40 protein-coding genes are annotated in these 44076 nt (G+C 70.3%); 23 read left to right on the top strand and 17 right to left on the bottom strand.

From position 1 onward, the window contains the following. Positions 1-125: 125 nt before the first annotated feature. From ABD156_RS41440 to ABD156_RS41430, 3 genes are all read right to left on the bottom strand, one after another. Entirely contained in the window at positions 126-893 is a 768-nt protein-coding gene (locus ABD156_RS41440; RefSeq protein WP_344286528.1) for an SDR family NAD(P)-dependent oxidoreductase, read from the bottom strand. A gap of 97 nt (positions 894-990) precedes the next feature. Continuing rightward, a complete protein-coding gene (locus ABD156_RS41435) occupies positions 991-1659 on the bottom strand; it encodes a response regulator (RefSeq protein WP_344286526.1) in 669 nt (222 codons plus the stop codon). After that, entirely contained in the window at positions 1656-3260 is a 1605-nt protein-coding gene (locus ABD156_RS41430) for a sensor histidine kinase (protein WP_344286523.1), read from the bottom strand. The genes ABD156_RS41435 and ABD156_RS41430 overlap by 4 nt, the downstream gene beginning before the upstream one ends. 165 nt (positions 3261-3425) lie before the next feature. On the opposite strand from ABD156_RS41430, the gene ABD156_RS41425 reads away from it, so the two are divergent. Beyond that, positions 3426-4799: a cation:dicarboxylate symporter family transporter gene (locus tag ABD156_RS41425; RefSeq protein WP_344286521.1), complete on the top strand. Its 1374-nt coding sequence runs from the start codon at positions 3426-3428 to the stop codon at positions 4797-4799. Between the two features lie 234 nt (positions 4800-5033). Here the strand turns inward: ABD156_RS41425 and ABD156_RS41420 are convergent, their stop codons facing one another. Further along, the gene (locus ABD156_RS41420; RefSeq protein ID WP_344286519.1) at positions 5034-6422 is read right to left on the bottom strand and encodes an MFS transporter; all 1389 of its coding nucleotides are present in this window, start codon (positions 6420-6422) and stop codon (positions 5034-5036) included. A gap of 94 nt (positions 6423-6516) precedes the next feature. On the opposite strand from ABD156_RS41420, the gene ABD156_RS41415 reads away from it, so the two are divergent. Continuing rightward, positions 6517-6987, top strand: coding sequence for a MarR family winged helix-turn-helix transcriptional regulator (locus ABD156_RS41415; protein ID WP_344286517.1), 471 nt, complete (start codon positions 6517-6519; stop codon positions 6985-6987). 5 nt (positions 6988-6992) lie between these two features. Here the strand turns inward: ABD156_RS41415 and ABD156_RS41410 are convergent, their stop codons facing one another. Then, positions 6993-7826, bottom strand: a complete 834-nt coding sequence (locus ABD156_RS41410; RefSeq protein WP_344286515.1) for an MBL fold metallo-hydrolase — start codon at positions 7824-7826, stop codon at positions 6993-6995. A gap of 137 nt (positions 7827-7963) precedes the next feature. On the opposite strand from ABD156_RS41410, the gene ABD156_RS41405 reads away from it, so the two are divergent. The 4 genes from ABD156_RS41405 to ABD156_RS41390 all read left to right on the top strand — a co-directional run bounded on the left by ABD156_RS41405 (position 7964) and on the right by ABD156_RS41390 (position 12547). Beyond that, entirely contained in the window at positions 7964-9019 is a 1056-nt protein-coding gene (locus tag ABD156_RS41405; RefSeq protein ID WP_344286513.1) for a pyridoxal phosphate-dependent aminotransferase, read from the top strand. A gap of 158 nt (positions 9020-9177) precedes the next feature. After that, positions 9178-10731, top strand: coding sequence for a tryptophan halogenase family protein (locus ABD156_RS41400; RefSeq protein ID WP_344286511.1), 1554 nt, complete (start codon positions 9178-9180; stop codon positions 10729-10731). Positions 10732-10757: 26 nt separating this feature from the next. Continuing rightward, entirely contained in the window at positions 10758-12041 is a 1284-nt protein-coding gene (locus ABD156_RS41395; protein ID WP_344286509.1) for a cation:proton antiporter, read from the top strand. Next, positions 12038-12547: a flavin reductase family protein gene (locus ABD156_RS41390; protein ID WP_344286508.1), complete on the top strand. Its 510-nt coding sequence runs from the start codon at positions 12038-12040 to the stop codon at positions 12545-12547. The genes ABD156_RS41395 and ABD156_RS41390 overlap by 4 nt, the downstream gene beginning before the upstream one ends. 7 nt (positions 12548-12554) lie before the next feature. Here ABD156_RS41390 and ABD156_RS41385 read toward each other — a convergent pair whose 3' ends face one another. Continuing rightward, a complete protein-coding gene (locus ABD156_RS41385) occupies positions 12555-12956 on the bottom strand; it encodes a winged helix-turn-helix transcriptional regulator (protein ID WP_116204536.1) in 402 nt (133 codons plus the stop codon). A 116-nt stretch (positions 12957-13072) separates the two neighbouring features. Between ABD156_RS41385 and ABD156_RS41380 the strand changes: the two genes are divergently transcribed. Then, a complete protein-coding gene (locus ABD156_RS41380; RefSeq protein WP_344286506.1) occupies positions 13073-14512 on the top strand; it encodes an MFS transporter in 1440 nt (479 codons plus the stop codon). Positions 14513-14574: 62 nt separating this feature from the next. On the opposite strand, the gene ABD156_RS41375 is transcribed toward ABD156_RS41380, so the two are convergent. Continuing rightward, on the bottom strand, positions 14575-15045 hold the full coding sequence (locus ABD156_RS41375; RefSeq protein WP_344286504.1) for an SRPBCC family protein: 471 nt from the start codon (positions 15043-15045) through the stop codon (positions 14575-14577). Positions 15046-15160: 115 nt separating this feature from the next. Here ABD156_RS41375 and ABD156_RS41370 point away from each other — a divergent pair, with 115 nt between their 5' ends. After that, a complete protein-coding gene (locus ABD156_RS41370; protein ID WP_344286502.1) occupies positions 15161-15805 on the top strand; it encodes a fibronectin type III domain-containing protein in 645 nt (214 codons plus the stop codon). Between the two features lie 92 nt (positions 15806-15897). Here the strand turns inward: ABD156_RS41370 and uvrA are convergent, their stop codons facing one another. Continuing rightward, positions 15898-18759, bottom strand: a complete 2862-nt coding sequence (gene uvrA, locus ABD156_RS41365) for an excinuclease ABC subunit UvrA (RefSeq protein WP_344286500.1) — start codon at positions 18757-18759, stop codon at positions 15898-15900. Between the two features lie 340 nt (positions 18760-19099). Between uvrA and ABD156_RS41360 the strand changes: the two genes are divergently transcribed. After that, complete coding sequence (locus tag ABD156_RS41360) at positions 19100-19816, top strand: RNase H family protein (RefSeq protein ID WP_344286498.1); 717 nt, start codon at positions 19100-19102, stop codon at positions 19814-19816. On the opposite strand, the gene ABD156_RS41355 is transcribed toward ABD156_RS41360, so the two are convergent. Continuing rightward, positions 19800-20630 (bottom strand): YwqG family protein, encoded by an 831-nt coding sequence (locus ABD156_RS41355; protein ID WP_344286496.1) that lies wholly within the window; start codon positions 20628-20630, stop codon positions 19800-19802. The two genes, ABD156_RS41360 and ABD156_RS41355, sit on opposite strands and share 17 nt — an antisense overlap. A gap of 78 nt (positions 20631-20708) precedes the next feature. Here ABD156_RS41355 and ABD156_RS41350 point away from each other — a divergent pair, with 78 nt between their 5' ends. The 4 genes from ABD156_RS41350 to ABD156_RS41335 all read left to right on the top strand — a co-directional run bounded on the left by ABD156_RS41350 (position 20709) and on the right by ABD156_RS41335 (position 24066). Further along, positions 20709-21386, top strand: a complete 678-nt coding sequence (locus ABD156_RS41350; protein ID WP_344286598.1) for an MBL fold metallo-hydrolase — start codon at positions 20709-20711, stop codon at positions 21384-21386. Positions 21387-22006: 620 nt separating this feature from the next. Next, positions 22007-22588, top strand: coding sequence for a TetR/AcrR family transcriptional regulator (locus ABD156_RS41345; protein WP_344286495.1), 582 nt, complete (start codon positions 22007-22009; stop codon positions 22586-22588). A 255-nt stretch (positions 22589-22843) separates the two neighbouring features. Beyond that, positions 22844-23233, top strand: a complete 390-nt coding sequence (locus ABD156_RS41340; RefSeq protein WP_344286494.1) for a hypothetical protein — start codon at positions 22844-22846, stop codon at positions 23231-23233. 167 nt (positions 23234-23400) lie between these two features. Then, positions 23401-24066 (top strand): hypothetical protein, encoded by a 666-nt coding sequence (locus ABD156_RS41335; protein ID WP_344286493.1) that lies wholly within the window; start codon positions 23401-23403, stop codon positions 24064-24066. A gap of 33 nt (positions 24067-24099) precedes the next feature. Here the strand turns inward: ABD156_RS41335 and ABD156_RS41330 are convergent, their stop codons facing one another. Beyond that, positions 24100-24885 (bottom strand): DUF1684 domain-containing protein, encoded by a 786-nt coding sequence (locus ABD156_RS41330; RefSeq protein ID WP_344286492.1) that lies wholly within the window; start codon positions 24883-24885, stop codon positions 24100-24102. Positions 24886-24976: 91 nt separating this feature from the next. Between ABD156_RS41330 and rnhA the strand changes: the two genes are divergently transcribed. The 4 genes from rnhA (at position 24977) to ABD156_RS41310 (ending at position 29141) form a co-directional block, all read left to right on the top strand. Further along, positions 24977-25456 (top strand): ribonuclease HI, encoded by a 480-nt coding sequence (rnhA, locus tag ABD156_RS41325; RefSeq protein ID WP_344286491.1) that lies wholly within the window; start codon positions 24977-24979, stop codon positions 25454-25456. A 163-nt stretch (positions 25457-25619) separates the two neighbouring features. Next, positions 25620-25970, top strand: coding sequence for a DUF1801 domain-containing protein (locus ABD156_RS41320; RefSeq protein WP_344286490.1), 351 nt, complete (start codon positions 25620-25622; stop codon positions 25968-25970). Then, positions 25967-26341: a YchJ family protein gene (locus tag ABD156_RS41315; RefSeq protein ID WP_344286489.1), complete on the top strand. Its 375-nt coding sequence runs from the start codon at positions 25967-25969 to the stop codon at positions 26339-26341. The genes ABD156_RS41320 and ABD156_RS41315 overlap by 4 nt, the downstream gene beginning before the upstream one ends. Positions 26342-26501: 160 nt before the next feature. After that, positions 26502-29141 (top strand): glycoside hydrolase family 2 protein, encoded by a 2640-nt coding sequence (locus tag ABD156_RS41310; protein ID WP_344286596.1) that lies wholly within the window; start codon positions 26502-26504, stop codon positions 29139-29141. A gap of 27 nt (positions 29142-29168) precedes the next feature. Here the strand turns inward: ABD156_RS41310 and ABD156_RS41305 are convergent, their stop codons facing one another. Further along, on the bottom strand, positions 29169-30578 hold the full coding sequence (locus ABD156_RS41305) for a carboxylesterase/lipase family protein (RefSeq protein ID WP_344286488.1): 1410 nt from the start codon (positions 30576-30578) through the stop codon (positions 29169-29171). Positions 30579-30638: 60 nt separating this feature from the next. On the opposite strand from ABD156_RS41305, the gene ABD156_RS41300 reads away from it, so the two are divergent. Further along, positions 30639-32516, top strand: a complete 1878-nt coding sequence (locus tag ABD156_RS41300) for a Na+/H+ antiporter (protein ID WP_344286487.1) — start codon at positions 30639-30641, stop codon at positions 32514-32516. A gap of 32 nt (positions 32517-32548) precedes the next feature. Further along, positions 32549-33235, top strand: coding sequence for a histidine phosphatase family protein (locus tag ABD156_RS41295; protein WP_344286486.1), 687 nt, complete (start codon positions 32549-32551; stop codon positions 33233-33235). On the opposite strand, the gene ABD156_RS41290 is transcribed toward ABD156_RS41295, so the two are convergent. The 3 genes from ABD156_RS41290 to ABD156_RS41280 form a co-directional block, all read right to left on the bottom strand. Then, positions 33211-33981, bottom strand: coding sequence for an ABC transporter permease (locus ABD156_RS41290; protein ID WP_344286485.1), 771 nt, complete (start codon positions 33979-33981; stop codon positions 33211-33213). The two genes, ABD156_RS41295 and ABD156_RS41290, sit on opposite strands and share 25 nt — an antisense overlap. A gap of 357 nt (positions 33982-34338) precedes the next feature. Beyond that, complete coding sequence (locus ABD156_RS41285; RefSeq protein ID WP_344286484.1) at positions 34339-34818, bottom strand: MmpS family transport accessory protein; 480 nt, start codon at positions 34816-34818, stop codon at positions 34339-34341. Positions 34819-35016: 198 nt separating this feature from the next. Further along, positions 35017-35415: an NUDIX hydrolase gene (locus ABD156_RS41280; RefSeq protein WP_344286483.1), complete on the bottom strand. Its 399-nt coding sequence runs from the start codon at positions 35413-35415 to the stop codon at positions 35017-35019. Positions 35416-35454: 39 nt separating this feature from the next. On the opposite strand from ABD156_RS41280, the gene ABD156_RS41275 reads away from it, so the two are divergent. Then, on the top strand, positions 35455-36183 hold the full coding sequence (locus ABD156_RS41275) for an AraC family transcriptional regulator (RefSeq protein ID WP_344286482.1): 729 nt from the start codon (positions 35455-35457) through the stop codon (positions 36181-36183). A gap of 144 nt (positions 36184-36327) precedes the next feature. Here the strand turns inward: ABD156_RS41275 and ABD156_RS41270 are convergent, their stop codons facing one another. Continuing rightward, positions 36328-37806, bottom strand: a complete 1479-nt coding sequence (locus ABD156_RS41270; protein WP_344286481.1) for an FGGY-family carbohydrate kinase — start codon at positions 37804-37806, stop codon at positions 36328-36330. A gap of 92 nt (positions 37807-37898) precedes the next feature. On the opposite strand from ABD156_RS41270, the gene ABD156_RS41265 reads away from it, so the two are divergent. The 3 genes from ABD156_RS41265 to ABD156_RS41255 all read left to right on the top strand — a co-directional run bounded on the left by ABD156_RS41265 (position 37899) and on the right by ABD156_RS41255 (position 40805). Further along, positions 37899-38876 carry a LacI family DNA-binding transcriptional regulator gene (locus ABD156_RS41265; RefSeq protein WP_344286480.1) on the top strand — a complete coding sequence of 326 codons (978 nt, stop codon included), beginning with the start codon at positions 37899-37901 and terminating at the stop codon, positions 38874-38876. 600 nt (positions 38877-39476) lie between these two features. Further along, positions 39477-40058, top strand: coding sequence for a DNA-binding protein (locus tag ABD156_RS41260; RefSeq protein WP_344286479.1), 582 nt, complete (start codon positions 39477-39479; stop codon positions 40056-40058). A gap of 90 nt (positions 40059-40148) precedes the next feature. After that, positions 40149-40805, top strand: a complete 657-nt coding sequence (locus ABD156_RS41255) for an RES family NAD+ phosphorylase (protein ID WP_344286478.1) — start codon at positions 40149-40151, stop codon at positions 40803-40805. Here the strand turns inward: ABD156_RS41255 and ABD156_RS41250 are convergent. Further along, positions 40798-42726 carry a S9 family peptidase gene (locus ABD156_RS41250; RefSeq protein ID WP_344286477.1) on the bottom strand — a complete coding sequence of 643 codons (1929 nt, stop codon included), beginning with the start codon at positions 42724-42726 and terminating at the stop codon, positions 40798-40800. The genes ABD156_RS41255 and ABD156_RS41250 overlap by 8 nt on opposite strands. A gap of 38 nt (positions 42727-42764) precedes the next feature. Continuing rightward, complete coding sequence (locus ABD156_RS41245) at positions 42765-43730, bottom strand: TerC family protein (RefSeq protein ID WP_344286476.1); 966 nt, start codon at positions 43728-43730, stop codon at positions 42765-42767. Positions 43731-44076: the final 346 nt, after the last annotated feature.

The raw sequence follows: 44076 nt of genomic DNA, 5'->3' as shown, positions 1-44076 counted from the left end.
CACGCCGACTTAAAGGCGATCCCGCCGCGACGACGAAGTCGGCGCCAAAAACACAGCTGGTGACCTACCTCCCCAACTCCACCCCACCAAACCTCCGCGACAGCAAACCCGAGCCATATAACCCCTCACACCCCAGCCGGCCCAAGAAACGTCCCGCCAGTAGCGTCCACAACCTGCCCAGTCACCCACCGCGAATCCGCCGAAGCCAGAAACGCGACCACATCAGCGATGTCAGCCGGATCAGCGACCCGCCGCAACGCGGACGCCCCCGCCGTCCCCGCCCGCATGCGCTCGTCGGCGAACATGTGCGCGGTGCGTTCGGTCGGCGTCGGGCCGGGCGCGACCGCGTTCACCGTGATCCCCCGCTGGCCGAGTTCCTGCGCCAGGGTGCGGGTGAAGACGTCAAGCGCGCCCTTCGTCATGCTGTAGGCCAGCTCGAACGGCAACGCGATCCGCGTGTCCCCGGACGAGATGTTGACGATCCGGCCGCCGTCCCGCAGCACCGGCAACAGTCGCTGCACCAGGAAAAACGGTGCCTTCACGTTCACCGCGAACACCCGGTCGAAGTCCTCCGGCGTCGCCGTGGTGATCGACCCGGCTCCGGTCGCCGCATTGTTGACCAGGATGTCGAGCGCAACCTCGCCGGTGCGTTCGCGCAGCTCCGCCGAGAGCCGGTCGACCAGCGTCGCCGCGTCCCCGTCGACGCCCAGCGTCGCCTGCACCGCGAACGCTTGCCCGCCGTTTGCTTCAATCGCCGCGACAGTGTCCTTGGCTGCCTCTTCGTCACTGCCGTAGTGCACGGCGACCAGCGCGCCGTCGTTCGCCAGCCGCGTCGCGATGGCCCGGCCGATGCCCTTGCTGCCGCCGGTGACCAGTGCGATCTTCTTCGTCATTTCTTGCTCCCCTGAAGTGGTGTGAACTTCGATGTCCACACTTTCGGGGAGTCCGCTTACCGGGCGCGCACGAAGCGCTGACGGGTTCGGTCAGCGCTCAGCCAGGCTTCAGCCGGTACCAGACCTCGGGCCGCCCGACCTGCCCGTATCGCGGTTCGCGCTGCGCCAGCCCGTTGTCCGCCAAGTACTCCAGATACCGCCGCGCGGTCACGCGGGACGCTCCGATCGCGCTCGCCGCACCACCGGCGGACAGCCCTTCGCCAGCGCCGGCCAGCGCGTCGGTGATCGCGTCCAGCGTCTCCGCGCTCATGCCCTTCGGCAGCGGCGCGGACTCGGTGGTGCGCAGCGTGCCGAGCGCACGGTCGATCTCCGCCTGCCCGGTGACCTCGCCGGACGCCTCGCGGAACGACGCGTAGCGCTCCAGCTTGTCCCGCAGCGAGGCGAACGTGAACGGCTTCAGCAGGTACTGCACAACCCCGACCGAGACCGCCGCCTTCACCAGCGCGAGGTCGCGCGCGGACGTCACCGCGATGACGTCGATCGGCAGCCCGGCCGCGCGCAGCGAACGGCAGACCGCGAGGCCGTGCGTGTCCGGCAGGTAGAAGTCCAGCAGGACCAGGTCGACGGGCTCGCGTTCGCAGAACCGCAGCGCCTCGCCGCCGGAATGCACCACTCCGGCGACCACGAATCCGGACAGCCGCTCGACGTACAGCCGATGCGCCTCGGCCGCCACCGGCTCGTCTTCCACCACCAGCACCCGGATCACGCCGACACCTCCTGCCTCGGCAACCGTACGGTGAACACCGCGCCGCCGTCGCGTCCGACGTCAATGGTGCCGCCGTAGCGCCGGACCGCCTGCACGACCAGCGCCAGCCCGAGACCGTGCTCGTCGCCCGCCTTCGTCGACCAGCCCCGGCGGAACATCTCCCCCACCGCTTCCTCCGGCACGCCCGGGCCGTTGTCCGCGACGCGCAGCAGCAGACCGTCCTCTTCGGACCGTGCGGTGACCACCACCGCCGGGCGCGCGCCGGATTCCCGCACCACCGCGTCGATTCCGTTGTCGATGAGGTTGCCGAGGATCGTCACCAGATCCCGTCCGGCGACGCCGGGGCCGAGGTCGTCGATCATCGTGTCCGGCGTGATGGTGAACTCCACGCCGCGTTCGCTCGCCTCCGCGGCTTTGCCGAGCAGCAACGCGGCCAGCACCGGTTCGGCGACCGCGGTCATCACGCGATCGGTGAGCTCCTGTGCGAGCGCGAGTTCGGCGGTCGCGAAGTCCACAGCGTCCTCGGGACGGCCTAATTCCACCAGCGACACGACCGTGTGCAGCCGGTTCGCGGCCTCGTGCGCCTGCGAACGCAACGCTTCGGCGAGGCTGCGCGCGGTGGTCAGCTCGCCGGTGAGCGTCTGAAGTTCGGTGTGGTCGCGCAGGATCACGACGGTGCCCTGCGCGCGACCGCCAGAACTGACGAGCGTGGTGCTCACGACCAGCACCCGCGAGTCGGTCAGATGCAGTTCCTCGGTGCGGTTTTCCGGCGCGGTGAACGCGGCCGTCAGCTCGGGCGACAGCCCCAGGTCGGCGAGCGGCTGCCCGACCGGGTCGCCGCTCAGCCCGAGGAGCGTGCGGGCGCCGTCGTTGCACAGCCCGACCCGGCCGTCGCGGTCGACCAGCAGCACGCCCTCGCGGACCGAATGCAGCACCGCTTCGTGGTACTCGAAGAGATTGCTCAGCTCAGCCGGGGCGATGCCGCGTGTCTGCCGCTTCAGCCGCGCGCTCACCAGCCAGCCCCCGCAGGCGCCCACTAGCAATACTGCCGCCGCGACGCCGAGCAACGGCCAGACGCGCTCCTGCACCTCGGCCGAGATCGCCGCGATCGTGATGCCCACCGCGACAAGCGCGACCACCCGGTGGTTCGCGTCGAACACCGGCACCACCACGCGCACTGACGGACCGAGCGAACCGGTGTAGGTCTCGGACACCACGCCGCCCTGTTGCGCCGCTTCGATATGCCCGAGGAATCGCTGGCCGATCAACGCCGGATTCGGGTGTGTGTAACGGATTCCTTGCGGCGACATGATCGTCACGAAGTCCACCCGCGTGTCCACGAGCACCCGTTGCGCGTACGGCTGCAGCTCCGCGGTCGGGTCGGCGGTGGCCGCCGCGCGCGCGACGTCCGGCGCGTCGGCGATCGAGCGGGCCACCGCGAGCGACTGTTCCCCGGCCCGGTCGGTCGTCGTGCGCCGGGCGTCGAGATAGGCGATAGTGATCCCGCCGGAGACGAGCACGAGCAAGATCGCCAGCTGCAGCACCAGCAGCTGACGGGCCAGGCTCCAGCGGCTCGTCCGGATCCGAGGTGTCGGGGGCACCCGCTCATACCAGCACACACCCGGGTCCGGCGGCACTCCGGCGCCGCCGCCGGGAAGTCCACACCGGACTCCTCCCGCCGCGAACTCAATGAACACAACGGTGACGCCGGTCATATCCGCCCCGCATAGTGACCCGCGTTCCCCCCACCCGAGCTGGAGGCAACGGTGCCTACACCGACCCCCGAGTCCCACACAGCGGCCGTGCCCAAGCGCGACCGCACGCGTTACCTGTACCTGGCCGTGATCGCCGCCGTAGTGCTGGGCGTCGCGGTCGGGCTGCTCTGGCCGTCCGTCGGCAAGAGCCTCGCCCCGCTGGGCACCGGCTTCGTCAACCTGATCAAGATGATGATCTCGCCGATCATCTTCTGCACCATCGTGCTGGGCATCGGCTCGGTCGCGAAGGCGGCGAAGGTCGGCAAGGTCGGCATCACCGCGCTGGTCTACTTCATCGTGATGTCGACGTTCGCGCTCGCGATCGGGCTCGTCGTCGGCAACCTGCTGCACCCGGGCAGCGGCCTGCACCTCAACCCGGCCGACGTGTCGAAGGTGCACCAGCAGGCCAAGGGCGAGGGCGGGGTCGACTTCCTGCTCGGGATCATCCCGAAGACCTTCGTGTCCGCGTTCACCGAGGGCCAGGTGCTGCAGACGCTGCTCGTGGCGCTGCTGGCCGGGTTCGCGCTGCAGAAGCTCGGCAAGCGCGGGGAGCCGATCCTGCGCGGCATCGAGCACATCCAGCGGCTGGTGTTCCGCATCCTGTCGATGATCATGTGGGCCGCCCCGGTGGGCGCGTTCGGCGCGATCGCCGCGGTGGTCGGCGCGACCGGCTGGGGCGCGCTGCGCAGCCTGCTGGTGATCATGCTCGGCTTCTACCTGACGTGCCTGGTGTTCGTGTTCGGCGTCCTCGGCGCGGTGCTGTGGCTCGGCGCGCGGGTCAACATCTTCAGCCTGCTGCGCTATCTCGGCCGCGAATTCCTGCTGATCCTCTCGACGTCCTCTTCGGAATCCGCACTGCCGCGGCTGATCGCGAAGATGGAGCACCTCGGGGTCAGCAAGCCGGTCGTCGGCATCACGGTGCCCACCGGGTACTCGTTCAACCTCGACGGCACCGCGATCTACCTGACGATGGCGACGCTGTTCATCGCCACCGCGCAGGACCAGCCGCTCGCGCTCGGCGAGCAGATCACCTTGCTGCTGTTCATGATCATCGCGTCGAAGGGCGCGGCGGGCGTCAGCGGCGCCGGCATCGCGACCCTGGCCAGCGGCCTGCAGTCGCACCGCCCGGAACTCGTCGACGGCGTCGGCTTCATCCTCGGCATCGACCGGTTCATGTCCGAAGCCCGAGCGCTGACGAACTTCGCGGGCAACGCGGTCGCGACCGTCCTCATCGGATCGTGGATGAAGGAATTCGACCGGGAACGCTCGCAGCAGGTGTTCGCCGGGCAGGCGCCGTTCGACGAAGCCACCCTGCTCGACGAGCACGTCCCCGCCCCATCCCCCGGGGACAGCCGCGAGCAGGAGAAGAGCGCCGCGCTGACCTAGCGTCACCCGCGCGGCCGCGAAGTGTGCCGTGGTGCGAGCCTCCCCCTGCTCGCACCACGGCACACTTTTTTGTCCGAGCGCCGGGCGTGCGCCAGCCCCTGCCGAGCCGGCGTTCCCGCGCGCTCGTCACGGCATTGCGCTCGATACTCGCGCGCAGCCATGTCGAAACTCCCGCCGCGACGCCGCGGCGGGACGGCGCGCTCGCCGAGGTCCATTGAGCGCGCCGTGCACCGGTCAGACCTTCTCGGCCAACTGTTCCCGTTCCGCCCGGCGCGCGGCGGCCTGACGCAGCGCCCGGGCGGCCGCGAGCGCGAACACCAGCATGGCCACGAACATCGCGGTGGCCACAAAGGACGGTGTGCCGAGACCGCCGCCGGTCTGGAGCCCGCCGAGCACCGCGACGCCGAGCACGGTGCCCGACTGCCTCGCCGCGTTGAGCAGCCCGCTCGCCAGCGCGGTGCGGCCGGCGGGCGCGGTCTCCATCACCAGGGTGATCTGCGGAACCGCGGAAAGCCCGAACCCGCAGCCCAGCAGGAAAAGCGCGACGCTCAACGGCACCATGCCGCTCCCGCCGAACAGCGCCAGCGCCGCCCCGCCCGCCACGGTGAGGACCAGCCCGGCGACCAGGACCCTGGCCGGGCCGATCCGGCCGACGAGCCGCCCCGCCACCAACGGCATCAGGGTGATGGGCAGCGCCGAGGGCAGGAAGCTCAGCCCCGCTTGCCACGGCGCGAAATGCCGCACGTCCTGCAGATAGACGCTGAGCACGAACACCATGCCGTAGTAGCCGGCGAAAAGCAGTACGCCCACCGACGCGAAACCGCGGAAACCGGGCGCCCGCAACAGATCCGCCGGAAGCATCGGCTCGGCGGCCGTCCGCTGCCGGACCGCGAAGGCCGCTCCGGCGGCCACGGCGACGGCGAACGCGATCACCGGCAGCGGAGCCGTCCAGCCCTGCTGATGGCCCTCGGTCAGCGCCAGGGCGAGGCCCGACAGGATCAGGACGGCCAGCAGCTGGCCGGGGACGTCCTGCCGGCGGGATTTGTTGGGAGCCAAGGCAGGCAGGCCCCGCTGGGTGAGCAGCAGGGCGATCGCCGCCAGCGGGACGTTGACGTAGAAGATGCTTCGCCAGCCCAGGGTGTCGACGACCAGCCCGCCCAGGATCGGGCCGAACGCCGCGGGGCTGCCGGCCACCGTGGCCCAGACCGCGATCGCCCGCGCCCGCGCCTTGGCGTCGGTGTAGGCCGCGGTGAGCACCAGCAGCGAGGACGGAACCAGCAGGACCGCGCCGAGTCCCTGCAGCATCCGCGCCGCCACCAGGAACGGCCCGTTGGGCGCGACCCCGCACAGCGCCGAGGCGATGCCGAACAGCGCCACGCCGGCGCGGAAGATCTTCGAAGCGCCGAACCGGTCGCTCAGCGCGGCGCCGGCCAGCAGCAGGCTCGCCAGGATCACCACGTACCCGTCGACCACGAGCTGCATGGTGTCGATGCCGGTGCGCAGGCTGGCCTGCATCGTCGGAATGGCGACGTTGACGATCGTGGTGTCCACGATGATCATGCCGTATCCCAGGCAGACGGCGGCCAGCACCTTGCCCGGTCGTACCCCAGTGTCGTTGACCACGACGGCGAGATTAACACCCAATAGTTGGGTGCACAACGATTGGACTGTCCTCCGATGTCGCTGTGGTTCAATCTGGGAGTCGAACGGAGGACACATGACTCGAACCACCGGGACCGAGGGGCGGCCGCTCGTCCCCGAGGAGCTCTCGGACCGGGTCGACTGTCTGCTGAGCAAGGTCGCCGAAGCCGTTCGCAAGGACACCGACGCGACCTTCGCGTCCCTCGACATCCGCGGCGCGCACCACAGCGTGCTGCGCATGCTCGGCGTGTGCGGGCCGCTGGCGCAGAAGGATCTCGCCGCCCGGCTCCGCGTGGACTCGAGCACCATCGTCGACCTCGTCGACCAGCTGGAGGGCCGGGGCCTGGCCGAGCGCCGCCGCGACCTGAAGGACCGCCGGGTCTACCTGGTCGAGCTCACCGAGAGCGGGCAGCGCCTGCTCGCCGCCGCGGACGAACGGGTCGGCGGCCTGCGCCGCGACGTCTTCGCCGCGTTGTCGGCGGCGGAGTACGAGCAGTTGCGCGGCCTGCTGGACAAGCTGTCGACGCGGTGGACCACGAGCGCCTGACGCGCTCACAGCACCATCAGGTCCGTCGCCACCACGACCTCGCCGCCGAATTCCCGGCGCGCGGCCGACTTCCACACCTCGTCCGGCACTCCGTCCGGCGGGAACAACGACGTCAGCACCAGCGTCGCGACCCCGGCCTCCTCGGCGGTCCGCGCCGCGTCGCCGACCGTGCTGTGCGCCCGCAGCATGCGTTCGCGGAACGCCGGTCCCCCGAAACCGCCCGCGCCGTCTTCCAGCGCCGGCGGGTAAACCGCTTCGTGGACAAGCACATCCGCTCCCTCGGCCAGCTTCGCCAGGTTCGCGCAGTACGCGGTGTCGCCGGAGAAAACGACCGACCTGTCCTCGGTGTCGAAGCGATAGCCGAACGCGGGGACCACCGGCGGATGGTCGACGAGCGCGGCGGTGACCCGCACCCGGGCGTCCTCGTGCACGACCCCGGGGCCGGAAATCTCGCGCTCCCGCAGGAACGGCCGCAGCGGCGGGCGCCCCTCGTCCCGGATCCGGGTCGCGATGTCGTAGGCCTGGAAGCCGAAGAAGTGCCCGACCATGTCCGCCAGCGGCGGCGGCCCCAGCACGTCGACCGGCGCGCGCAGCCGGGACCACGCCGCCTGGAAGAGGAATCCGAGATCCGCCGTGTGATCGGAATGCAGGTGCGTGACGAACACCGCCGCGAGCGAGCCGAGCGGGATCCCGGCCGCCACCAGCTGGCGGGCGACGCCGTTGCCGCAGTCCACCAGATAGGTCGCCTGCCCGGCCCGGACCGCGTGGCAGGGCGCGCTGCGGCCGGGTTTCGGCGTCGGTCCCCCTCCGGTTCCCAGTGTCACGACTTCGGTGCGCATCCGTCCTCCTGTGCGTTCATCGCGAGGAGCAGCCGAAAAATGCGGACTGCATGGGATTTTGCGAACAACCGTCGCCGAGCCGCCGGCTCCGGGTTCAAATGGGGTGACGATCTCCCCCGACCTTCGGAGGCTAGCGCATGCCCGAACAGCCCCGCCGTGAACCGGCGCCGGTCCCGGTGGCGCACCTTGCCCAGAACGAGGGAATCTTCGGCCCGGTCGCCGCCGCCCGGCGCGCGATCGCCGAGGCGGCCGGGCGCGGCAACCGCTACCCGGAGGCGGGCACGGGCGCCCTGCGCCGGGCGATCGGCGCGCGGTACGGGATCCCGGCGGAGCGGATCGTGGTGGCCGCGGGCAGCACGGCGGTGATCCATTACCTGTCCCTGTGCCTGCTCGGCCCCGGCGACGAGGTGGTGTTCGGCCATCCGACGTTCGTCGCCTACCGGCTCGAAACGGCGAACCGGGGCGCCACCGCGGTTCCGGTGCCGCTGACCGAACACGGCAGTTACGATCTCGACAGCCTGCTCGCGGCGGTGACGCCGCGGACGAAACTGGCCTATGTCACCAATCCCAACAACCCCACCGGCGGAATGGTCGCCCGCGACGAGGTGCGCGCCTTCCTCGACGCGCTGCCGGCACACGTGCTCCCGGTGATCGACGAAGCCTACTTCGACTACGTCGAGGATCCCGGATATCCCGACTCCATCAAGGAATTCTGCTCGGAGGACCGGCCGGTCGCGGTGCTCCGGACGTTCTCGAAGATCTTCGGCCTCGCCGGCCTCCGGGTCGGTTTCGGGGTGCTGCCCGCGGAAATCGCCAAAGCCGCCCGGAAAATCCAGGTCCCCTACGACGTCAACGGGCCGGCGGCGGCCGCGGCGCTGGCCACCCTCGACGCGCCGGAGCACGAGATAGCCGAACGCCGCGCGGCCACCGCCGCGGGCCGGGAGCTGCTGGTGTCCCGCCTGCGCGCGCTCGGCTTCGCCCCGCTGCCGAGCGTGGCGAACTTCGTCCAGGTGCGGGTCGGCGACGCTCGCGCGGTCGCCGAATCGCTGGCGGCCGAGGGCGTCTTCGTCCGGCCGCTCGGGTCGTGGGGCGCCCCGGACAGCATCCGGGTCACCATCGGTCCACCGTCCGAAATGGACAGATTCGCCGAAGTGTTCGGCAGGGTCGCGCGGAGGACTCCCGCGGACAGCTGACGCCAGGCATCCCCCGCGCCGCCGCGAGTTCCGCTCGCGGGGCGCCGAGCCGTGCGCCCGGGAACGCGAGCGCCCGGAGACCGGCCGCGCTCGCGTGCGGTCGCAAGGCTTTCTACCGGAAACGACCGGTCGACCGGTCACCTACTGGAGGGAAACGCATGATCAACAACGTGGTTATCGTCGGCGGGGGGACCGCGGGCTGGATGACGGCCTCGTACCTCAAGGCGGCGTTCGGCGACCGCGTCTCCGTCACCCTGGTCGAATCCGGCAAGGTGGGCGCGATCGGCGTCGGCGAGGCGACGTTCAGCGACATCCGGCACTTCTTCGAGTTCCTGGACCTCAGGGAAGAGGAGTGGATGCCCGAGTGCAACGCCACCTACAAGCTCGCGGTGCGCTTCCAGGACTGGCGCAAGCCCGGTCACCACTTCTACCACCCGTTCGAACAGGTCGGCTCGGTCGACGGATTCCCGCTCACCGACTGGTGGCTCAAGGCGGGCGAGACCGACCGCTTCGACAAGGACTGTTTCGTCATGGCTTCGGTGTGCGACGCCGAACGCAGCCCGCGCCACCTCAACGGCCTGATGCTCGAACAGTCCTACGACGAGCACGCCGCCGAACCGCGCGGGCTCACGATGTCGGAGCACCAGGGAAAGACCCAGTTCCCCTACGCCTACCACTTCGAAGCCGCGCTGCTGGCGAAGTTCCTCACCCGGTACTCGACCGACCGCGGCGCGAAGCACATCGTGGACGACGTGCAGGAGGTGCTGCTGGACGAGCGCGGCTGGATCACCGGCGTCCGCACCGCCGAGCACGGCGTCGTCGGAGGCGACCTGTTCATCGACTGCACCGGCTTCCGCGGCCTGCTGATCAACAAGGCGCTCGACGAGCCGTTCCAGTCCTATCAGGACATGCTGCCCAACGACAGCGCGGTGGCCCTGCAGGTCCCGTTCGACATGCGCGAACGCGGGATCCGCCCGTGCACCACGGCGACCGCGCAGGAGGCGGGCTGGATCTGGACGATCCCGCTCTTCGGCCGGATCGGCACCGGCTACGTCTACGCCAAGGACTACTGCACGCCCGAGGAGGCGGAGCGCACCCTGCGCGCGCACGTCGGGCCGGAGGCCGCGGAGGTCGAGGCCAACCACATCCGGATGCGGATCGGCCGCACCCGCAACTCCTGGGTCCGCAACTGCGTGGCCGTCGGCCTTTCCAGCGGTTTCGTCGAACCGCTCGAATCCACCGGCATCTTCTTCATCCACCACGCGGTGGAGCAGCTGGTGAAGAACTTCCCCGCCGCCGGGTGGAATCCCGTGCAGACCGCCCGCTACAACGACGCCGTCGCACACGTGATGGACGGCGTGCGCGAGTTCCTGGTCCTGCACTACAAGGCCGCCGCGCGGTCGGACACGCAGTACTGGCGCGACGCCAAAACGCGCGTCGCCCCGGACGGGCTCGAAGAGCGCATCGAGATGTGGAAGACCCAGCTGCCCGACAGTGAAACGGTTTTCCCCTACTACCATGGACTTCCGCCCTACTCGTACATGTGCATCCTGCTCGGGATGGGCGGGATTCCCCTCCGGCACTCCCCCGCACTCGATCTCGCCGACGTGAGCAGCGCGAAGAAGGAATTCGAGGAAATCCGGCTGAAGGGCGACGAATTGGTCCGGTCCCTGCCCACCCCGTACGACTACTTCGCCCACATGCGCGGCTGAGCGGCCGGGTCGTCGAAAGGACCGCAATGGACATCCTCGGGCTGCTCGCCCGCTCGCTCCACGTCGGCGCGGCCGTCGCCGCGGTCCTTCTGGTGGCCGCCGCCGGCCGGTTCGCCGCCCGGCGGCTCCGGCAGCCCGAGGTCGTCGGCGAGATCCTGTGCGGGGTGCTCGCCGGGCCGGTCGTCGTCGGCCTCGCCGGACCGGCGGCGCTCCGGACGGTGCTCCCGCCCGACGTTCTCGAGGTGCTCAAGATCCTCGCCACGGCCGGGGTGGTGCTGTTCCTGACCGGCCTGACCCACGGCTCCCGGGTCAGCACCAGCCCCGCCGAACGCCGCTCGCTTCCGTGGACGGCGGCGGGCGCGTTCGTTCCGTCGCTGCTCGCGGGCGCGGCACTGGCGTGGTGGATCTGCGCGTCCGGGCAGCCGCCGCTGCGGGGCACGGCCCCGGCCTGCGCGTTCGTCCTGTTCCTGGCGGTCGCGTTCTCGGTCACCGCCGCGCCGGTGCTGGCGCGGATCCTGGCCGACCGGGGGCTCGCCGAGGTGCCGGTGGGCCGGATCGCGCTGAAGACCGCGCTTCTCGTCGACAGCGCCGCCTGGCTCCTGCTGACGGTCGCGGTCGGGCTCGCCAGCGGAAGTTCGGCCGGTTTCGTCCGGGCGCTGGTCGTCGTAGTCGGCGCGGTGGTCGTGGCGGCGATCCTGCACCGCCTGCTGCGCACCGGCAAGGCCGGCGCCTGGTGCGCCCGGTCGCCGCGCGGTGCGGCGGCGGTCCTCGCCGTGCTGGCACTGGCCGCGGCGTTCTCCGCGGAACGGCTGGGGATGACCGCAATCCTGGGCGCGGTGCTCGTCGGCGCGGTGCTCCCGGCCGAAGCCTCGTCCCCGTGGCGGGATGCGGTCCGGCCCGTGGCGGCGACCGGGCGCGGGCTCGTGCCGCTGTTCTTCGTGATCACCGGGGTGAACGTGTTCCTCACCGCGTTCGGCGCCACTCCCCCGATGCTCGTCGTCGTGGTGCTCGTCGCCGGCCTTCTGGCGAAGCTGCTGGGCGGCTACGCGGGCGCGCGGCTGGGCGGGCACTCCCGGCTGACGGCCTTTCGGCTCGGGGCACTGGTGAACACCCGGGGACTGACCGAACTCGTGGTGCTGCAAGTGGGCTACAGCGCCGGAATCATCTCCGACGCGCTCTTCTTTTCCCTGCTGGTGCTGGCACTGGCGGCCACCGCCATGACGGGCCCGCTGCTGGCGCTCGCCGACAGAATCGAAACCCGGGGCGCCGCGGTGCCGGCGCACCCTTCGTCCGGAAGCGGTGTGCGATGACCAACTCCCTCAAGAAGCTCGCCGACGAGAGCCTGCTGGACGGCTTCCGGTCGATGATGCGCAGTTTCCCCACCGGGGTCGCGGTGGTGACCGCGCTCGACGAGGCAGGCGAGCCGGTCGGCATGACGTGCTCAGCGGTGTGCAGCGTGACGCTGGCCCCGCCGACCCTGCTGGTCTGCCTGCGCGTCGGGCCCACGCTGAAGGCGGTGACCGGCGGCAAGATCTTCGCCGTCAACTTCTTGCACAGCAAGGCCCGCGCGGTGGCCGAGCTCTTCGCCTCCGGCGCCGCCGACCGGTTCGACCACGTCACCTGGGCAGCCGGCGCGAACGGCGGTCCCCGGCTCGTCCGCGACGCGCACGTGATCGCGTGCTGCCGCGTGAGCAAGACGGAGCCGGTCGGCGACCACGTCGTGGTGTTCGGCGAGGTCGAGACCGTCGAGGAACAGGACGGGCACCGGCCGCTGCTCTACGGCCGCCGGCGCTATCACGCCTGGCCGTCGCACTGAGCCCCCTTCAGCAAGCAGTGCGGCCGTCGTATCCCTGCCGCGACACCGCGATCGCCTCGCGGTGTCGTTCCGCCCAGTCGACCAGGCCGGACAGCGAGTCGTACAGTTCGCGGGCCATCTCGGTCGCCTCGTACTCGACGCGCGGCGGGACCGTCGGGTAGACCGTGCGCGTCAGCAGGCCGTCGCGTTCCAGGTTTCGCAGGGTGAGCGTGAGCATGCGGCGGCTGATCCCCTGCACCGAGCGTTCGAGTTCGGTGAACCGCACCGGGCCGCGCGTCGCTTCCAGCAGGATGCCGATCACCCACTTCCCGCTGATCCGGTTCACGACCTCCATCACCGTGCACACCGCGAATTTCGCCGGGTCGAAGTCCGTGGCCTCATCGGTCACAGCGATGTTCCCCTGGGACATGAAAGTGCCTCCTTCCGCAGTCCTCCATGGTCACACATGATGGGCACTGTAACAAGAGATGCCCTGGCTACGACCAGCGGAAACTCTACCCTGTGCCGGTTATGGAGGACTTTGTCATGCCCGAAACCGCTCGGCATCGCGGCGCGGCGCTCGCCGTGCTGTCGGCCGCCTCGCTGATGGTGGTGCTCGACAGCTCGATCGTCGCGGTGGCCCTGCCGGTGATCCAGACCGACCTCGGGTTCAGCGCGCCCGGGCTCGCCTGGGTGGTCAACGCCTACCTCGTCGCGTTCGGCGGCCTGCTCATGCTCTCCGGACGCCTTGGCGACCTCGTCGGACGGCGGCGGGTCTTCCTCGTCGGCATCGTGGTTTTCACCGCCGCTTCGCTGGCTGCCGGCCTTTCGCCGAACGCGACCACGCTGGTGGTCGCGCGGTTTATTCAAGGCGTCGGCGGGGCTCTGGCGTCGGCGGTCGTCTTGGGAATGATCGTGACGCTCTATCCCGAGCCGCGCGCCCGGGTCCGTGCGATCGGCGTCTACAGCTTCACCCAGGCCGCGGGCGCGTCGATCGGGATGGTTGCCGGAGGCGCGCTTACCCAAGGGCTGGACTGGCATTGGACCTTCTACATCAACCTGCCCATCGGCATCGCCGCGCTCGTGCTGACGCCGTTGGTCGTCGCCTCCGACCGCGGTCTCGGCCTGCGCACCGGCATCGACGTCCTGGGCGCGCTGCTGGTCACGGCTGGCGTGATGCTGCTGGTGCTGGGCATCGTGCAAGCAGGCGACGCGGGCTGGACGTTCCTGACGATCGCGACGCTTGCGTCCGCCGTCGTCTTGCTCCTGCTTTTCCTGCTGCGCCAAGCCCGGACGCGAACCCCGTTGCTGCCGCTGCGCTTGCTCCGGGTGCGCGCGATCAGCGGCGCCAACCTGACCATGGTCGTGATGGTCGCCGGGTTCCTCGGATTCCAGTTCGTCACCGCGCTGTACTTGCAGCAGGTTCTCGGTTTCGACGCGCTCACAACGGGTTTCGCCTTCGTTCCGACGCCGGTCATGATCGCCGCGTTCTCGCTCGGCCTGGCCGACTGGCTGAACACCCGCTTCTCCCCGCGCGCGGTTCTGGTCGCGGGCCTGCTGACGACGTCGGTCGCTTTCCTGTACCTGACCCAGGTCCAGACTTCTGGCGGCTACGCGTCGCACGTGCTGCCGTCGCTGATCCTGATGGGCGCCGGGGCGGGGATGGCGATCCCGGCGCTGATGGGCTTGGCGATGTCCGCCGCGACCCCTAAGGACTCCGGCGTGACGTCCGGGTTGATCACCACGACGCAGCAGGTCGGCGGCGCTCTGGGGACGGCCGTGCTGGCCACCGCCGTCGCGACCCGGACGGCCGAGATGCTGAGCGGGGGTGCTTCGGAGAAGGAGGCGCTGGCGTCGGGATTCCGGGTGGCGTACGGCTTCAGCGCCGGATTGACCGCTCTCGCCGCGATCCTCGCCGCAGTGATCCTGGGCCGCCGAGTCGCTGCGGCTCCCGCGGACACCCCCGCCGAACCGGTCGCATCCTGACCTGGTGCGCCGTGAGTGGCGATGCCGCTCCCACTGGGATCGCCACTCACGAGACCGCGGCGCTAAGTCGCTTGCCCGGTCGCCGCGAGGTAACCGGCCAGCCCGTGGTGGCCCCGCCGCATCATCCACGCGTGGTTGGCGCGGAAGAACGGCCGGGCGACCACGTCCAGCCTGCGCAGCAACGGTTTCCGCACCCGAACGTGTTGCGTGATCTCCAGCCGGGAGCCCTCGCCCTCGGCGTGGATCGCCCCGGCGAGCACCCCGTCGAGGTCCCCGCTCAACCGGACCCGCACCCGCAGCCCCGCGGCGTCCTGCTGCTCCCGGCGCATCGCGATGACGATCCGGTACGGCAGCCGGGAACGGCAGACGATCTGGGCGGTGTCGTCGTCGACCCGGCGCACCGACTGGACGTCCGGCCACCACCGCGGATAGGACTCGAGATCGACGATCGCGTCGAACACCCGTCCCGGGAGAGTCGGCAGCCACCAGTCGCTCCGGAACGAGTACTCGGCGTCCTTCTTCTCAAGGACCACAGTCCGCCCCTCTCTCCCGATCAGCGGAACACGCGCTTGTCGATCTTGACCGTCGTTTCCTAGGCTGGCCATCCCTTGGGTACGCCGCCGCCTGAACCGTCGAGGAGGCTTGGCCGTGCCATCAGCCGCCCGAACCGCCCTGGCCGCACTGCTGACCGCGACGCTAGTCGGCTGCGGCTCCCCCGCGCCGCCGGCCGCGCCCGCTTTCACCGCGACCCTCACCTCGCCGACGAACGTCGTCCTGCACTGGCCGCCCGACCCGGCCGCGGCGGGCTACCTCCTCGAATACGCCAACGCCGCCGACGGCCCGTGGACCGCGCTGCAGTACCTTCCGCCCGGCCAGACTTCTTATACCCACCCGAACCTGATCCCGGAAACGCCGTTCTACTACCGAGTCCGTTCTTTCGCCGGTCCGGTATCGACGACTGTTTCGGCGGGTGGCACGCCGGCACCCGGCACCGCTGCTCCTCCGGCGACGTCTGCCTCGCAGTCCGCCCCGGCCAACCTGACCGCGACACCCGCACCGGACCAGAGCCTGCACTTCGCCTGGAGCGACCGTTCGACCGACGAAGCCGGTTTCCTGCTGGAAATCCGCCGCCCGAACACATCGGACTTCACCCCGGTCGAGGTGACCGATCCCAACGCGACGCAATGCGCGCTGTCACTCTTGCCTGGCGAACAAGGCTCGGTTTTCCGGGTCCGCGCCTTGTCCTACGGCCCGCTCTCCCCGGTCGTCGAGCGCACGACCGGAAAGGACTGATTCCTTCCGCCGCCCAGCAAAGAGCCGCCCGATGCGGAACCGGGCGGCTCTTTGCTGTCTCGCGTAGCGCGGCTGGGTGCGGGCAGGCCGCGTCAGGCCGGGTTCAGCACCTCCGCGAGGAACTCGCCGGTGTAGCTCCCCTCGGTGGCCGCGACCTGTTCGGGCGTGCCCTCGGCGATCACCGTGCCGCCGCCGGAACCGCCCTCCGGGCCCATGTCCACGATCCAGTCGGACGTCTTGATCACGTCGAGGTTGTGCTCGATCACGATCACCGTGTTTCCCTTGTCCACCAGGCCGTTGATCACGCCGATCAGCTTGCTGATGTCCTCGAAGTGCAGGCCGGTGGTCGGCTCGTCGAGGATGTAGACGGTCTTGCCGGTGGAGCGCTTCTGCAGTTCGCTCGCCAGCTTCACGCGCTGGGCCTCGCCGCCGGACAGGGTCGGCGCGGGCTGGCCCAGGCGGACGTAGCCGAGGCCGACGTCGACGAGGGTCTGCAGGTGCCGGTGGATCGCCTTGATCGGCTCGAAGAACTCGGCGGCCTCCTCGATCGGCATGTCCAGCACGTCGGACACCGTCTTGCCCTTGTAGTGCACCTCGAGCGTTTCCCGGTTGTACCGGGCGCCCTTGCACACCTCGCACGGGACGTAGACGTCCGGCAGGAAGTTCATCTCGATCTTGATCGTGCCGTCGCCCGCGCACGCCTCGCAGCGCCCGCCCTTGACGTTGAACGAGAAGCGCCCCTGCTGGTACCCGCGGACCTTCGCCTCGGTGGTGGCGGCGAACAGCTTGCGCACGTGGTCCCACACGCCGGTGTAGGTAGCCGCGTTGGAGCGCGGCGTGCGGCCGATCGGCGACTGGTCGACGCGCACCAGCTTGTCGACGTTCGCGAGGCCGTTGACCCTGGTGTGCCGGCCCGGGACCTGGCGCGCGCCGTTGAGCTTGTTCGCCAGCACCTGCGCGAGGATGTCGTTGACCAGCGTCGACTTGCCCGACCCGGACACGCCGGTGATCGACACGAGGCAGCCGAGCGGGAACGACACGTCGATGCCGCGCAGGTTGTGCTCGCGCGCGCCCACCACGGTGAGCTGCCGCTTCTTGTCGACCGGCCGGCGGATCGCCGGGATCTCGATCTGCCGCCGCCCGGACAGGTACGCGCCGGTGATCGAATCCTTGTTCTTCAGGATCTTCTTGTACGGGCCGCTGTGCACGATGTGCCCGCCGTGCTCGCCCGCCCCCGGGCCGATGTCGACCACCCAGTCGCTGGCCCGGATGGTGTCCTCGTCGTGCTCGACCACGATCAGCGTGTTGCCGAGGTTGCGCAGCCGGGTCAGCGTCTCGATCAGCCGGTGGTTGTCGCGCTGGTGCAGGCCGATCGACGGCTCGTCCAGCACGTACAGCACGCCCACCAGGCCGGAGCCGATCTGCGTCGCCAGCCGGATGCGCTGCGCCTCGCCGCCGGACAGCGTGCCGGACGCGCGGTCGAGCGACAGGTAGGTGAGCCCGACGTCGAGCAGGAAGCGCAGCCGCGCCTGGATCTCCTTCAGCACCGCGCCCGCGATCATCGTCTCGCGTTTGCCGAGCACCAGGTGGTCGAGGAACTCCGACGCCTCCGCGATGGACAGCGCGCAGACCTCGGCGATCGACCGGTCGCCCTGCGTCGCGTGCTCCAGCGTGACCGCGAGGATTTCCGGCTTGAGCCGGGTGCCCTGGCACGCCGGGCACGGCACCTCGCGCATGTAGCCCTCGTACCGCTCGCGCATGTACTCCGAGTCGGTCTGCTCGAGGCGGCGCTCCAGGAACGGGATGACGCCCTCGAAGGCCGCGTAGTACGAGCGCTGCCTGCCGTACCGGTTGCGGTAGCGGACGTGCACCTGCTCGTCGACGCCGTGCAGCACCGCCTTCTGCACCTTCGCCGGGAGCCGCCGCCACGGCGTGTCCATGCGGAACCCGACCGCCTCCGACAGCGATTCCAGCAGCCGCAGGAAGTAGTCGGCGCTCTGCCCGCCCGCCCACGGCGCGATGGCGCCCTCGGCCAGCGACAGCTCGTCGTCCGGCACCACCAGCTCCGGGTCGACCTCCTTGCGGATGCCGATGCCGGTGCACTCGGGGCACGCGCCGTAGGGCGAGTTGAAGGAGAACGACCGGGGTTCGAGATCCTCGATCGCCAGCGGGTGGCCGTTGGGGCAGGCCAGGTTCTCGGAGAAGCCGCGCACCCGGTGCGGGTCGTTCTCGTCCAGGTCGACGAAGTCGAGTTCGATCAGGCCGTCGGCCAGCCGCAGCGCCGTTTCCACCGAGTCGGTGAGCCGCTGCCGCGCGCTGGTCTTGACCGCGAGCCGGTCGATCACCACGCCGATCTGGTGCTTTTCCTGCTTCTTCAGCTTCGGCGGGTCGGTGAGCGGATGCACCGTGCCGTCGACGACCACGCGCGCGTAGCCCTGCTGCTGCAGGTTCTGGAACAGGTCGAGGTACTCGCCCTTGCGCCCGCGCACGACCGGCGCGAGCACCTGGAACTTGGTGCCCTCGGGCATTTCCAGCACCTGGTCGACGATCTGCTGCGGGGTCTGCTTGCTGATCGCCTCGCCGCACTTGGGGCAATGCGCCTTGCCGGCGCGGGCGTAGAGCAGCCGCAGGTAGTCGTAGACCTCGGTGATGGTGCCGACGGTCGACCGCGGGTTGCGCGAGGTCGACTTCTGGTCGATCGACACCGCGGGCGAGAGGCCCTCGATGAAGTCGACGTCCGGCTTGTCCATCTGCCCGAGGAACTGCCGGGCATACGCCGACAGCGACTCCACGTACCGCCGCTGCCCCTCGGCGAAGATCGTGTCGAAGGCAAGACTCGACTTGCCCGACCCGGACAGGCCGGTGAACACGATCATGCTGTCGCGGGGCAGATCGAGATCCACGCCGCGGAGGTTGTGCTCGCGCGCTCCGCGAACAACGAGGCGATCAGCCACGCCTTCGTCCCTTCCATCGTTCTGCTCGGTGGCCCGCCGGGAGATCCGGTGCCGACGGACGTGCCCAGGGTAGGGACGACCACCGACAAAAACCGGACCGCACGTGTTCTGCCTGGGCTTTTCCGCTCGCCGGGGGCCTGGGGAAGCGGCCCGCGGCGGGGTCGCCGGACGCTGTCGGAGGCCCCGCGCGGCGGAGCGGGTGCGCGGGCTGGCCCGGTTCCACGATACAGGTCGGCGAAGGCCGCCCGGCCCGGGTGCGCGGCCCCCGGGGACCGGCCGGGGGCAGGGCGCCGCGGCGGGTTTTCCGGAATTTGTCGGACCCGGCCGATAGATTCCGGGCGTGGCAAGCGACGAAGCCGGAGCGGTGCGGATCTACGCGGCGGGGAAAGGCGGCGACAGCCCGGGACCGGGCGGCTGGTCCGCGGTGCTGAAGTACGGCGAGCATCAGAAATCCCTCGTTGGCGGAGCGGCGGACACGACCGCCGGCCGGATGGCGGTGACGGCGGCGCTGGAAGCGCTCGAAAGCTTGAAACGGCCGGTCCGCGTGCACCTCTACAGCGACAGCGAGTACCTGCGCACCGCGCTGGACGACCAGGCGTCCGACGACCTCCTCGCCCGGCTCCGCACCTGCGCCGCTCGCCACCGGATCACCTGGCGGGCGGCCGAGGATCCGGACGCCCGCGCCCTTCTCGCCGAACTGGCCGGCCGCGCGGCGGAAGCGCGCCCGACCGGGCGGCCGGTCGCGCCGCCGGAGGACGACGAGTGCAGGCACGGCATGACCAAGGCGTACTGCGCCGACTGCCGTCAGCTCGACGCGGGAGTCCTGCCGAACGGATACCGCACGGCGGGCGGCAACGCCTACCACAACGACGCCGACTGCTACTGGCTGCGCAGGGGCCAGCAGCGGCAGGAGCGGATGGGCCGCGACACTCACGAGATCGTCCGGATCGCGTGGGCGTCGGTGATCCCGGGCGAGCTCGCACCGTGCGAGCACTGCTGCACGCCGGAGTGGCTGCAGCGGCGTCGGCGCGGCGGAGGGTTCAGCCGCTCTGCATGACGCACCGGACCCGGTCGAACCGGCCCGCGGCGAGGTCGTCCTCGCGGATCAGCCAGTACAGCACGCCGACGTCGCCCCAGATCAGGCCCGCGTCGCCGTCGCTGTCGATCTGGGCGAGCAAAGCCCAGCGCAGCGCCTCGTCGGCGAGCTCCCCCTCGGCCGCGTCGTCCGGCAGGACCGCCGCGGCGACCTCATCCTCCGGCGGGCCCTGGATCGGCCACGAGCAGCCGCCGATCTGGTGGTACGGCGCGGCCGTCGACTCCCGGAGGCGGTCGAAGAACTCCTCGGACCAGTTGCCCGGATCAGACAGCGGGAGCCCGTCGCGGGCGAGCGTGCGGCGCAGCACCTCCTGTTCGGAGTTCGGGAAAGTCCCGGTGATTTCCGCGGACACCTCCAGCCGCGGATAGACGTCGACTCCCTCCGGCGCGGCCCGTTCGGCGGTCTCGGCGCCGGCCGGAACGACCACGACCCCGCCGAGAGCGGTCAGGTCGACCGGGGCCTCGGCCTGGAACCAGTCGTCGCAATAGAAGAACAGCAACGAACCCGACGCGGGCAGTTCGATCCCGCCGGGCACGCGGGGCAGCGCCGCGCAGTCCACGGACGCGACGAAGTTCATCGGCAGCTCGCCCCGCCAGACTGGCCATTCGACGTCGGCGGGCAGCGCCGGGCTCCCGCCGAGATAACCGACGCGCGCGCCGCTCCCGCCCACGGCGAGCCGGACCGCGGGCCGGAACACCGTTTCCCACGCCTCGGCCACGTCCGGCGGAAGGTTCTCGCGCGCCAGCTTGGCGAGCGGGTCGATCCAAGAGGTCATGGGACGATCTTGACAGCAGGCACCGACAAAACCGGCCACGTGGCCGCCGCGCGGGTGATCCGGCTACCGTGGGGACTCGTGAACATCGCCGACACCTACACCGGACACGTCGAACCGGGCGGCGACGCCGCGCGCCGGACGCTGGACGGGCTCACCATCACCAAGCTCTCCGTTGGCCCGATGGACAACAACGCGTACCTGCTCGTGTGCCGCGCGGAGAACGAAGCCCTGCTGATCGACGCGGCCAACGACCCGGAGCGCATCTCCGACCTGATCGGCCACGGCCCCGACCGGCCCGCGCTGCGCACCGTCGTGACGACCCACCAGCACGCCGACCACTGGCAGGCACTGGGCGCGGTCGCCGGAGCGAACGGCGCGAACACCGCGGCGCACCCACTGGACGCGGAACCGCTGCCGGTGCCCCCGGACTTCCTGGTCGAACACGGCGACACACTGAAGGTCGGCGAGGTGACGCTGGAAGTGATCCACCTGCGCGGCCACACGCCGGGGTCGATCGCGCTGCTGTACCGGGACCCGAAGGGGCACGGCCACTTGTTCACCGGGGATTCGCTGTTCCCTGGCGGGGTCGGGAAGACGTCGTCTCCGGAGGATTTCGCGTCGCTGCTGGATGATGTGTCGGCGCGGATTTTCGACGAGCTGCCGGACGACACGTGGTTCTATCCGGGGCATGGGGACGACTCGACGCTGGGAGAGCAGCGTCCGCACCTGGCCGAGTGGCGCGAACGCGGCTGGTGACGAGAGTTGTCCTACCCGCGACGATCACGCAGTTACGGCAACTACGGCGGGGGCGTTCCGATCGCCCTGCTGAAGGCAGAGCTTCGACTGCTCCGGAAGCTTTTCCAGCTGCTGTTCCGCAGAAAACGCAGAGGCGGTAACTGGGAACTGCTGCTCGCTCGGCAACGTGCTCACCCCGAGGCCGACCTCGTTCAGGTCCGAAAGGTCTACCAGCTGGCACGGACGGGCACGAAGGCGGTGATCCGCTTCGAGGAATCCGGCAAGAGCAGCGATGCTTGGTTCCACCACCGTCGAGTGACGACTGGCGACTACTTGCTCATCTCAGGAAGCGACGGTTTCGGGCGTCATCACAGGACAATCTGTCGGTACGTAAGCCCTGAACAGATCTACGCCACTGCCCCACGCCATGCGCGTCGCGCATACAACCGGCAGATTTCGCGACAAAGAGTCGGCTGACGTGTCGTCGCGAAACTTCGACGAGCCGCAGGACGACTGGTGAACTAACGACGTCCCTGACGGGGCTGCCTGCTTGCCGGGCGGCCCCGTTTGCCGTTGGCGCCGCGAACAACCGGCAGACCGCAATCCCTGCCAGAAACGAACGATCGTGCTAGAAAGGTGCCATGAGCAAGGGCGAGGCAACCCGGCAGGCCGTGCTGGGCCGGGCCGCTGCGACTGCCAGCCGGATCGGTCTCGCGGGGCTGACCATCGGGTCGCTGGCGGCGGACACCGGGTTGTCCAAGAGCGGGTTGTTCGCCCACTTCCAGTCCAAGGAATCCCTCCAGGCGCAGGTCCTCGCCTACGCACGGGAGCTGTTCACCGACCAGGTCGTGCGTCCGGCACTGGCCGCCCCGAGGGGCGAGGCCAGGGTGCGCGCGCTGTTCGAGCACTGGGTCGCGGCAGGCCGGGAAGGCGGCCCCAGCTGCCTTTTCGTGTCGGCTTCCGCCGAGTACGACGACCAGCCCGGCCCGATCCGGGACCAGCTGGTGCGCGACCATCTCGACTTCACCGACTCGGTCGCGCAGATGTTCCGCACCGGGATCAGCGAGGGCCGGTTCCGCTCGGACGCCGACCCGGACCAGTTCGCCCACGACCTGCACGGCGTGATGCTCGGCTTCTTCCACGCGCACCGGCTGCTGGCCGAACCCGCCGCGGAGGCGAGGACCCGGCGCGCCTTCGAAAACCTGCTCGCCGCCGCGAAGTAACCCGCATCGACCGAAGGACAAGGCTGTGGATGGTTTCTGCCGCAAGAAAAGCACGATCGTTCGTTCTTTACTCCCTTCGACGCGGGACGAGTCGACCGGCCGCGCCGCGCCGTCGCGCCTCGGCCGGCTGGCATCGCGCGGCGGTCATGAGCGAAGATCGAGGCGCACCAACGGAAATCCCCTTGCCGGCCGCCCGTCTGAGCCGACACTGACCACCCCCGGGGGACGAGATTCCTCGCGCGAAGGGGCCGTTTCATGTTGAGGACCGGTTGGCGTGCGGGCCCGGCGGACGACGGCGGCGAACCGGTGTTCGTCGCGATCACCGAGTTCCGGCCGCGCCGGCGGCGGGACATGCTTGCCGTCGCCCGGGCTGGGCTCCGGCTCGGGCGCGGCTGGCTGGAACTCGACGGTGCGGTCGGCATGTGGCTGTGGTGCCAGCCGACTCTCGGACGCACCGGCTCGGTCTCGGTCTGGCGCGACGAGGACGCACTGCACGGCTTCGTACGCTGGCCGCCGCACGTCGAGGTGATCAAGAGGTTCCGCGACGAGGGCGCGTTGAGCAGCCACGGCTGGTGGACGCCGTCGTTCGATCAGGAACGGATCTGGCGGCTGGCCCGCGAGCGGCTCGTGCGCCCTCGGGCTTGAGCCGTGCGGGCGTCCGTCGTTTTGTCCCGTCTCGACCCGGACAGTACGGAAAATCCCAAGCCCGCCAAGGGAATTCACCTGTAACCGTGCGCGGCGTGTTGCCCAGTCCGCCTCCACCGAGTACTCAGGCGAAGGTCAACTTTCGCGGCACGGATTCGGGGAGCGGCATGACAGCGCAGCTGTGGTCACGACGAACGTTGCTAGGCGGCGCGGCAGGCAGTGCGGCGCTGCTCATCACCAGTTGCGCTTCGAAGCAGGCCAAAGCGACGGCCGCCGCGCTGCCGCCCGCCCAGCCCGGCGGAGCGCGGGTGATGATCGTCCGCCACGCCGAGAAACCGTCCGGTTCGACCGGGCCGCAAGGGATCGACGTGAACGGCAACTCTGATTCGCATTCGCTGACCGTCCGCGGCTGGACCCGGGCTGGCGCGCTCGTCGAGTTGTTCGCGCCGGCGACCGGGGCGCTGCGGGACGGACTCGCCCGGCCGACCGCTGTCTACGCGGCGGGCGGCAACGGCGGCGAGGGCACCCGGCCGCGGGAAACCGCCGGGCCGGTGGCGGAGCGGCTGGGCAAAACCGTCCTGACCACCTACGCCAAGGGCAGCGAGAGTGCGCTCGCCGCGGAGGTCGCCCGGCGGACGGAGCCGACGTTGATCAGTTGGCAGCACGAGGAAATTCCCGCGCTCGCCGCGGCGTTCGGCGCGACAACGCCGCAGAAGTGGCCGGACGACCGGTTCGACGTCGTCTGGGTGCTGACCCCGGCCGGGTCCGGCTGGGCACTCGCTCAAGTGCCGCAGTTGCTCCTGGCCGGGGACAGCGCCGAGCCGATCAAGTAAGGGCCGCAACGCTCAGACCCGATCAGCGAAATCTCACTGCCGCTCGAAGGGCAGCTTCTCCCCCGCTTCCACCGCGAACGGCAGGTGATTCCCCTCCGGCGGCAACGGGCACGTCGCGAAGTCCGTGAACGCACAAGGCAAATTGACCGCCCGATTGAAGTCCAGCGTCACGGTCCCGTCCGCAGCAGCCTCGGCCACGGGCAGGGAACGGTTGGCGGCATACGTCGTCACGCCGCTGGTCGAGTCGGTGAAAAGAATGCTGTACCCACCGGTCTTGCCGTTGAACGCAGTGAGCGTGTGCTCGACACCGTCGCGCTCGAAGACAACCCGGCCAGGCGCGGTGTAGACATGCGACAGTCCTTCCACAACCGCGCCAACAGTCGTCGGACGGGGCTCGTCGAAGGCTTCAAAACGGCCGGTCAGAACCCAAGCCGGGTCGGGTTCGTACGCGGGTACGCCGTGGAAGTCGTGCAGCACCGGGGCTTTCGGGTCGTGCACGCGGATCAAGTAGCCCGACCGGCGCGCGACTTCGATCTCTACCGCGCCGGCCGTCACGCGGGTGCCCGCGCCGCTGTTCACCAGCTCGAAGCGGTGGACATCAGTCAGCAAAGTGCCTTCATGCCGTAACTCCCCGCCGTCCGGGTCGACGTACGCGGCTTCGGCGTCCTGCCACCATCGGCCGGGCAGGCCGGGGTACGTCCGGGGCGCGTTCTCGAGCCAGTCGAGGGACACCAGCGCCAGCCAGCCGTACGGATCGGCCAGCGTCTTTTCCCGCTCCGCTTTCCAGTCCTGCCACGCCTGCGCGAACTCCACCGCCATGTCCGGATCCCTTCAGAGAGTGTCCACGGCACAACGCCGGCCCCGGCATGGCATTCCGGCTCCCAGCACGTGGGAACGGTAGGGTCGCCGGGTGGCGGAGCAGACGGAACAAACCGTGGAGATCTACACCGACGGCGCGTGCAGCGGCAATCCCGGACCGGGCGGCTGGGGCGCGCTCCTGCGCTACGGCAAGCACGAGCGCGAGCTGTACGGAGCCGAGGACACCGTCACCACCAACAACCGCATGGAGCTGATGGCTCCGATCCGCGCGCTGGAAAGCCTCACCCGCGCGGCCGTGGTGCGGATCTACACCGACAGCACGTACGTCCGCAACGGCATCCTCCAGTGGATGCCGCGCTGGAAGAAGAACGGCTGGCAGACGCAGGCGAAGCAGCCGGTCAAGAACGCCGACCTCTGGCAGCGCCTCGACGCCGCCTGCGAACGGCACGAGGTCGAATGGCTGTGGGTCAAGGGCCACGCCGGGCTTCCGGAGAACGAGCGCGCGGACAAGCTCGCGGTGAAGGGATCGCAGGAAGCCGCGGCGTCCGGGGTGCGCCGGGCTCGCGGCTGAGCGCGCCGCGCTGCCACGAGACGGCGGCGTGCTGCGCGTGCGAAGGCAACCACCGCTTCGATCTAGTCGGCACACTCGGTGCCACCGACAATAATATTCGTCTTGACAAGAAGAACTATCGGTTGGCAAGCTCGGCAGCATCAGAAAGCCGAGAGGACAAGCCATGCCGAAGTTCACGACCGTCGCCGAGTACGTCGCCGCGCAGCCCGAAGCGCTCCGCGAGGTCTACACCGCGCTCCTGCCCGTGCTCGACGACGCGATGCCGAACCCGGCCGCGCTCTACCACGGCGCTCCCACCTGGAAGGTGGGCAAAAACCCGGTCTGCCTCGCGAAGGCGTACAGCTCGTACGTGACGCTCGCCTTCTGGCGCGGCCAGCTGTTCGACGGCGGCCTCGAACCAGGCGCACGCGAGATGGCCCACGTGAAGCTGCGCGGCGCCGAGGACGTCGACGCCAAGCAGATCGCCGCCTGGGTGCAGCAGGCTCTCGCACTGGAGACAGAATCAGCGGCGTGACCAACCCCTGCCCCTGCGGCCTGCCCGAGCCCTACGCCGACTGCTGCGGCCGGTTCCACCGCGGCGACCAGCACGCCCCGACCGCCGAGCGGCTGATGCGGTCGCGGTACTGCGCGTTCGCCGTCGGGGAGCCCGAATACCTGCTCGACACCTGGCATCCGGACACCCGCCCGAAGCGGCTGCGGCTCGATCCCGCCCAGGAGTGGACCCGGCTGGAGATCCTCGGCCAGACCGGCGGCTCGCTGCTGCAGAACGAGGGCACCGTCGAGTTCCGCGCGCACTACCGCCACCAGGGTCGCGACGACTCGCAGCACGAGAACAGCCGGTTCGTCCGCGAGGGCGGGCGCTGGTACTACGTCGACGCCCGCTAAGCGGAACCGCAGGCGAAAATCGGGCGAAAAGACCCCGTCGAGGTCTGTTCCCGGACGCTCCGGACGGCTACCATCACCGGCAATCGTTAAGGAACTTTACTAACAATCGCCGCCGCCAGGAGCCCGAGGAGGACCGCTCGTGACCCCACGCCGGCCAAGAATGCCCGGACGGCTGTTAGCAGTCGCCGCACTGACCGCCGCGTTGATCCCCGGCGTCGCCGGAGCCGCTTCGGCCGGGCCGGAGCCCGGCCAGGCCGCGATTCCCGGTTATCTCATCCAGTCCTCGGCCAAGGTGTCCGACGACGCCTCGGTGTCGAAACCCGGCTTCGACGCCAAGGGCTGGTACCCGGTCGGCTCGCAGTCGACGGTCTACGCGGGGCTGCTCGCCAACGGCCGCTACTCCGACCCGTTCTACTCCACGAACATGAAGAACGTGCCGACCGCGGACTTCAAGGTCCCGTGGTGGTACCGCGCCGACATCAAGGTCGCCGACCCGTCGCAGCGCACCTATCTCGACATCAGCGGCGTGCTGTCCAAGGCCGACATCTGGGTCAACGGCACCCGCGTCGCGACCAAGGACGACGTCAACGGCCCCTACACCCGGCACGACCTCGACGTGACCAAGCAGGTCCACGAGGGCGTCAACAGCGTCGCGTTCAAGGTCTACCCCAACGACCCGAACAACGACCTGTCGATGGGCTGGATCGACTGGGCGCAGACCCCGCCGGACCAGAACATGGGTCTCGCCCGCGAGATCGTCGTCCGGCACAGCGGGCCGGTCGCGCTGCGCGGAGCGCACGTGGTCACGAAGCTGAACGTGCCCGCGCTCGACCACGCCGACCTCACCGCCAAGGCCGACGTCCGCAACGACTCCGATTCCGCGGTTCGCGCCACGGTGTCCGGCACCGTCGCGGGCAAACCGGTGAGCCAGGACGTTTCCCTTGCCGCGCACGAGAAGAAGACCGTCTCGTTCCCGGTGATCGGCGTCGACAAGCCGCAGGTGTGGTGGCCCGCCGGCATGGGCGGGCAGCCGATGCAGCAGCTGGACCTCACCGCGACCGTCGGCGGGACGACGTCCGACGCGAGCCACTCCAGCTTCGGCATCCGCGACGTCAAGGCTCCGCTGAACTCCAGCGGCGGGCGGCAGTACCTCGTCAACGGCAAGCCGCTGATGATCAAGGGCGGCGGCTGGTCCCCCGACCTGCTGCTGCGCTGGGACGCGGGCCGCGCGGCCGACAAGCTCGCCTACGTCAAGAACCTCGGCCTCAACACGGTGCGCCTCGAAGGCCACATCGAACCCGACGCGTTCTTCGACCTCGCGGACCGGATGGGCGTGCTGACCATGCCCGGCTGGGAATGCTGCGACAAGTGGGAAGGCCAGGTCAACGGCGACGAGAAGGGCGAGCCGTGGACCGAAGCGGACTACCCGATCGCCAAGGCGTCCATGACCGCCGAAGCCGAGCGGCTGCGCGACCACCCGAGCGTCCTGTCCTTCCACATCGGCAGCGACTTCGCGCCCGACGCGCGGATCGAAAAGGGCTACCTCGACGCGCTGTCCGCGGCGGACTGGCCCGCGGCGATGATCTCCGCGGCCTCGGCCAAGGCGTCGCCGAAGCTCGGCCCGTCCGGGATGAAGATGAACGGCCCGTACGACTACGTCCCGCCGAACTACTGGTACGACAAGGCGCACAAGGACGCGGGCGGCGCGTGGAACTTCAACTCCGAGACCAGCGCCGGGCCGGACATCCCGACGATGGACACGCTCAAGCGGATGATGACGCCCGCCGAGCTGGAAACGCTCTGGAAGAACCCGGCCGCGCCGCAGTACCACCGCTCCGAGTCGGAGACCTTCGCCAACCTGAAGATCTTCGGCGACGCGCTGGCCGGCCGCTACGGCAAGCCGACCGGCCTGGACGACTTCGTCCGCAAGGCGCAGCTGGCGCAGTACGAGAACGTCCGCGCGGAGTTCGAATCGCACTCCCGCAACTTCACCGACTCCAAGGACCCGTCGACCGGGCTCATCTACTGGATGCTCAACAGCGGCTGGACGTCGCTGCACTGGCAGCTGTTCGACGCCTACCTCGACCAGAACGGCTCCTACTTCGGGGCCAAGAAGGCGAACGAGCCGCTGCACATCCAGTACTCGTACGACACCAAGTCGGCTGAGGTGGTCAACTCCACCACGACGAAGGCGTCCGGCCTGACCGCCACCGTCGAGCTCTTCAACACCGACGGCACGAAGAAGTTCTCGAAGACCAAGAAGGACTTGTCGGTCAACGGCGGCGGCGCGCACGCGAAGGCGCTCGACATCGGTTCGGTCAGCGGGCTTTCGTCCACCTACCTGGCGAAGCTGGTGCTCACCGATTCGGCGGGCAAGGAGGTCAGCCGGAACGTGTACTGGCTGTCCACCAAGGACGACAAGCTCAACTGGAGCAAGTCGGACTGGTACTACACGCCGACGTCGTCGTACGCCGACCTGTCCGGGCTGTCGAAGCTGGGCGCGGCGAAGGTGGCCACCACGGCGACCTCCGCGCCGGGTCCGGACGGCACCACTGTCACCACGGTGAAGCTCACCAACACCTCGTCGGGCAAGACGCCGGCGTTCATGGTGGACACGCACGTGGTGGACAGCGCGGGCACTCCGGTGCTCCCGGTCAGCTGGTCGGACAACCAGGTCAGCCTGTGGCCGGGCGAATCGGTGACGCTCACCGCCACCTATCGCACGGCCGATCTGCACGGCTCCGCGCCTTCGGTGCGGGTCGCGGGCTGGAACACCGGCACGCAGACCGTCCACGCGTAAGCGTTGTGGGACTAGCGGGTTCGCCCGCTAGTCCCACAGCCGACGCTGTCCGGAATCCGGATCGGACACCGTCGTGCTGACGTCGTCGAACAACCGGGTCACGCGGTCCTCCGGTGTGTAGGCCGCCCATCCCGGATCACCGGTCGCCACGAACCGGACCCACGTCGCGAACATCTCCTCCGCCATCGCCCGCAGCCGCTCCGGATCGGGGCGGGCGATGGCGAACAGGAAGCGCCAGTTCGGGTTGCGGACGTCGTCGAACACGAACGGCAGGTCCACCCCGTGCGCCGCGCCGAGGCCCTTCCCGCGCGGCGCGATCCGCCAGTCGAGCCGGTACATCCACGCCGTGCCGCCCGCCGCGTGCTGGGTTTCCGCGAGCCGGATCGCCGGCAGCCACCAGTCCCCCGCCGTGCGGACGCGGTTCACCAGCTGGTCCTCCGGCCAGTCCGGCAGCAGCTCCCGGTACGCCTCGGTCATCCGCGCGATGTCGTCCGGTTCGAGCATCGTCGAGCCGGTGCCGAGCAGTTTCGCGCCGCCGGTTTGCAGCCAGGAGAACAGGTCCTGCTCGTCGGCGGTGGTGCCGGTGAGGATCCGGACGTCCCGCGCCGCGCCGTCCGCGACCGCTTCGCCGGGCCGCTGCGGCAGCAGATCCCCGTCGACCACCACGCGGTACGTCACGAGGGTGCCAAGCTGAGCCGTGACCCGTTGCTGCGCGGTCAAAATCTCCGTGACGGGCAGCGTCGACAGATCTCGGCGGCCTAGCTCAGCCAGCACTGCCTCGCCGACCGCTTCCGCCTCGGCCGGGGTGTGCACGACGGACCCGACGCCGGTGCCGCTCTGCACGATCGCCTGGCTGAACAGCCCTTTCGCGGCCGGAACCGCCAGCAACGTCCCTACCGTGCGGCCGCCGTTGGACTGCCCGGCGAGCGTGACGCGTCGCGGGTCGCCGCCGAACGCTGCGACGTTGTCGCGGACCCATTCCAGCGCCAGAACTTGGTCCTGCAGCGAGAGATTCCCGTCAGAAACCCCAGGCAGCCGGAGCATGCCGAGCACCCCGAGCCGGTACGCGACGGTCACGACGACCACGCCACGGCGGGCGTATGCGGACGCGTCGAACTGGTGCGGCGCGCCCATCACGCCACCGCCACCGTGGATCCACACCAGCACAGGGTACGAACCGGGCGCTTCGGGCGCGTAGACGTTGACGTACAGGCAGTCCTCGTCGCCGACGAAGCGTTTCCCGGTCACGTCGGGCTGCGGCGCTTTGGCGGCGAACTCCGTCGCGTCGCGCACTCCGGTCCAGGAAGCCACCGGCATCGGCGGCCGGAACCGCAGCTCCCCCACCGGCGGCTCCGCGAACGGCACCCCCAGGAAACGCCCGACTCCGTCCCGCACCTCGCCGCGGACGGCACCGGCCCGCGTCTCCACCGTCGTCACGATTCGCAGCCTAGCCCCGGCCCCCTCGCACGCTCCGGGGCCGCAGGTGATGATTATGCGGTGGAAATCGCAGCGGAATTGGTGGCGCTGGTCCTGACGGTCCTCCTGGTGACTGTCGTCGCGCGCCGGATGGACTGGTCGGCGCCGCTGTGCCTGGTCGCGGTCGGCGTCGGGGTTTCGTTCATCCCCGGGGTGCCGCAGTACGAGCTGGACCCGGAGATCGTCCTCATCGGACTGCTGCCGCCGCTGCTGTACTCGGCGTCGCTGCAGACGTCGCTGGTCGCGTTCCGCAAGCTGCGCGGGCCGATCGCGCTGCTGTCGGTCGGGCTGGTGGTGTTCACCGCGTTCGGCGTCGGGCTGGTCGCCTGGCTGGTCGTGCCGGGATTGCCGCTGGCCGCCGGGATCGCGCTGGGTGCGGTCGTCGCTCCGCCGGACGCGGTGGCGGCGAGCGTGGTCGCGCGCCGGGTCGGGATGCCGCGCAAGCTCGTCCGGCTGTTGGAGGGCGAAAGCCTCTTCAACGACGCCGCCGCGCTCGTCGCGCTGCGGACCGCGATCGCGGCGATCGCCGGCGCGGTCAGCCTCTGGCAGGTCGGCCTCGACTTCCTGCTCGCGGCCGTCGGCGGGATCGTCGTGGGCTTCCTGGTCGGGCTGATCGTGACGTACGTGCGCGCGAAGCTGGAGGACACGCTCACCGACACCGCGCTATCGTTCGCGGTGCCCTTCGCGGCCTACCTGCTGGCTGAAGCGGTGCACGGATCCGGCGTGCTGGCGGTCGTCGTCACCGGCCTTATCCAGGGACACCAGACGCCGCGGATCCAGTCCGGGCCGTCGCGGCTGGCCAGCAGGCTGAACTGGGAGACCGTCCAGTTCCTGCTGGAGAACATGGTCTTCCTGCTGATCGGCCTGCAGGTGCGGGGAATCCTGCACGAGGTCGGCAAGAGCGGGCTGTCGCTGTGGCAGCTGGTCGGGATCTGCGCCGCGGTCCTCGCCGCGACGATCCTCACCCGGATGCTGTGGATGGTCGGCATCGGCGTGGTGAAACGCCTCCTGAACACCTTGGGCCTGGAACGCGGCAAGGTGTGGCCGTGGCGCTATTCGGCGGTGATCTCGTGGGCCGGGATGCGCGGCGTGGTCACGCTCGCCGCGGCGTTCGTGCTGCCCGCGGACACCCCGCAGCGCGCGGTGCTCGTGCTGGCCGCGGTCGTCGTGGTGGCCGGGACGCTCCTGGTGCAGGGCATGACGCTGCCGCCGCTGATCCGGCGCCTGCGGCTGCCTCGTCCGGACCCGGCGGAGGACGCGTTGCAGGAGGCCGCCGTGCTGCACGACATGACCCGCGTCGCCCTCGCGAAACTCGAGGAACTGCGCCGTCCGGAAGACCCGCCCGAGGTGATCGAACGGCTGCGCGACCGGTTGCAGGGCCGGTCCGACGCCGCGTGGGAACAGCTTGGCCGGCAAAGCGCGCTCGCCGAAACCCCGAGCGACGCCTACCGTCGGCTTCGTGTCCAGCTGCTCGAAGCCGAACGCGAACAGTTCCTGAAGGCGCGCGACCGCGGCACCGCCGACGACGCCGTGCTGCGCCGCGTGCTGGCCCGCCTTGACATCGAAGAATCCATGCTCGACCGCGACGAGGAGGAACCCCCGGTGGCCGAACGCGAACTCAGCACCCCCGCCGCCACGGCCGGGTCGTGCAAGCACCTCAGCCACGAGTGGCCGGACAAGGAACCCAGCTCCCCGGATTCCTGCGCCGAGTGCGTCGAGGCCGGGATGACGTGGGTGCACCTGCGGATGTGCCTCAAGTGCGGGCACGTCGCCTGCTGCGATTCGTCGCCGGGCAAGCACGCCTCGCAGCACTTCCACGAAACCCGGCACCCGGTGATGCGCAGCTTCGAGCCGGGCGAGACCTGGCGATGGTGCTTCGTGGACAAGCAACTCGGCTGAACCCACCGGTCAGGGCCGGTTAGGGTCGGGGCATGACCACGCCCGAACAGGAAGTCGAGTACCGCCAGCACCGCTTCAGCCCGCCCTCGGGCGCCACCGAGATTTTCCTGGTGCGCCACGGGGAATCGATGCCGCAACGGCTCAGCGAGCCGTTCGACCTCGTCGACGGACAGGCCGACCCGGACCTCGCGCCGGAGGGCCGCGACCACGCCGCGCGCGTGGGCGAACGGCTGGCGTCCGAACGCATCGACGCGGTGTACGTCACCACGTTGCGGCGCACCGCGCAGACCGCGGCGCCGCTGGCGGAAAAGCTCGGCCTCACCCCGTCCGTCGAGCCGGATCTGCGCGAGATCAACCTGGGCGAATGGGAAAACGGGCTCTTCCGCAAGAACACCGCCGAGGGGCATCCGCTGGCGCGGAAGCTGTGGGAGGAGCAGCGCTGGGACGTCCTGCCGGGCGCGGAATCCGACGAAGCGTTCGGCCTGCGGATCCGCGCCGCACTCACGCGGATCGCCGCGGCGCACCCGGATCAGCGGGTCGCGGTGTTCACCCACGGCGGCGTGATCGGCGAGGTGTTCGCCCAGGCGAGCCGCGCGCTGGAGCGATTCGCGTTCCTGGGCGCGGACAACGGATCGATCTCACACCTCGTGGTGCACGGCGAAAACTGGCTGATCCGCGGCTTCAACGACCGTTCTCACCTGACGGCCCCGCTCGGCTGAGCCGACTCGTCGCGGCGGATGAACCCCGCCGCGACGAGCTGCACCGTCACCAGCACCGCCACTGATTCCGCGGCCAGCAGCCCGATGAGCACCAGCACCTGCGTCGTACCGGCCTGAAGCGGGCTCGCCCCGCCCAGCAGCACGCCGACGTACGCGCCCGGCAACGTCACCAGCCCGACCGTCCGGGTCTGATCGAGAGCCGGGATCAACGCGTGCCCCGCCGACGGACGGCAGATCTCCAGTGCGGCGTGCCTCGGCAGAAACCCCAGCGCGAGCGCGGCTTCGTACTCGCCGCGGCGTTGCTTGAGCTCGTCGAGCGCGCGCCGGGCGGCCTGCGAGGTCGCGGTCATCGAACCGCCGATCACGATCCCCGCGACCGGCACCACGGAAATCGGCTTGGCCGGGACGACCCCGGAACCCAGCACCAGCCCCAGCACCGGGACGACGCCGGACGCCAGCGACAACGCGACCCACCCGATCCGCCGCGGCACCCCGATCCGGCTGGCGGACGTCGCGGCGGCGATGGAGAACATCGCGAGGACGAACAGGCCGGTCAGCCAGTCCGAACGCAGGATGAAGGTGATGACCAGCGAAACGAGCGCGAGCTGCGCGACCGCGCGGATCGCCGCGACGAGCACCGCACGTCCCTGTCCCAGCTGCCCGAACCGGACGACGGCCGCACCCGCGAGCGTCAGCACGACGAGCACGGCGATCAACGCGGGCCCGAACCCGATCGCACCGTTCACGGAGGTGATCCTGCCGCAGGCCGGAGTTTGCTGCGGTGTGCCGGGCCTTCTCCTGCCTCACAGCTGCCCCGATGCGGCGTGGGGTGCGTCAGAGATGCACTCCGTGCGGCGTTCGTGCCCCAGCGCTGCCCCAATGCAGCGTCGGGTGCGTCAGAGATGCACTCCGTGCGGCGTTCGTGCCCCAGCGCTGCCCCAATGCAGCGTCGGGTGCGTCAGAGATGCACTCCGTGCGGCGTTCATGCCCCAGCGCTGCCCCAATGCGGCATCGGGCGCGTCAGATGCACCCAATGCGGCGTTCGGTGCGTTGAGCGCACCCCATGCGGCATCGGAGCGCGGTACCGGGAGCTTCGGACCGGATCAGGCGCTGCAGCTGAGCTGCCGGCCCTCCCCCGCCACCGATTTCTCCGCGACCACGTGCCCGTCGACCCGGATCCGGCACAGCAGCGCCCCCGCGCTCTGGGCGACCAGGCTGCTGAACACCGGCTGCTCGGCGGGAGCCTTCCGCTCCACCGTCACCGACCAGGGCAGGCGGACCTCGGCCTGTTGTTCGAGGTCGCCGCCGGTCGCGACGTAGGTCAGGTTGCGCGCGACGTCGCCGCCGGTCAGCTCGTAGACGACCGTGCGGCTCACCTCGTGCACGACCGCCGGCTCGACGGTCACCGACGGCACCGACGCGGCCGGGGCGGGCCGGTCCGGGGTCGCTTTCGGCATGACGTACCACGCGACAGTGACCGCGACGGCGATCACGCCGACCACGACCACCACGCTCCCGAGCGGCCGCAGCCTGCCCGAATCCCCCCGGGCCGCCGTGGGCCGGGTCGCGCCAGGAACACCCATGGAGAGGTCTTCTCTTCTCGAGCGCACTTCCCGCGAGTGCGACGTCTGGTTCTTCGCCAGACCGTTACACGGCGTTAGCCAACCCGAGAAAATGAGCTCCTTTTCACCCTGTTGGGGGTAGAGCGGGTTCGCTCACGAGTGCGGTCACCACGCACGATGCCGATGACGCTCGCGCACTCCCCACTTGACCCTGGGTGATCAGTCGACCAGCCCGGCCTCGGACAGCATCCGCAGCACGCGCTGTCCGGCGGGCGGGCAGGCGGCGGCGTCCTCGGCGCGCAGCCAGGCGGCTTCGGCGATCTCGGCCGAGGGCTCCGGTTCGCCGGTGTGGTCGGCGGTGTAGCAGGTCATCCGGACGCGGCGGCCGTCGGCGAATCCGTCGGCCTGCTCGTCGAGGAGCGCGAAGAAGCGGAAGCTGAGCGGGTCGAGCGCGACGCCCAGTTCCTCGCGGATCTCCCGGCACAGGCCCTCGACATCGCCTTCGCCGGGTTCGCGCTTGCCGCCGGGGAGATAGAACTTCTGCTTGCCGCTGGTGCGGACGGACAGCAGCCGCCGGTCCTTCACGTGGACCCAGGCCAGGGCGTCGATCGGGGTCATGGGACGCATTCTGTCGTACCCGCGAGGCATGATCGCGGGGTGTACAGCGAACGCCCTCCGCCGGAGCCCCTGCGCCGCCTCGTGCGGTGCTGCTGGGAGTCGGTGGAGCCCGGCCCGAAACGGATCGTCCCGGACGGCTGCGTGGACCTCGTCGCGGGCGGCGGCGAGGTGTTCGTCGCCGGACCGGACACGGCGGCGTGGACCTCGGTGTTCCCGCCCGGCACCCGGCTGCGCGGCCTGCGCTTCCGGCCCGGCACGGCGGCGGCGATGCTCGGCGTGGGCGCGGACGAACTGCGCGACAGCCGGGTCTCCCTGCCGGACCTGTGGAACCACCGCGGCGCGACCCTCGCCGACGAGATCCTCGACGGCCGCGACCTCGCCGACGCGATGTCCGCCGTCGCGACCGACCAGGAGGTGCAGGCGGATCCGGTGGTGGAACGGATGCTGGCGCAGTTCGCCGCGGAAGCCGCCGGGGGCGCCGAGATCCCGGGCGGACGAGAATCCCCTACGCACGACCGGTCCGCGTGGCATCCGGCGAAAGCAGACCGAAGCGAGCGCCAGGCGCGCCGCCTGTTCACCCTCGCGGTCGGCTACGGACCGGCCACCTACCGCCGAATCCTGCGCTTGCAACGCGCCATCGCGCTGGCACCGGCCACCGCGACCCTCGCGGACCTGGCCGTCGCCGCGGGCTATTCGGACCAGCCGCATCTGACCCGCGAATGCCGGGCGCTCACCGGCCTCACCCCGAGCGCCTACTTCGCCCCGTAACTCATTCCGCCGCCGGATCCCGTTGCCGCACAAGAAGGCGCGCGACTCCGCTGTCGTCCGCACTCACCCGGCCGCCTGCCTAACTCCAGGCCTCACTCCGCCGCCGCCCGCACTCACTCCGGCCGCCTGATTCGCCCCCATGCCTCACTCCGCCGCCAAATCCTGTTGCCCCGCAAGAAAATGCGCCGTCTCCACCGTCGCCGGATACAACGCCCGATAGTGCGCGTAAAACTCGTCGTACCGGTCCGCCCGCTCCGGGTCCGGCCGGATCACCTCGGCGACCGGGTTCCACGCCTCGATCTCCGGCTCCAGCCCGACCGCCACCGCCGCCAGATACGCGTCCCCGAAACACGCCCCGACAGTTTCCGTCGGCAGATGCTGCGGCGTCCGCGTCACGTCGCTCACGATTCCCATCCACACCCGCCCCTGCGTACCGCCGCCGACCGCCACCAGCCGGCGCGCGGGCGAGCCCATCGCGGCGAGGTTGTGCCGGACCCCGTAAGCCGTTCCCTCCAAAGCCGCGCGGTACAGCTCGGCCCGGCCGTGCGACGTGGTCAGCCCGGCGATCACCCCGCGCGCCAACGGATCCGGCACCGGAGTCCGCTCGCCCGCGAAGTACGGCAGCATCAGCAACCCGCGGCTGCCGGCCGGGACGCGCCCGGCAGCGGCGACCAGTTCGGCGAAATCGCCGTCGAAGAGTTCCCGCAGCCAGTCGGTGATCGCGCCGGACGTCGCCATTCCCGCGGCCAGCGAGTAGCTGCCCGGCAAAACGCCGCGCGTCGCCCACAATCCGGCGACCGGCCGCGCCTCGGCGGCAGCCTGGACGAGGAACATCGTGGTGCCGTACATGACCATCGTGTCGCCAGGGTCGCGCACGCCGGCGCTGGTCGCTTCGGCCCACGCGTCGATCGTGCCGCAGGTGACCGGCAATCCGGCCGGCAACCCGGTCTCGGCGGCCGCCTCGGCGGTGACCGTGCCGACGACCTCGGTCGGCCAGGCGAGCCGCGGCAGCTCGATCCCGGGCGCGACGAGCGCGGCCCAGTCCCGCGCCCAGCCGCCCGCGCGCAGGTCGTACATCGGGTCGCACTGGCTGGCCGAATGGTGGTCGAGCACGTATTCGCCGGTCAGCCGCTGCACGAGATACGAGCTCGCCATCAGGAACTGCCTGGCCCGCGCGGCGACGTCCGGTTCGTGCCGGTACAGCCACCGCCACTTCGGGCCGACCGCCTGGCTCGACAGCGCGCTCCCGCAGCGTTCCACAATGGACGCTTCGCCGAGTTCGGCGGTCAGCTCGGCGATTTCCGCGCCGGCCCGCGTGTCGACTCCGTAGAGAATCGCCGGGCGCAGCGGACGGCCGCCGGCGTCGGCGGGCAGCAGCACCGGGCCGATGCCGCTCACCGCGAGTCCGGCCGGTTTCCGGCCGCCGGCCAGCAATTCGCGCACCAGGTCGGCGAACCCGGCCCACCACACCGTTTCGGCGTCGTGCTCGAACCAGCCGGGCCGCGGGCGGGAGGTGCTGTGCGGGCGGGCGGCGCGCGCCAGTACAGTGCCGTCCGCACCCACGAGGACGCCTTTCGAACTGGACGTGCCGATGTCGATGCCGAGCAACGGGCCCGGTCGCATCACAGCACCCCCGGCAAGCGGACGGTAAACGATTACCGGCAAGGTATTCTGCGCTCACCGGGGTGTCAAGAAAGCCAGGACGAGGAGGCTCGGTGGCCACGATCAGCGACGTCGCCGCCAGGGCAGGCGTCTCGACCGCCACGGTGTCGCGGACCCTGAACGGCAAGTCCACAGTGGACCCCGAGCTGGCCGCTCGGGTGCTCGAGGCCGCCGAGGAACTCGGCTATCACCCGAACGGACTGGCGAGAAATCTGCGCCGCCAGGAAACCGCGGTGCTGGCGCTGATCATCTCCGACGTCGAGAACCCGTTCTTCACCTCGATCGCGCGCGGGGTCGAGGATCTCGCGCAGGTGTCCGGGTATTCGGTCGTGCTCTGCAATTCCGACGAGAACGAGGACAAGGAACGCCGCTACCTCGACGTCGCGCTGCAGGAACGCGTCGCGGGCGTGCTGCTCTCCCCGACCGGCCCGGCCACGAACGTCACCCGCCTGCGCCGGCTCGGCACGCCGGTCGTCGCGGTCGACCGGCCGCTGCCCGGCACCGACGGCGACCAGGTGCTCGTCGACACCCGCCGCGCCGCGCGGCAGGCGGCCCGGCACCTCGTCGCGAACGGCTACCGGCAGGTGGCGTGCCTGACCGGGCCGTCGGGCGTGCGCACCGCCGACGACCGGCTGTCCGGCTACTTCGACGCGGTCGGCGAGGAGAACGCGGTCTACCGGCGCGCCGAATACCGCGCGGAAGGCGCCCGCCGCGCCGCCGGGGACCTGCTGGACCAGCCGACGCCGCCGGACGCGCTGCTGGTCGCTAACAGCACGATGGCGATCGGGGTGCTGGAAGCGCTCGCCGAGCGGAGCCTGCGGGCCGGGCGGGACATCGGCATAGTCTCGTTCGACGACGCCCCGTGGACGACGTTGATCGACCCGCCGCTGACCGTCGTCGCGCAACCCGCGTACGAGATCGGCCGGGTCGCCGCGCAACTGCTGCTGGCCCGCATCGCCGACAGCACCCGCGAACCGGTCACCACCACCCTGGACGCACAGCTGATCGACCGGCAAAGCTCGCACCGCTGACCGGACGCGCCGGGGAACGCCGACGCCATGCCGCGCGGCGAAACGCGGCGAAATCCAAAGAGATCCCGGGCGAGAAGCACATCCGGGGCACGCCCATCCCCGGCTTCCGCTGTGGACGACGTTGATCGACCCGCCGCTGACCGTCGTCGCGCAACCCGCGTACGAGATCGGCCGGGACGCCGCGCAACTGCCGCCGACAGCCCCGGGGAACACCGACGCCGGACCGCGCGGCGAAATCCGGCGAGCACGCCCGGGGCGAAAACGGAATCCGAGGGAAACGACGTGCCTGGCGGCCCGGCGGAGATCCGCCGAGCCGCCAGGCACGCCCCACCCCCTGTCCCCCCAGCTTCCGCCGCGGACGGCGGAGCACGGGCCGCACCCGAGGGCGGGAAACCGATTACTCGTTCGCAACGTAAATCCGCGGTCCGGGAGTGTCAAGCACTCGAAAGCCTGGACAAGCCACCCGGTGCGGGGCAGACTGTCCCGACATCGCCTACGCATCGTGTTTACTTCTGTGCGATGCGTGGCGATCTTTGGTGAATTCACCCACAAAAAGGCCAGAAACCGCACGAACCCGCACACACGCGCTAGGCTGAGCGTATGTCGATAGCGCTGGAGAACGTTCTCGCCAGAGCCGGCCTCAAGGCCGACGCGAACGAGTTCCTCACGCTCGTGGAGGACGCGGCCCGCAGGCTGTCGCCGCCCAATCCCGACCCCTCGCACTACTTCTCCCCCGACCAGCAGGCCGCGCTCACCGACGCCGGCCTCGACCTGAGCCCGCGAGACGAGGGCGAGCCGGACTTCCGCGCGCGCACCGTCGCCGCGCACGCCGTGCTCGCCGATTCCGCGCTGTCGGTCGGCCAGGCCGCCGAGATGCTGAACGTCGACGACAGCCGGATCCGGCACCGCCTCAAGGAAGGCAGGCTCACCGGCTGGAAAGACCAGGGATGGCGGCTGCCCGCGTGGCAGTTCAACGGCGCGGGCGTGCTGCCCGGCCTCGAAACCGTGCTGCGCGCCGTCCCCGAGGACCAGCCGGCACTGGTCGTCGCCGCGTTCATGAACACCCCGCAGGCCGACCTGGTGATCAGCGACCGGCCCGCGACGCCGCGGCAGTGGCTGCTCGCCGGCGGCGACCCCGAGCAGGTCGCCCGGCTGGTCGCCACGCTCGGCTCGCCGTTCTGACCCGCTGACCCTCCCCGCCTGCGCGCGCCCCGCCCTCCGTGCGCCAAGGCCCGCCCCCTGCCCCGACACAGGACGGACAACCTCCCCCGCATGGCCCGGCTCCCCTCGCCTCCGGCGCGGTCGGCTCTGGTCAAGGGGCTGGACCGCAGCCACGACGTGGTTTCAGTGCAGCCCGAGACCCGGCTGGTCCGCATCTTCACCGCGCACGGCAATCACCCGCAGCAGTGGAACACCTTCCGCTACACCGGCCCGCTCCCGCACGGCCGGTTCGACCAGCAGCCGCCCGGCCGCGGCGGCCGTCCGGTCACCGACCCGGGCAACGGCGTGCTGTATTTCGGCCTGACCGTGCGCACGAGCGTCGCCGAGGTGTTCCAGACGACCTCGACGGTGGACCGCACGACGCGCGGCCCGAGACTGGTCGTGGTGCGCCCGACGCGGGTGCTGCGGCTGCTCGACCTCACCGGCCTGTGGCCGACCCGGGTCGGCGCGTCGCAGGAGATCTCCAGCGGCCCGAAGAAGATCACCCAGGCGTGGGCGCGGGCGATCCGCGGGGCGATGCCGGACCTCGACGGGCTCTGGTACCGCTCGTCGATGGACGCGGGCAGGCCCTCGCTGTGCCTGTGGGACCCGCCCGCGGGCGCGGCGCTGCCGATCGCCCCGGACGTCCTGCTTCCGCTGGACCATCCGGGGCTCGACGTGCCGCTCGGGCGGGTGTGCGAGGAGCTGAACTACACGCTGCTCAGCTGAGGTGCCGGGCCCACCAGGCCAGCACCGCCTCGAACCGCTGCACGCGGTGCCGCGGCTTGCCCGAGCGCGTCAGCTCGTGCCCCTCGCCGGGGAACAGCAGGAATTCCGTCTCCACGCCGGCCTGGCGCAGCGCCACGAACTGCCGCTGCGCCTGCTCCAGCGGACAGCGCCAGTCCTGCTCGGAATGCACCACGGCGAACGGGATCCGGATGTCGGCGGCGTAGCTGAGCGGGCTGCGCAGACGCTGTTCCTCCGGGTCCGCGCCGACGTAGCCCTCGGTGAAGTAGTAGCCGATGTCGGAGCTGCCGGCGAAGGAATCCCACGCGTTCACCGCGCGCTCGCTCCACGCCGCGCGGAACCGGTCCGGGTACTTCGCGGCGACCCAGCTCGTCATGAAGCCGCCGTAGGAACCGCCCATGATCCCGGTCCGCGACGCGTCGAGGTCCGGCCGTTCCAGCGCCTTGTCGAGCAGTGCGAGCACGTCGTCGACATCGACAGTGCCCATGTTGTGCACGACCGAAGTACCGTGCGATTGCCCGTATCCGGCCGAGCCGCGCGGGTTGCCGAGCACGACCGCGAACCCGGCCGACGCGTAGACCTGCGCCTCGTCGAACACCGTCCATTCCTGCTGGGCGAACGGCCCGCCGTGCACCACGCGCAGCACCGGGTGCGGTCCGTCGCCCTCGGGAAGCACGAGCCAGCCGTGCACCGGGTACCCGTCCGGCGCGGTCGTTTCGAGTTCCACGACCTCGCAAAGACCCTTGTCCCGCAACGGCTTCGAGTAGTCGGTGAGCGCACGCGGGCCGTTCGGGCCGAGCACCACCAGCTCGCCCGCGGTGTCCAGCCCGGCCACAACCGCGACGACAGTGTCGCCGTCCGCCGCGAATCCGTGGACCGCAGACTGTCCGGCGTGCAGCACGCGCAGGTCGTCGAACTTCGCCCCGTCGGCGTCCGTCGCGATCGCCCGCAACTCCACCGCACCGCGGTTGCGCACAGCGACCAGCAGCTCGTCGCCGAGCGGAACCGCCGGGCCGGAGCCGATCTCGACGTCCACGCTCTCCACATCGGTCAGCCGCCGCGGTTTCCCGTCCGGCACGACCGCGTACAGCCCGGTGTTGGAAGCGACGACGACACCGTCCTCATGGGACGTGCCGAAGAAGTAGAGCGTGCCGTCCGCCGCGTACACCGGCTGATCGGCGTACCCGGCGCAGGCCGCGAGCACCTCGGGTTCGCCGCCGTCGACCGGGAACGCGACGAGGTCGTGCTCGCGCGTTTCAATCCGGTCGAAATCGTGCGGCACGATCACGACGACACGCTCGCCGTCCGGCGTCCAGACCGGCTGGCTGACGCTGTAATCGCGCGGCGTCACCGCTTCCGGCTCGCCCTCTTCGAACGTGTCGAGCACGTACAGCCGCTTCGGCCGGTCGCGCAGGAAGCCGACGTTGTCGATTCGGTAGTCGAGCCGGGTGATCAGCCGCGGCGCCTCGGCGGCGGGCTCCGGCGTGCGCTCGTCGGCGTCCTCGGTGCCGTAGCGGCCCGGCTCGGCTTCCCGCGCGGTGAACGCGAGCCAGCGCGAATCCGGGGCCCACACCGGAGCGTCCGCGCCGAGGTGCAGCGACGTCAGCTTCCGGGCTTCGCCGCCGTCGACGGGCATCACGTGCACCTGCGGGCTGCCCTCGGCGCCCTTCCCGTCGCCCGCGCGCAGGAACGCGACCCAGCGGCCGTCCGGCGAAATCGCCGGGGCGGAGTCGCGCGGACCGTGCGTCCACGGAGTTTCGCCGCCCGACAGCGAGATCCGCCGGATCGCGCTGCGGTACTGGTCGGCTTCCAGGTCGGGACTGCTCACCGCGGCGAGCAGGAGGTCACCGCGCAGCGCGGGACGGCCGGGGACGGCGAGGACTTCGATGTCGGCAGGACGCATGCCGACGACCGTACCCGATCCTTAGCAAGGCAAACGACCTATTTCGCCTCTACCGCCCGCTGTTCGTCGCGCTTGGCTTTCGCCAGGCTGAGCACCGTCGTGACGGTGAGGACCACGACGATGACGCCGAGGGACATCCAGTTGCTGATGTCGAGCCAGTCCGGCGCGAGGTGGTACTCGTGCAGCGCGTGCACCACGAGCTTCGCGCCGATGAAGGCGAGGATCACCGCGAGGCCGTAGCTGAGGTAAACGAGCTTCGTGACCAGCCCGCCGAGCAGGAAGTACAGCTGCCGCAGGCCCATCAGCGCGAACGCGTTGGCGGTGAAGACGAGGAACGCCTCCTGGGTGATGCCGAAGATCGCCGGGATGGAGTCCACCGCGAACAGCAGGTCGGCCGAGCCGATCGCGATGATCACCAGCAGCATCGGGGTGATCTTCCGCTTCCCGCCTTCCTTCACCAGGTACTTGTGGCCGTGGTAGTCGTCGGTGACCGGGAAGAGCTTGCGCACCCAGCGGGTGAGCGCGTTCTCGTGGTACTCCTCCTCGTCGCCGTTGCCGCGCAGCATGCTGATCGCGGTCCACACGAGCACCGCGCCGAAGACGAAGAACACCCACACGAACTGGTTGATCAGCGCCGCGCCGACCGCGATGAACACGCTCCGCATGCCCAGCGCGAGCAGGATGCCGACGAGCAGCACGCGGTGCTGGTGGATCGCGGGCACCTTGAACGAGGTCATGATGATCATGAAAATGAAGAGGTTGTCCACGCTCAGCGAGTACTCGGTGATGTACCCGGTGAAGAACTGGACCCCGGGGTCGTGCCCGGCGAAGAACCAGACGCCCGCGCCGAACAGCACGGCGCAGCCGATGTAGAAAATCACCCAGCGAGCGGCCTCGCCGGTGGTCACCTCGTGCGGCTTGTGGTCGACGATCACCAGGTCGATGGCGATCAGCGCGAGCAGCCCGCCGACTGTCGCGAACCACAGCCACAGGGGGACGGTCATCTCAGAAACCTCCGGATAGTGCGCAGCAGCAACTAACCGGAGGTCTCTCCCGCCGGTACGAAACCGGCCGACGGTGCCGGGGACCTCGGCGAATGCTTTGCCGGGTCACCGTGCTGACGACACCGCCGCGAAGGAATACTCCCCTCACAGCGCGTTCAGTCTGCCGGTTACAGCCCGCAAACGCCAGCCGAGGTTGCCCACATCACCGAACCAGCCGTGTCTTCTTCACCACTCCAGGCATCAACAGCCAACCCCCCGCGACTCTCCGAATCCACCAACCCCCTCGCCTCCCCCCTTCCGGTACCACCACCGCGGGATTGCGCCGGCGTTTGGGGCTGAGCGGCGG

The organism is Amycolatopsis albidoflavus (assembly GCF_039525725.1).
In the GTDB taxonomy this organism is placed as follows: Bacteria; Actinomycetota; Actinomycetes; order Mycobacteriales; family Pseudonocardiaceae; genus Amycolatopsis; species Amycolatopsis albidoflava.
The sequence above is the reverse complement of the archived record's forward strand: the minus strand, read 5'-3'. Positions and strand labels throughout refer to the sequence as shown.

What these genes read in the sequence shown, in the direction of transcription:
- ABD156_RS41440 (WP_344286528.1), bottom strand. Translation starts at nt 893, where the DNA reads ATGACGAAGAAGATCGCACTGGTCACCGGCGGCAGCAAGGGCATCGGC.
- ABD156_RS41415 (WP_344286517.1), top strand. Translation starts at nt 6,517, where the DNA reads ATGACTCGAACCACCGGGACCGAGGGGCGGCCGCTCGTCCCCGAGGAG.
- ABD156_RS41410 (WP_344286515.1), bottom strand. Translation starts at nt 7,826, where the DNA reads ATGCGCACCGAAGTCGTGACACTGGGAACCGGAGGGGGACCGACGCCG.
- ABD156_RS41405 (WP_344286513.1), top strand. Translation starts at nt 7,964, where the DNA reads ATGCCCGAACAGCCCCGCCGTGAACCGGCGCCGGTCCCGGTGGCGCAC.
- ABD156_RS41400 (WP_344286511.1), top strand. Translation starts at nt 9,178, where the DNA reads ATGATCAACAACGTGGTTATCGTCGGCGGGGGGACCGCGGGCTGGATG.
- ABD156_RS41395 (WP_344286509.1), top strand. Translation starts at nt 10,758, where the DNA reads ATGGACATCCTCGGGCTGCTCGCCCGCTCGCTCCACGTCGGCGCGGCC.
- ABD156_RS41390 (WP_344286508.1), top strand. Translation starts at nt 12,038, where the DNA reads ATGACCAACTCCCTCAAGAAGCTCGCCGACGAGAGCCTGCTGGACGGC.
- ABD156_RS41385 (WP_116204536.1), bottom strand. Translation starts at nt 12,956, where the DNA reads ATGTCCCAGGGGAACATCGCTGTGACCGATGAGGCCACGGACTTCGAC.
- ABD156_RS41380 (WP_344286506.1), top strand. Translation starts at nt 13,073, where the DNA reads ATGCCCGAAACCGCTCGGCATCGCGGCGCGGCGCTCGCCGTGCTGTCG.
- ABD156_RS41355 (WP_344286496.1), bottom strand. Translation starts at nt 20,630, where the DNA reads ATGACCTCTTGGATCGACCCGCTCGCCAAGCTGGCGCGCGAGAACCTT.
- ABD156_RS41345 (WP_344286495.1), top strand. Translation starts at nt 22,007, where the DNA reads ATGAGCAAGGGCGAGGCAACCCGGCAGGCCGTGCTGGGCCGGGCCGCT.
- ABD156_RS41340 (WP_344286494.1), top strand. Translation starts at nt 22,844, where the DNA reads ATGTTGAGGACCGGTTGGCGTGCGGGCCCGGCGGACGACGGCGGCGAA.
- ABD156_RS41335 (WP_344286493.1), top strand. Translation starts at nt 23,401, where the DNA reads ATGACAGCGCAGCTGTGGTCACGACGAACGTTGCTAGGCGGCGCGGCA.
- ABD156_RS41330 (WP_344286492.1), bottom strand. Translation starts at nt 24,885, where the DNA reads ATGGCGGTGGAGTTCGCGCAGGCGTGGCAGGACTGGAAAGCGGAGCGG.
- ABD156_RS41320 (WP_344286490.1), top strand. Translation starts at nt 25,620, where the DNA reads ATGCCGAAGTTCACGACCGTCGCCGAGTACGTCGCCGCGCAGCCCGAA.
- ABD156_RS41310 (WP_344286596.1), top strand. Translation starts at nt 26,502, where the DNA reads ATGCCCGGACGGCTGTTAGCAGTCGCCGCACTGACCGCCGCGTTGATC.
- ABD156_RS41295 (WP_344286486.1), top strand. Translation starts at nt 32,549, where the DNA reads ATGACCACGCCCGAACAGGAAGTCGAGTACCGCCAGCACCGCTTCAGC.
- ABD156_RS41285 (WP_344286484.1), bottom strand. Translation starts at nt 34,818, where the DNA reads ATGGGTGTTCCTGGCGCGACCCGGCCCACGGCGGCCCGGGGGGATTCG.
- ABD156_RS41280 (WP_344286483.1), bottom strand. Translation starts at nt 35,415, where the DNA reads ATGACCCCGATCGACGCCCTGGCCTGGGTCCACGTGAAGGACCGGCGG.
- ABD156_RS41270 (WP_344286481.1), bottom strand. Translation starts at nt 37,806, where the DNA reads ATGCGACCGGGCCCGTTGCTCGGCATCGACATCGGCACGTCCAGTTCG.
- ABD156_RS41260 (WP_344286479.1), top strand. Translation starts at nt 39,477, where the DNA reads ATGTCGATAGCGCTGGAGAACGTTCTCGCCAGAGCCGGCCTCAAGGCC.
- ABD156_RS41255 (WP_344286478.1), top strand. Translation starts at nt 40,149, where the DNA reads ATGGCCCGGCTCCCCTCGCCTCCGGCGCGGTCGGCTCTGGTCAAGGGG.
- ABD156_RS41250 (WP_344286477.1), bottom strand. Translation starts at nt 42,726, where the DNA reads ATGCGTCCTGCCGACATCGAAGTCCTCGCCGTCCCCGGCCGTCCCGCG.
- ABD156_RS41245 (WP_344286476.1), bottom strand. Translation starts at nt 43,730, where the DNA reads ATGACCGTCCCCCTGTGGCTGTGGTTCGCGACAGTCGGCGGGCTGCTC.